The following is a 55681-nucleotide window of genomic DNA, read 5'->3' on the forward strand; positions in this document are numbered from 1 at the left end:
CAGCCGGCCGATCGGCAACAGCATCGAACCACCAATCCCCTGCAGCACGCGTGCGATCACCAGTTGCGGCAGCGTATGGGCCGTCGCGCAGAACACCGAGCCGAGAACAAAAATCAGGATCGCGGTGAAATACACGCGCCGCGTGCCGAACTTGTCCGCCAGCCATCCTGATGCCGGCGTCAGCATCGCCATGGTGAGTGTGTAGGCCACCACCACCGATTTCAGGTCGAGCGGCTTTTCGCCGAGGCTGCGCGCCATCGACGGCAACGCGGTATTGACGATCGTTGTGTCCAGCGCCTGCATGAAAAAGCCGGCGAAGACGATCCACAGCATGGCCTTCTGGGAAGTGCTCTCTGGGGTGGCGGAAGTTGAGGCGGTCTGCATGTGAATCCTGGAATGCCTGTCCGGAAAGGGCCGGACATCCACCCGCAATGCTACCGACGAGCGGTCAATCGGGAACCCCTCTAGAGACGTTGACTGTTATCGGAAACTCCGATAACAATGCCGGCATGCTCAATCCCGTCTGGATCCAAACCTTCGCCACCGTGGCCGCGGCCCATAGCTTTACCGAGGCCGGGCGCCAGCTGGACCTGTCGCAATCGTCGGTCAGCGATCACATCCGCCGTCTGGAACACAGCGTCAACCGGCGGCTGTTTGTGCGCGATACCCATTCGGTGTCGCTCACGCCGGACGGCGAGGCGCTACTCGTTCACGCGAAGCTGATCCTCGAATCCTTGGCGCGCGCCGAGCTGCAGTTCAGTGCGCCCCGCCTGCAGGGCCGTGTCCGGCTCGGTTCGTCGGAAGACCTCGCGCAGGGGCCGCTGCCCAATCTGCTGGCTGCGTTTCGGGCGACGCATCCCGATGTCGAACTCGAGATCACGATGGGGATGACCAGCAAGCTGTACGAGGGCATCGAAGACGGCTCGCTCGACCTGATTGTCGGCAAGCGCCGCGAAGGCGGGCGACGCGGTGTGCCGCTGTTCCGCGGGCAGCTGGAATGGCTGGCCCGGCCCGGCACCGTGGTCGACGTGAGTCAGCCGCTGCCACTGATCCTCGTCAACGAGCCGAGCGTGACGCGCTCGATCGTGCTGGACACGCTGGCCGCAGCGGGCTGGCTGTGGCGCATCGTCTGCACCAGCAGCAGTCATTCCGGATGTATTGCCGCGGCGCGCGGCGGGTTGGGGATTACCGTCCGTGCGCAGAACCTGGCGGGCGGCGGGCTCGTGCCGCCCGTCAATGGCGATGTCTTGCCGCCGCTGCCCGCTATCGAATTCATCACGTTGGCTGCGCGGCGCCTGAGCAAGCCCGCGGAGACGCTGTTGCAGCTCATCCGCAAGAGCGACCTGCGCGCCGGGCGGGCGGACTGAGCAACGTCCACCGTTACGAAAGCACAGCCGCGTCGACCTCTCCGGCCGTCTGCGCCACTTCAAGCCGATTGCCGCCCAGCGATTTGGCGCGGTACAGCGCCTTGTCTGCCGCCGCCAGGGCATCCGCGAGGGACGGCATGGCGGCGTCCAACTGCGCCATGCCGATGCTGACCGTCGCCAGGATTCCAGCGCTGTCGCTGCGGCGTTGAACCGCCTCGGCAAAGCACCTGGCCACGGCCTCGCCCCGGGCTCTGGCTTGGCCTGCGTCATCGCCCAACAGCAACGCCGCGAATTCCTCGCCGCCAATGCGCGCAAGCACCACGTCGGGGCCGAGCACGCCCTGCGCGATTTCGGCAAACACCTTGAGGACAGTGTCGCCGGCCTGGTGTCCGTAGCGATCGTTGATGGCCTTGAACCGGTCGAGGTCGAACACGAGCGTGGCGACTGGGAGGTTGCTGCCGATACCGTCAATCAGGCGTGCGCCCTGTTCGAAGAACCAGCGGCGATTGCCAAGGCGGGTCAGGTAGTCCGTCTGGGATTCGGTCAGAAGCTGGCCGTGAGCCTCGTCGCGAATGAGCTTCAGCAGCGTCATTGGCAGGACCATCGCGTACAGGACGCCTTCGATCATCGTCAACTTGCTGGCCGCCGACTGGATGGCCGGCCCATATGCCGCGACGAGCCACGGCAATGCAAACCCGCGGGCCAGGTAAAGCGCGGCATGCAACGTCGTCACCACCACCACGAGTTGCCGCGGGCGCAGCGGCATCATCGCGTCGCATCGCCACATTTCGCGGGTCGTCATCGCGCTGACCAACGCGATCGGAATCGCGCTGACGTAGTTCCAGAGCAGGTCTTGCCTCTGCGCGCCCCACATCGCCCAAATCAAGGCCATACCGATGAGCACGCCCGCTGCTGCGCCACGATACTGGCGCCCATTCAGCGCAGCAACGCCGGACAGCACCAGCAGATAGCCGCACAGCATGATGAGGTTGCAGAGCGCCGCGCCCATCGCGCCGGGCACAGCATGGCGGAACAGCACGGCCGTGCAGCCGAGCGCGAGCGTCGCAAACCCGGCCGCCAGCAGGCGCAACGCCTTGCTGCGCCGGGGATTGGTCCGATGCTCCCAGAACAGCATTCCGGCGCTGGCGAGCAGGATCCCGACGGCAAGGAGGTAAAGGGTAAGAAGATCGACGTGCATCCGGATATCAAAACAGGGCGCCGAGCATGGCGGCGCGCTTGCGGATTTTACGTGGGAAAGCCGCTGCCTATCGGGCTCTGCAGCCCCCTCCCTAGGGGGTGATCGCGCTACCATGGGCCTTCTTGGTGCGCTCCGCGGCAAGGCGTTCTTGATTGCCCTACCGTGGCGACGGCAACGTGGTATCGCCGCACCCCGGACTTCAAACAAACGCAGGTACCACCGTTTTTGGGGGTGGCGCCGGCCACACATCGGAGCGCATGCATGATCCCCACCATTACCGCCTTTGAACGCTCCCCCGATGGCGGCAAAGGACTGGCGCGCGACACGCGCGTTCGCTGGGCGCTGGAAGAAGCCGGCCAGCCCTACAACGTCCGGCTGGTCTCATTTCAGGCGATGAAAGAGCCTGCGCACCTGCGCCTGCATCCGTTCGGCCAGATTCCCACCTACGAGGAAGGCGACCTGGCATTGTTCGAGACCGGCGCGATCGTGTTCCATATCGCCCAGCGGCACCCGGTTCTATTACCAGACGACGGCCATGCCCGGGCACGGGCGATCACGTGGATGTTTGCGGCCCTCAGCACCATCGAGCCGCCGATTCTTGAGCTGGTCACGGCCAAGTTCCAGGAGGGCGACAAGCCCTGGACTCCCGAGCGCCTGCCGCTGGTCATGGACCGCATCCGCCGTCGGCTGGATCAGCTGTCTGCGCGGCTGGGCAATGCCGATTGGCTCGATGGCGCATTCAGCGCGGGGGACTTGTTGATGGTGTCGGTGCTGCTCCGGCTGAGGCCGTCGGGCCTTCTGGACGAATTCCCGAGCCTTGCCGCCTATGTCGCACGTGGTGAAGCCCGCCCTGCATACAAGCGCGCTTTCGAGGCGCAACTGGCGGTGTTCACCGGGCAACCGCCAGCCGGCTGACGAAGCTCAGGCCGCCTTGGCCTGTTGCACGGCGTCGAGCTGATCACCGCCCAGGCTTTCGACCAGGTCGGAGAGCATCCGCGCCAGCTCGCCCGTCATCAGCGCGACATCGGAGTCGAAACGTTCGTCGTCGTTCTGCGCGGTGGGGTCTTCGGCTTCCTTGATCACGTCGAGCGGCGTCACACGCTTGATGAGGAGCGACGGCGTCAGCACGAAGGAGACGCGGTCGTCCCACGTCATGGCGAGCCGCATGCACTGCTTGCCGGCTTCGATGTGACGGCGCATGTCTTCTGCTTCCAGCGCATGGCCGACGTATCGCACCGTGGCGCCGCCCTCGCCCGTCGAGCGCAACTCGGCGTCCTGGTCGACGGTAAAGCCGCCAGGCGCCTCGCCGGACAGCAGCCACTCCGTCATTGCGGCCACCGGCGAATGCGCCACGTGCACATTGGTGAGCGGCAGTTGATCGATCGACTTCACGAGCAGGCCGCGCACGTCGTCGGCAACCGCCTGCGAAGCCGCATCGATCACGAGCCAGCCGTTTGCCGTGTCGATCCACACCCGCGTATCGCGCCGAATGCTGAAGGCGCGCGGCAGCAGTTCGTCGGTCACCTGCTCCTTGAGTTCGCGCAGTTGCTTTCGGCCGGGCTTGAAACCCTGCTGTTCTTCCAGCTCCAACGCCCGGGCCTTGGTCACCTGGTTGATGACGGACGCCGGCAGCAGCTTCTTTTCAGCGCGAAAGGTCAGCAGCATCTGCCCATTGTTTGCATACACGAGCGCGCCATCCTCGCGCGGCGAAGCCCAGCCGGAGGTCTGTTTCTCTACGCTGTTGCCCGGTTGAAACGCGTGGGGTGCCAGCCACTTTTCAAGCTGGTCGGGGGTCACGGCCCAAGGCGCCGGCAGACGATGAAGCTGAAGGTTTTTGAACCACATGGGAGTACGGGCAAAGTCCGCGATTCTAAAGGATGGCGCGCCCCTCCCCCCGATGGTCGATAGCCGATGTCCGGCGCGGCGCGTGCAGGCGTTCGGATGGCGCTGCTACTAATATGCAAATCCCGACGCTGGCAAAGCCCGAGTCAACCCCGGGGCGAGCTGTTCAACGGACGACGACAGGACACGATATGCCTGAACACGACACAAAGCTGCACGGCAGTTGGCGGCTGGTCTCTTTCGAGACCGAGCTTCAAGACACAAAGGAGCGCTCGCAGCCCTGGGGTGCGGAGCCCAAGGGTTCATTGGTCTTCGGCGCTGACGGGCGCATGATGGTGCTCCTCACCGCAAAGGTGCGCGAGCCGGGAAATACAGACGAAAAACTGTTGGCGCTGTTCCGCACGATCGTGGCTTACACCGGGCGGTATCGCGTCGAGGGCGATCGCTTCATCACGAAGGTCGACGCTTGCTGGAATGAAGCCTGGAACGGCACGGAGCAGGAACGGTTCTATACGCTGGACGGAGACACGCTGGAAGTGAGGACGGCGTGGATGCCGAATCCGCTGGTGTCCGAAAATGCAATGGGCAGAGGTGTTCTTGGCTTCAGGCGCGAATGACGCTAGCGACAAACCAATGGCGGATCCAACACTTTCCTTCACCAACCAGGAAGCCTGGGAAGCCTGGCTGGAAACCCACGCAGAGGCAGCGGCCGGCGTCTGGCTCCGCATCGCAAAGCGGTCGGCCGAGCAATCCACCGTGTCTTATGCAGAGGCCGTTGAAAGCGCTCTTTGCTACGGATGGATTGACGGCCAAAAGCAGGCGGAGAACGAGCACTACTGGCTGCAGCGGTTCACGCCCCGGACCGCCAAGAGCATCTGGTCAAAGATCAACACCGCCAAGGCCGAAGCGTTGATTGCCGCCGGGAGAATGCGCCCCGCTGGCCTTCGCGCCATCGATCTGGCCAAGCAGGACGGCCGCTGGGAGGCGGCCTATTCGTCTCCCAGTACATCCACGGTGCCCGATGATCTGCAGCAGGCTCTCGACGCCAACCCGAAGGCCAAGCGATTCTTCGCCACGCTAAATGGCCAGAACCGGTACGCGATTCTGTTCAGGATCCAGAACGTGAAAAAGGCCGAAACGCGCGCAAAAAAGATCGCTCAATTCGTCGATATGCTTAACAAAGGGGAGACGCTTCATCCATAGCCTTCGCCGAGGCTAAGCCTGATCGATTGCCGAGACCGCCGCGCGCAGCGCCAAAAGGTAGCTCTGTACGCCAAACCCGCAGATCTGCCCGCTCACGATGTCGGCAAACACGGAGTGATGCCGGAACGGCTCGCGTGCGTGGATATTGGACATATGCAATTCCACGACCGGACAGGTCAGGATCGCCAGCGCATCGCGAATGCCGTAGCTGTAATGCGTCCACGCGCCGGCGTTGATCAGCACGGCGTCCTGGCCGTCTTCGAACGCCCGGTGAATGCGCTCGCACATCGCCCCTTCGCTGTTCGTCTGGAACGACTCCACCTGCACGCCAAGTTCGGCGCCCAACGCCTGCAACCTTGCGTCGATCTCGGCCAGCGTGATCGTTCCGTACTGCATGGGGTCGCGCTTGCCGAACATGTTGTGATTGATGCCGTGCAGCATCAGGACGCGCTTCATTCGGGCCTCCGTGGTCGAGTCACGTCAATCAAGCGGGACGGTCAGCCGATCGATCACCGGGCGCGTGTCCGGACGCACGCCGCGCCACCACGCAAACGCCTCGGCGGCCTGTTCGACCAGCATGCCGACACCGTCGGCGAGATTGCGCACACCCGCGTTGCGGGCAAGCCGCAGGAACGGCGTCAGGCGCTTGCCATACGCCAGTTCATAGGCCATCCCGTCGGGGCGAAAGATGCTCGGCGGAACGGGCGGCAGATCCCCCGTGAGACTGGCCGAGGTGGCATTGACCACCAGATCGAAGCGGCCCATTGCCTCCAGGTCGGCATATCCGCAGGCGACGACCGCGCCGCGCCCGGCGACCTGCGCGGCCAGCGCCTGCGCTTTTGCGACATCGCGGTTTGCGATCACCAACTCTGCCGGCTTGGCCTCCAGGAACGGCAGCAGAGCCCCGCGCGCCGCACCGCCCGCCCCGAGCATCAGCACGCGCTTGCCTGCCATCGGCAGCCCCAGGTTGATCTCGATGTCGCGAACGAGCCCAATGCCGTCGAAGTTGTCGGCGAGGATGCGGCCGCCTTCAAACTTCATTGCGTTGACAGCACCGGACAACGCTGCGCGCTCACTGCGCTCATCGGCCATCGCAAACGCCTTGAGCTTGAACGGCGCCGTCACGTTCATGCCTTTGCCACCGCCCGCGGCAAACTTGCGCACAACATCGGCAAACGCGGTATCCGGCTCAACCGGGCCCTCGATGGCCGTGTATTGCATGTCCTGCCGCGCCTCTTGCGCAAAAAGGCCGTGAATGAGCGGCGACTTGGTGTGTGAGATCGGGTTGCCGATCACCGCATAGTGGTCAGTCATCATTGACTCGCTTCGAATAGAGAACGCCTTCGGCCTGCATCGCACGGATCTCGTCTGGGCTGAAACCCAGGGCGCGCGCCACTTCGGCGTTGTGCTGGCCCAGGTCGGGGGCCACGTCGCGCACGGTGGTATCGCAGTCGGAGAACTTGAACGGCAGGTTGGGCAGGCGCAACGTGCCGTAGCGCGGATGCTGTTGCTCGACCACCATCCCGCGCGCCTGAATTTGCGGATCGGTCAGCACCTCGTCGATGCGCTGCACCTTGGCGCACGGCACATCGATGCCATCCAGCAGTTCCAGCACCGATGCCACCGAACGCGCTGCCACCCAGGGCTCCACCACAGAAAGGATTTTGGCGCGGTGCGCGTTGCGCCCGGTGCCCGCATGAAACCGCGTGTCGGCGCCGAAGCCCGCCGGGCCGCCATGCGCTTCGACCAGCGCGGCAAAGCGCTTCCACGCGTCGTCCACCTGCGCGGCGATCACGAGGTCACCGTCCGCCGCGCGGAACACGCCGTAGAGCGTCGAGGTCGGCATGTCATGGCCGGTCTGCTCGGGCAGCACGCCCTGCAGGGTGTAGCACTGCACCGCGTATTCATGCATCGACACCAGCGTGTCGTACAGCGCCATGTCGATGTGCTGTCCGCGCTGGCTCTTCACGCGCCCCAGCAAGGCCGCGTTGATGGCGGCAACGGCGTGGATGCCCGTGTACATATCACCGAGCGAGATGCGCAACAGCGGCGGCCGTTCACCCGGCGTGCCAACCATCTGCATGATGCCGCTCTTGGCTTCGGCAATCAGCCCGAAACCGGCGCGATGCGCGTCTGGCCCGGTATGTCCGTAGGCCGAGATCGAGCAATAGACGAGGCCCGGATTGCGCGTCGACAGCTCGGCATAGCCCAGCCCGAGCTTGTCCAGCGCGCCGGGCCGGTAGTTCTCGATGAACACGTCTGCCGAATCGCACAGCCGCTGCATGAATGCCTTGCCGCGCGGATCCTTCATGTTGACGCTCACGCCGCGCTTGCCCATGTTGAGCTGCAAGAAATAGCCGCTTTGCTCGTCGTCGAGCACGGTGGCGTGCTGGCGGCCGGCGTCGCCGGTGCCGGGGCGCTCGACCTTGATCACCTCGGCGCCGAGTGCAGCCAGGCATCGGCCAACGTAGGGGCCAGCAAGAAAGTGGCTGTAGTCGACAACGCGAATACCTTCCAAAGGACGGGCCTGCATCAGAACGCTCCCGGCCGGCGCGGCACCATCAGGCGATGCTCGCCGCGTTGGACCACCTGACCTTCCTGGTTGATCAGCTCCGATGGCAGCACGACGATGCCCCAGCCCGGACGGCTCTTGCTTGCCCGCATCTCCCCGACGCGGAATTTCACGTACAGCACGTCGTTCACCTTGATCGGCAGCAGGAAATCCCAGGTCCAGCCGAGCGACATGCCGGGCAGGAAGCGGTAGTCGCTCTGCGTTTTCAGGCCGTCGGCAATCGACAGCCCAAACAGGCCATGCGCGACGATGCAGCCGAAGTGGCTGGCATTGGCATAGGCTTCATCCACGTGCACGGGCGTGTGGTCACCGGTGAGGTCTGCGTAAGCGAGGATGCGTTCCTTCGTGACGGTGTAACTGGGGCTCACACACGTGTCGCCCTCGCGGGCGTCATCCCAATATTTTTCGACGATCGTCATGGTCATGTTCATGCCTGTGCGCGTGGGTTGATGGCCAGCGCCTGCGCCACGCAAGACGCCGGCTTGGCCTGGATGAGTTCGACCGCCAGACCGTCCGGCAAGCGCAACCAGTTGCGGCCCTGCGGCATTTCGGTCACGCCGAAACCCTGTGCCAGGGCCAGCGCCGCTTCCAGGTCTTCGCACATCACGCCGAGGTGAGCCAGCCGTCCTTCGGGGCCTTCAAACTCCGGGGCGTGGATGAACTGCAGACCGCCGAGGGTCCAGTACTGCCGGGGCGTTTCTCGCGTGCCGTCGATCTCGCGCAAGGTCATGCCCAGCACGTCTTCGAAGAATCGGATGTGCCAGTGGATGTCTTTCACCCAGATGGCAACATGTTCCAGATAGGCCTTGGGGGCGCTCATGCGGCGGTCTCCTCGCGTTGGCGGTCAGCCATCGCGCGCTCGATGCCCTTGATGCAAGCGACCAGCGTGGCATTGACCGGTGTCGGCACGCCGTACTGCTGCCCATAGCGCACGACCGAACCGTTGATGAAATCGATCTCGGTGATCGACCCTTTCTCCAGGCTTTGCAGCATCGATGTCTTGAACGCCGCGGGAAGGCCCTCGGCGGCAAGCGTCCAGGCCTGCTCCGGATCGGTCATCGATAACTTCACGCCTGCGGCCTGCGCCGCCGCAATCGCCTCGGCCACCGCCGCAAGCGAGGTGGCCTTGAGCAGCGCATCGTCGTAGAGCTGGCCGTAGGTCAGGCGTGTGATGCCGGTCAGCGCCCCTGTGGCGACGTTCACCAGGAGCTTGTCCCACATCGTGCCGACGATGTTGTCGCTGACGGTGGTCGCCAGCCCGGCTGCGTTGAATGCGTCTGCGATGGCCTGCACGCGCTGTGTCAGGCGGCCGTCGAGTTCGCCGATGTACGTTGCCTTGCCAACCACGCCGGACTGAATGTGCCCCGGGCCGCGCAACACGCCGCCAACGTAAGTCTTGCCTGCCAGCACCCGTTCGCGGCCCACGATGTCGGCGAGGATCGCTTCATGCCCCAGGCCGTTCTGCAACGACAGCACCAGCGTATCGGGCCCGACCAGAGCAGCTGCGCCGCGCATGGCCGCATCGGTCTGGAAGGACTTGACGAGCACGATGACCAATTCCGCTACGCCAACTTCCGCAGCCTGCGTCGCTGCCAACACCGGGATGCGGCGCGTGCCCTGCGCGTCGTCAACCCGCAGGCCCTCGCCGCGCATGGCGTTGACGTGCGGCGGTGAACGGCTGATCAGCCAGGTTTCATGTCCGCCTTCCGTGAGCGCGGCACCGATGGCGCAGCCCAGTGCGCCGGCGCCCAGAATCGCAATCTTCAATGGCATCTCCTTGTCGTGTGGCTGCACGATAGGAGGCGGCACTTATACTGACAATACAATGATCCCAATACCGTTATTGCAATGGACAATAGTGCCGCGTCGCTGGCCGATCTGCCCGACCTGAAGCTGCTGCAACTCTTCGACCTGCTCTACGACGTGCGCAACGTCAGCCGCGTGGCCGAACAGCTCGGGCAGAGCCAGCCGACCATTAGCATCTGGCTCGGGCGTCTGCGGGACTACGTGCGAGACCCGCTCTTCATCCGCACACCGGGCGGCATGGCGCCGACACCGCAGGCCGACGCCCTGATCGGGCCGTGCCGGGAAATCCTCGAATCGTTGAGGCGTTTTACTGCGTGGGAGATTGCATTCGACCCGGCGACAGCGCAGCGGCGCTTTCGCATCTGCATGACGGACGCGAGCCACATCACGCTGCTGCCGCGTCTTCTGGCGCATGTACGGGCGCAGGCGCCCGGTGTCCGGCTGGAAGCTGCTCGAATTGACGGCAATACGGAACGCACGCTCGAATCCGGCGAGGCCGACCTTGCAATCGGCTACGTGCCCTGGCTGAGCGGCGGCATCTACCAGCAGCAACTGTATGAGCAGGACTGGGTATGCCTGGCCAACCGCCATCACCCCAGAATCCGCACCCGGTTTGGCGTAAAGCAGTACTGCGCAGAGGGACACGTCGCCGTCACCGCGGGCACCGGGGCGCAGCTCCTTCAGCAGGCGCTGACGAGAGAGCGCATCGAGCGCCAAGTCGTGCTGGAACTACCGGGGTTCCTCGGGCTGGGTGCGATTGTGCAAACGACGGACTTGATTACCACGCTACCCCGCCACATTGGCGAGACCCTGGCACAGGCCAATGATCTGGCGGTTCGCGCGTGCCCATTCCCGGTGGAAGGTTTTGCCGTTCGGCAGCATTGGCATGCGCGGTATCACCACGAAGCCGGCAACCGTTGGCTGCGCGGGGTGGTCAGTCAGCTCTTTGGTGGATCGCGCTAACTCAATACACGCTCGCGATAATGCGGGAGAGCGACAACGATCCGCCACCCTGCCCAGGCGCATAGCGTCGTCACCTGTTAGATCGGCGCTGCCGCGTGCTGCCGCCGCCACGAAACGTCAAAGCATCCTGCGAAGTTGCTGCGCCATGGAGGCAGCAGAACCGTTCTTCCCCCGCTCAAGCGGCCACCAATCGCCCCCCCTCCAAAAAGACTAATCATCGCCGGGCCCTGTGCAACTACCTGCTCAGGCAACGTGCGCCCCCACGGTATTTCGCCCTCGTGCTGGACTGAGATCGCGCCAGTCCATGACGCTCGCGCTGGTTGCACCAATTCTCAAAATTCCTCACATGGAGAGGATTACCCCCACTTGGTCGCTTCAGTATCAAGTTTCCTTGCCGTTGCAATTTTCGAGCAGTGCCATCGGGGCCTGCCATCAACAAACGGCGCAGTCAGAAGGCCGAACGACCGGGGAAACCACAATGGGGATCAACAACTTGACGGTGCGCACCAAGCTCACCTTGGCATTTGGCTTTCTGGCGGCGCTGGTGCTGCTGGTCTCAGCGCTTGCGGTCCAGGCGCTGAGCGAATCGAACGCGCGTTTTTCAAAGTACGTGAACGGCGTCAACGCCCGGGCCTTGCTGTCCGAACGCGTGCGCACGGCAGTGGACCGCCGCGCCATTGCGGCGCGCAACCTCGTGCTCGTGACCAAGCCTTCGGACATCGATCTGGAAAAAGCCGCTGTTAAGCAGGCGCATGAAGACGTGCAGAGCCGCCTGAGCAAACTCAAGGAGCTGACCGCGCAAGCCGGCGACACCGATGACCGCGCACGGGCCTTGGTTGCTGACATCGACAGCGTTGAGGTGAAGTACGGCCCCGTGGCGCTCGCCATTGTCAACGCCGCGCTTACGGGCAAGCACGAAGAATCGATCACGATGATGAACGAGCAGTGCCGCCCGCTGCTGGCCGCGCTCATCAAGGCCACCAATGCCTACAGCGAACACGCCCGCGATCGCGCCCACGAGATGGAGCAGCAGTCTGCCGAGCGCTACGCCTTCCAGCGCACGCTGCTCATCGGCATCTGCCTTGCCACTGTGCTGGGTGCCTTGGGTGCCGGCATTCTCATCACCCGCGGCCTGACCCGTGCCCTGGGTGCCGAGCCCGACGCCCTGAGCGACATCACGCGCCGCGTGGCCTCCGGAGACCTGGGCCCCGTGCCCGGCGGCGCAACGGCACCGCGCGGCAGCATCCTCGCCTCCATGTCGGACATGCAGGCCAGCCTCGTGAAGCTGATCGACCAGGTTCGCCAGGCTGCGCACGGCATCGCCAGCGATGTGGGCCAGATCGCCACCGGCAATCAAGACCTCTCTTCTCGCACCGAGCAACAGGCCTCGTCTCTGCAAGAGACGGCCTCCAGCATGGAAGAGCTGACCTCCACCGTGAAGCAGAACGCCGACAATGCCCAGCAGGCCAGCGTGCTCGCATCGGATGCCTCGGAGATCGCCCAACGCGGCAGCGCCGTGGTCGGCAACGTGGTCGACACCATGAGCGACATCCGCAGCAGCTCGACCAAGGTGGTCGACATCATTGGCCTGATTGAAGGCATTGCGTTCCAGACGAACATCCTCGCGCTCAACGCCGCAGTGGAAGCCGCTCGCGCCGGCGAACAAGGCCGCGGCTTTGCCGTGGTGGCCAGTGAAGTCCGCAGCCTTGCGCAGCGCTCATCCAGCGCCGCCAAGGAGATCAAGGAACTCATCAGCACCTCGGTGCAAAAGATCGAGGACGGCTCCTCACTGGTGGAAACCGCCGGCAAGACCATGACCGAAGTCACCCAGGCCGTGGCCCGCGTGACCGACATCATGGGCGAGATTGCCGCCGCCTCTGTCGAGCAGAGCCGTGGCATCGAGCAGATCAACCTGGCGATTACGCAGATGGACGAAGTGACCCAGCAGAACGCCGCGCTGGTCGAACAGGCAGCGGCCGCATCCACGTCATTGGAAGGTCAGGGCCAGCAACTGAGCCACGCGGTTGCGTTCTTCCGGTTGCACGGAGCAGCTGCGGCGGCCTGATGCAGCCACGCAGTGGCAGAAGAAGCGCGGTGGCGCTACGATCCATGCCCACCGTCCGCTTCTTTTCTGCTTCGCCACTCCGCTGGTGAAGCGCTCCCCATGCCACGTCACCACCACGTTTATGTCGTCGAGCTGTCGCGGCAAGTGCTGAGCGAAGCGCGCTTCGTGAAGGCCAATCCCGATTACCTCGGCGGCAAACCTTGCGTCTATGTCGGCATGACAGGACAGTCGCCGGACGTGCGCTTTGACAAGCACAAGGCGGGGCTGAAATCGAATCGGTTCGTACGCGAGTACGGCTTGCGCCTGATGCCCGAGCTGTACGAATGCTTCAACCCGATGCCTTATGAGGCGGCGCGGGAGATGGAGGTCGAACTGGCGATCGGATTGCGCGAGGAAGGGTATGCCGTGTGGCAGGCGTAGATTGGCAACGCGCGCCTTGCCTGCAAATCGGTGACCGGAATCGACACGCGCATCCGGAACCCCGACGCTAGTTGATCAGATCCTTGGCGGCCTTGGCGCCCTCTTCCATCAGCTTGGCTTGCGCGTTGGCGCGGTTCAGCACGTTCTGCATCTCCGCGCTGCGGATCATGGTTTCGGCCTGCATCTGCATGATGCGCTCCATGCGCGAGTCGGCATCACCGTGTGTGCGCGGGAGTTCCGAGCGGGGCAGATCCGCCCGGCGTTGCTTGGCTTGCGGCTGTGCAGCATCACCGCTCGACTCGCGTGGGCGCTTCGTACCGCGCGCAGACAGCGCGCCCAGCTCCCCTTGCGACGTACGCGCGGTGCGCTGGGGGGCCTGAGGGAGCGACGGCTTTACCGGCGACGAGCCGGGCGCGTCGTTGGGGCTGATGTGTGTCTGGACGCTCGGTCCGCTGATCTTCGATGGAATCGGCATGGCGGCAGCAATGGTCAATAACGCCTGCATGCTAGGCGGCCGATTGCAGCGTCCGGCACGATCATGCGAAAGTGCGATCGCATGTGCGAAGCCCGCCCATGCGCCATCGCATGTCGAGCAATCGCTCGCAACCACTCACACAATCAACTACGCGCTCGGAGGCGTTGATGCAGGTGCTGGACCACGAACCGCAGAGCTGGTTTTTATTTGAAGCGGACGGCGAACTGTATCTGGATGCCAACTGCAACCATGGCGCTTTTGGCTACAGCTTCATGATTCGGCTCACCACGGCGGAAGCTCGAAAATATCGCGATGAAGGTCGGGGTTATTTGAGCTGGCTGGCTGAGGACATACACAATTCCGCGCCGATTTTGTCGGCCAGTTCGTCGCCGTATAGAACCCGGAAGGCGACCAAGGAGGAAGAAGCCGACGCGAGCACTGCGTTGGCGGCATGGCAGGCGGAACGGATTCGGAGCCTCAAGCTCGGCGCTTGAGGGTTAATCCTCCGACTGCCGCCACTCAACCCCCGCTTGCCGCCCTCCAAGACCCGACCGCGAGGCTTTTTGCCCCGCCGCTGCTGCTTTTTGCAGCAATGAATCGGACCTTTGACCTCGACACACGGGGTTCCGAACGCCGCGCATGGGGTTCTGAACCCGACGCGTGACCCTTTTTGCCTCTCGCTTGCTGCTTTTTTCAGCAACACATGCTGCTTTTTTGAGCACGGTCGAAGGTCTGAACTCCGCGATTGAGGTTCTGAACTCGACCGTTGAGGTTCTGAACTCGACCGTTGAGGTTCTGAACTCGGCCGTTGGTGTTCTGGACTCGATGGCTGAGGCTCGGAACCCGGCGTGTCAGGCTTTTTGCTCGGCATTTGAGGTTCGGAACTCGGCGATTCGAGTTCCGAACCCGGCGCACGGCGTTCTGGACTCCACGAATACGTTCTGATTTGGCCCCGAGACAAACCGCAACTTGCCGCCGCTGCTTGCCGCCCCTAAACTCTGTCCCGCTCGCGCAAACCAAGCGCAGCCGGGACTGCAATCCCGAATTCAAGTTCACCCGTGAGTGCCGTTATAGCCCTCGCGTGCCGTCGTTCGTCCCTATGGGCGGGCCCGGCAGGGAGGGCCTCGGCCCTGCCGGTTGTGGTGAACTTGATCGGTATTGCAGACCTTGTCGTGTGCCCGCCCACCCTCCCAGGTGGGTGGCTCCTCACTTAACCAGAGGGCAAGACAATGGATCAACCGACCCAAGCTGTACCCATCCCACGCGGGCATCGCCCCGCAAACTCGCACTTCACCTGCATCGCACAACGTCCTCCGTCCGGAGGTGCGCGATGAACGTCGATGACAACCTCCTGTATGCGCAGGGCGCCTTGGCCGCGAAGGAATATCTGCAAAAAACGCGGATGAACATGAAGGTGCACCGGCTGTTCGAGCCCCATACGTTGCGCTTTCATTACGAGTTCCACGTCAGAAACAAGGCCCTCGAATACCAGGCCGGGTTTATGGACGCGATTGGGGCGTTCATGCTGACCGCGTTGGATGGCGCGGCAGTAGACCTGTACCGGTGGGAAGTGCTGCAGGTGCTGGACCGAGTGAATCGCAAGAAATAACTAGAACAGCAGTCAAAGCGAACCCGCGACGGGCGGGGGCGCTAGCGGTCGACGCGTCAGCAAGCACACTCATCATTGCCCGCACGGACCTGATTGATAGAGCGCTGTTCTTTCTTCTCTATCCAATTCCGCTCTTTATCTTTTTTTCAGCTACGAGAAAGCGTAGATCACTTGCATTGGTTGCATGAATCTATCGTAAGCGGTCCGTGGTACACGTCGGGCAAAGAGCAGTCCATCGTCCATAATGAATCGCACATCGTCCTCTATGAGGCACCATGATGTTCGATAGCGCCCCAGGCATCACTGTCAATACAGGCGAAGCCGAGATCTTTCTCAAAAGACTCGGCGCTGGTCCACCGTTGCTTCTGCTTCACGGCTTTCCTGAAACACATTTGATGTGGAGGGAAATCGCGTCACGACTCTCCGATCAGCATGAAGTGTTCTGCCCAGACCTGCGTGGATATGGAAAGAGCAGTTACCCGGCCTCGACTCCAGACCACGCGCCCTATAGCAAACGGGCAATAGCAAGAGACATGGTTGAACTCATGCGCGGATTCGGCCACGAGCAATTTTCGGTCGTCGGTCATGACCGAGGCGCCCGCGTTGCACACCGGATGGCGTTGGATTTCCCGGCTTGCGTCCGCCACCTTGCCGTGCTCGATATCTTGCCGACCGAAGTCGTCTGGAACAAGGCTGACGCCAAATTGGCATTGGCCTTCTGGCCATGGTCCCTACTATCTCAGCCCGCGCCGCTTCCAGAGCGGCTGATTTCCGCCGCGCCGGATGCGGTCATTAATAATGCATTGAACGATTGGGGAAGCCGGTCTGACGCATTCTCGCTAGACGTGCGAAATGCATATATTGACGCTTTACGCGATCCCGCGCGCGTTCATGCAATTTGTGAGGAATATCGAGCAGCCGCAACGATCGACCGTGAGCATGATGTTGCCGATATGGCTGCAAATAAAAAGGTGACCTGCCCGCTACTCGCTGTATGGAGTAAAAATGGTGGAATAGAAAAGTGGTACCAAGACGATGGCGGGCCGTTAGAAATCTGGCGGAATTTCGCGTGTGACGTTGAAGGTCATGCGCTTGATGGCGGCCACTTTTTTCCTGAAGAAATGCCGGAACGGACTGCGGATGTTCTTCGCAAGTTCCTGCAGAAGCGGGCCTGACATCGGCTGGCGGACGGCGCGACTTACAAACCGTCCTCCTCAATTCCACCCCTCCACCCCCGGCACCCGCATCCCCTCCACCTCGGGCAAATCAATCCCAAAGTACTCAACCAACAGCCCTCGCAACGCGCGGCGGTCTTCCAGCTCGAACCTGTACGGCGTATTCCCGCGCCAGATCGTGGCGTCCCGATTCATGACCGTCACGCGCCCTTCGTCGGTCAACGACCGCATGAGGATGCGGTTCATGAAGGGCGAGTTCGGATACGTGCTCGTGTAGTGGTTCGCCATTTCGAAATCGATCGGGTAGTCCTGCTCCATCGTGGTGACCCAGGCGTCGACCGGCGTGTCGCTGCGCACCTGGGCGCGGAGTATCCAGCGGTCTGCATCACGCACCATCCAGTGCAGTTCTCCGTCGATATCGGCCTGCGTGCCGTCCAGCGGCACAGGCACACGCGGGGCCAGCGAGCCAAAGCCGGGGTCGACGACAAAGGTGCCTTCGGGCAACTGCACGGTCAGGAACATGTGGGTGCGCGGCGCCTCGGTGCGCGGGGCAAGCAGGACGACGCGCGACGAGTGGCGCGTCGGCTGAAAGCCGAGCTGCTCCAACACCGCTGCAAACAAGGTGGCGTGCTCGAAGCAGTAGCCGCCGCGGCGTGCGTGAACGAGCTTGTTCTGCAAGCTTTCCAGGTCGATGCGGATGCCGCGCCCGAGCAGCACGTCGAGGTTTTCAAACGGGATGTGCCGCATGTGTGCGTGCAGCAACTGCGCGAGCGTGTCGTAGCTTGGGGTGGTGCTGCCGCCCCACTGGATGCGGTTGAAATAGGCATCCAGATTGAGTTGCGATGTCACGTACGGTCTCCTTGTGCGCCAGGGGCGACGCAAGGTCAGCCCGGTTTGCGGCGGCGGAATTGTTGTTCGGTTACGGTGCTGCCCCACTGCGTGCCGGCTTCTTCTTGCGTGAGTTCAAAGCCGAACGATTCGTAGAGGTGGCGGGCGGCATCCAGGCCCTTGAAGGTGTTGAGATAGGTCTCGTCAAAGCGCTCGTCGACAAAGCGCATGGCTTGCGACATGAGCTTGCGACCAATGCCCGTGCCGCGCAGTGAATCATCCACGATGAACCAGCGCAGGTGTGCAGCACGATAGTGCGGATTTCCGTCGATGGCCAGCGATGCGAGGCAGCGGCCATTCTCCACACACAACCAGAGTGCCTTGTCGGGGTCGGGCAAGGATTGCGCAAAGTCGGCGAGTTCCTTGGCAACGCGGCGCTCGAAGAACACGCCAAAGCCCCAGTGCTGCGCGTAGAAGCGGCCGTGCAGGCTGGCGATGTCGCCAATGCAGCCGGGCACGTAGCCTTGCACGATCTGGGGGCCGGCATCGGCGGGGGCTTGCGCGGGCTTGTGGTCGTTGTCATCGGCCAGCGCGCTGACGTATTGCGACAGCGATGCAACCAGTCGTTGCTGATCTGCCGGGGTCAGGTGGCGCAGCGCGTTGGAAACCTGCTCGGAGGCAAATGCGTCGATCTTGCGGCGCACCTGCTGGCCGCTCTTGGTCAGGTGCAGTTCGGAAGATCGGGCATCGTCGGCGCGCGTGCGACGTTCGACCAGCCCGGCAGATTCGAGCCGCGTGACTTGGCGGCTGGTGCTCGATTTGTCCAGCCGCAGGCGTTCGGCCAGGTCGCGCGCCTGGATGCCGGGCGCACCGGCAATCTCCAGAATCGCGTGTACGGCGGAGGGCGGCAGGTCGCTCTCGGCCAGCGTGTTGCGCATGAAGCCGAGTTCGCGGACGAGCTTGCGGGACACCTCTCGCAGCTCGCGGATGGTCTGTTCGCGCGATTGCGCGGGCGCTTCAATGATGTCCATGCCGGCCTCAGATAGTTGTTTCGCGCAACCAATATAGTTGCACGAAACAACTTTTACAAGACCGGCAATTCCTTAATGGAAGCGCGCCTGACGCCTCATCCGCAGGGCCGCTTAAGCAAACGCGGGCCGTCCCGCCCCGTCCGCCAAGCGGAACACCGACACCGCGCGTCGCAAGGTCGTCGCCTGCTCTTCCAGCGATTGCGCGGCGGCGGCGGCCTGCTCGACCAGGGCGGCGTTCTGCTGCGTGACCTCGTCCATCTGCGTGACAGCTTGGTTGACCTGCTCGATGCCACGGCTCTGCTCGGCAGAGGCGGCGGCAATCTCGGCCACGATCTCCGACACGCGGCGGATGGCGTCCTTCACTTCGCTCATGGTCTCGCCCACCGCAGCGGCCTGCTGCGAGCCCGCCTGCACGACGGCAGCAGAGTCGCCAATCAATCCCTTGATTTCCTTGGCGGCGGAGGCCGAGCGTTGCGCAAGCGTGCGTACCTCGCTGGCAACGACAGCAAAACCCCTGCCCTGCTCACCGGCGCGCGCCGCTTCCACTGCGGCGTTCAGCGCGAGGATGTTGGTCTGGAAGGCGATGCCCTCGATCAACCCCGTGATCTCGGAAATCTTGCCGGAGCTGGTGCTGATCCGGTCGATGGTGCCGACCATGGCCTGCACGGCCTCGTTGCCGGCCTGCGCGATCGTGCTGGCGCTGGAGGCAAGGCTGTCCGCCTGGGCGGCGTTCTCGGCGTTCTGCTTCACGGTCTCCGTCAACTGCGTCATGCTCGACGCGGTTTCCTCCAGCGATGCGGCCTGCTGTTCCGTGCGCGAAGACAAATCAATGTTGCCGGCCGCAATTTCCTTGGACGCCACCGTCACGGATTCGGCCGATACCTTGATGCCGCGCACCGTCTCGGCCAATTGGTGGTCCATCGTGCGCAGGGCGGCCAGCAGTTCGCCGAACTCGCCCCGCGTGTCGATCACGATGTTGTTCTCCAACTGCCCGCCGGCAATGTGGTTGGCAACGTTGACCGCGCGGCTCAGCGGACGAGAGATGGCGCGCAGCAGATACCAGCACATGCCCACGCCCACCGCAAACCCCGCACACATCAGCACAACGGCCACGCTGAAGATGGAGTGGTAGGTGGCCTCGCTATCGTCGACGGAGGCCTTGGCCTCTTCCAGGTTGAGCGCAATGTCTTTTGTGAGCAGGTCGCTCACGGCCTGTCCGGAGGAGGCATGGCGGTTGATGATCTGTGCGGCCGCGTCGTGGTGGCCGCTTTGCAGCGCTTCGATCGCTTCATTCGTTGCGGTGTTGAATTGCGGCAGGGCGTCGTTGATCTTGCTGGCGACTTCGCGTTCCTTTTCGCTCGTCACGCTGGCAGGGTAGTACTGCTTCCACGCACTGTTGATCTTGTCCAGATCTGCGCGCATGGTGCGCACGGCTCCTGCAACCTGCGCTGCATCGTCCGTGAAGACCTGTGCGCGGCGCAGTTGCAGGCGTACGTCCAGTTGCGTGCTACGAAGCTCGGCAAGCTTGGCGATGGGCAGCGTGTTGCTGGCGTACGCGTCGACAATGTTGCCGTTCAGACGCATCAGGCCGCGCACCCCAAAAACGCCCGTGGCCAACAGAAGCACCAGACACAGACCAAACGCGCCGAGCAATTTGAAGCGCACCGAATGCACGATAGACGGCATGATTTCCCCCCGCTTTGTTTGTCCGGAAGCGCATGTGCTCCGGGTTCTTGAGTCTTCTAAGTCTGCATATCGGTTAGGCCGTGAAATACCTTAAGTGCGTGAGTTGAAGCGTCCACATGACGCCCTGCATCGGCGCATGCATTGGCGATCTGGGTGTATGCGGGGAGACATTCGAGCGTCGGCCCGTACGAGTGACGGGCCGACATCGAGCAGGAAGACTGCGTGCGCCTAGTTGAACGGTGGCACGGCGTGCGACTGCATGAGCATGGCCGAGGCAGGAGTGTCCTTGGCCGATTCATTGGACCGCTGCGCCGGCCTGTGCGGGCTCGCGGGCGGCAATGACGTCCCCCGTTGCACGCGTCCCAGGAAACGCTGCATGAGGCAGAAGAGGCACAGCAGCACGCCAATGGCAATGCGTGCCCACCACGAGCTGAGCGTGCCGTCAAAGGTGATCAACGACTGGATGACACCCAGCAACAACACGCCGACCACGCTGCCGCTGATGAGCCCCACGCCACCGGTGAGCAGCGTGCCGCCGACCACCGTGGCGGCAATGGCGTCCAGTTCCATACCTTGCGCGTGCAGCCCGTAGCCGGACAGCATGTAGAACGTGACCAGCACACCGCCCAGCGCAGAGCAGAAGCCACTGAGCACATAGACGAGGATGCGCGTGCGCGCCACGGGCAGGCCCATCAGCAAGGCAGACCGCTCATTGCCGCCCAGCGCGTACACCGTGCGGCCAAAGCGGCTGCAATGCGCAAGCCACGCAGCCGCGGCGAACACGACCAGCGCAATTACCACGCTGGGCGACACGTAGTTGCCGCCGCCCACCTGGACCTTGTACTGCGAGAGCGCGGTGTAGATGGGGTCCGTAATGCTGATCGAGTCGATGCTGATGAGGTAGCACAGCCCCCGTGCGAGGAACATGCCGCCCAGCGTGACGATGAACGGCTGGATGCGGAATACCTGGATCAGCACGCCCATCACCAGGCCGAACAGGCACCCGACGGCGAGCACCAGCGGCACCACCACACCGATCGACCAGCCGTGATGCTCGACCAGCGCGGCAGAGATCATGGTGGTGAGCGCCACCACCGCCCCCACCGACAGATCGATGCCGCCCGACAGAATGACGAACGTCATGCCGATGGCAACGACGATCAGGAACGCGTTGTCGATCAGCAGATTGAGAAACACCTGCACGCTGAAGAAGCCGGTGTAAGTGACCGACCCAAAGCCGAACAACAGCGCAAACAGAAACAGCGTGACGTAGAACGGCAAGCGCCGTGGATTGATTTTCATGACTGCGCCCCTGCACGGCTGTGGCGTTGAAAGAGCATGCTGCGAAACGCCGGCGATTGCGCCAGGCACACGGCAAACACCACCACGGCTTTCACCACGAGGTTGATTTCTGGCGGCACACCCATCGAATAGATCGCGTAGGTAAGCGTCTGGATGATGAGCGCGCCGATCACGCTGCCCCACAGGCTGAACTTGCCGCCCGCCAGCGAGGTACCGCCCAGCGTGACGGCCAGGATGGCGTCAAGCTCCAGCAACAGCCCGGCGTTGTTGCCGTCCGCGCTCTTGACGTTGGAGCAGATGATGAGCCCCGCAACACCAGCCATGGCACCGCAGAACGCATAGATGCCAAACAGCAGCGCCTTGGTGTTCAGCCCAGCAAGCCGCGCGGCCACGGGGTTGATGCCGACGGCCTCGATGAACAAGCCCAGCGCCGTGCGATGCATCAACAGCAACAGCAGGCCCAGCACAGCGGCGGCGATGTACAGCCCGAACGGCAGCCCGAACAGATAGCCGTTGCCCACGAAAAAGAACGGCTCGTAGTAGACGGTGATGATCTGCCCGCCGGTAATGAGCTGCGCCACGCCGCGGCCGGCCACCATCAGGATCAGCGTGGCGATGATGGGCTGCATGCCCGCGCCCGCCACCAGCAGGCCGTTCCACATACCACACACCAGCGCCGCACCCACGGCCGCCAGCAGTGCCAGCAGCAGCGGCACCTTGGTCACGTAGACGGGCAGGCCGTTCTGCACGACCAGCGTGCCGCCGACAAGCGATGCCGCGATGGCACCGGAAATGGCGACCACCGCGCCCACCGAAATATCGATGCCGCCCACCGCAATCACCAGCGTCATGCCGAGGGAGACGAGCATCAGCGGCGCCGCGCGGTTGAGGATGTCGATCAGGCTGCCGTACAGATGCCCATTACGAACGTCGAGGTGAAAGAAATGCGGGTTGAACCACGCGTTGAGCAGGCACAGCAGAAGCAGCGTCACGCACGGCCAGAACAGCCGGTGGCCCGTGAGTGCGCGCAGATTGGCGAGTTTCATGCAGCGCCTCCGGTGGTGGTGGATTCGCGGGCGGGCACGGGCACGTCGCCGCCGGCAATCACGTGGCACAGGTTGTCTTCCGTCACATCGGCGCCGGCCAGCTCGCCCACCTTCTTGCGATCGCGCAGGATCGCCAGCCGGTGGCTTACGCGCAGCACCTCCGGCAGCTCGCTGGAGATGAACAGGATGGCCATGCCCTTGCGGCACTGCGCGGTCACCAGGTCCATGATGTCGAGCTTGGCGGCGATGTCGATGCCGCGCGTGGGCTCATCCAGGATCAGCATGGCGGGGTCGGTCGCCAGCCAGCGCGCGAGCACGGCCTTCTGCTGGTTGCCGCCCGAGAGCTGGCCGATGGGCTTTTCAGCGTCGGGCGTCTTGATGCCGAGCTGGGCGATGTACTGGTCGGCAATCTCACGCTGGCGCTTCTTGGGCAGATAGCGGAACACCCCGCGCTTGGCCTGCAGCGCGAGGATGATGTTTTCTCGAATCGACAGTTCGGCAATGATGCCTTCGGTCTTGCGGTCTTCCGGGCAAAAGCCGATGCCCTGCCGGATGGCGTCGCGCGGCGAGCTGAACTGATGCGTCCGGCCCTGCACGTTGATCGAGCCCGCATCGTTGCGGTCGACACCAAACAGCAGGCGTGCGGTCTCGGTGCGGCCCGAGCCCAGCAAGCCGCCCAGGCCCAACACCTGCCCGGGGCGGACATCCAGATCGAGCGGCTGCACCACGCCACGACGGCCCATGCCGCGCGCGCTGAGGAATGCTGGCGCCGTATCGTCCACGGGCGGCACTTCGGTGCGCTCGAAGCGGCTCGCATCGATATCGCGCCCGACCATCTTGTTGATCAGTTGCAACTGCGGCAGATCGCGCGCGGCGTATTCGCCTTCCAGCCGGCCGTTGCGCAGCACGGTAATGCGGTCGGCAATCGCGTACGTCTGCTCAAGAAAATGCGTGACGAACAGCACGGCCATGCCGCGTGCCTTGAGCGTGCGGATGGCGGCAAAGAGGCGAGCCACTTCATCGTCGTCCAGGCTGGAAGTGGGTTCGTCCAGGATCAGGATGCGGGCTTCAGTGGAGAGTGCGCGCGCAATCGCCACCATCTGCTGGATGGCCACCGGATACAGCGACAGCGGCAGCGTGACGTCGATGTGGATGTTCAGATCGGCCAGCAGCGCCTGCGCCGCCCGGTTGGTGGCCCGCCAGTCGATGCTGCCCAGCCGCATGGGAAAACGGCCGATGTGGATGTTCTCCGCCACGGTCAGGTTTGGGCACAGGTTGACCTCCTGATACACCGTGCTGATACCGAGCTTTTGCGCCTCCAGCGGCGAGCCCGGCGCGATGGGCTGACCGCCGAGCAGAATCTCGCCGGCATCGGGCGCTTCAACGCCGGTCAGCACTTTGATGAGCGTCGACTTGCCGGCACCGTTCTGCCCCATCAGGGCGTGCACTTCTCCGGGAAACAAGCGGAAATCCACCCCGGCCAGCGCCTGCACGCCGGGAAAGTTCTTGCAGATGCCGCGCATGTGCAGCAGCGCGCCGCGTGCATCGTGTGCGGCGGGTTGATCAACGTGATCGGACATGGGTGTCACCTGTTAACGTGGCGCAGCCGGCAGGGCGAGTCACCGTAACCCGCGCTGCCGGCATGCTCCACTTCAGCTAAGGGCTTGCGAACGCAATTGAGTACGCAATACGCAGTACTCAGTACTTGCGGTTCGGGAACTCCTTGGCCGCCACTTCCATCGGGAAGATGCCTTCCTTGGTGACGATGCGCTTGGGCACGGTCTTGCCCGCCAGCACGGCGCGCGCGGTATCCATCAGTTGCGGCCCGAGCAGCGGGCTGCATTCCACCGTGACGTTCAGCTTGCCGGCCATCATGGCTTCAAACGCGCCCTTCACACCGTCGATCGAGATGATGACGATGTCCTTGCCCGGCTTGAGCCCCGCCTCTTCAATGGCCTGGATGGCGCCGATCGCCATGTCGTCGTTGTGCGCGTACAGCACGTTGATCTTCTTGCCCTCGGCCTTGAGGAAGGCTTCCATCACTTCCTTGCCCTTGGCGCGAGTGAAGTCGCCGGTTTGCGAGCGGATGATCTTGTAGTGCGGGTCGGCCTTGATGATCTCTTCAAAGCCGCGCTTGCGGTCGATGGCGGGTGCGGAGCCGACCGTGCCTTGCAGCTCGACGATGTTCACGTCGCCCTTGGGCTTGACGTTCTCCAGCAGCCAGCGGCCCGCCTTGCGGCCTTCCTCGACGAAGTCCGAGCCGATGAACGTGGTGTAGAGCGAGGTGTCTTTGCTGTCGATGCCGCGGTCGGTCAGGATGACCGGGATCTTGGCGGCCTTGGCTTCTTGCAGCACGGTGTCCCAGCCGGATTCCACCACCGGCGAGAACGCAATCACATCGACCTTCTGCGCGATGTACGAGCGGATCGCCTTGATCTGGTTTTCCTGCTTCTGCTGCGCGTCGGAGAACTTCAGGTTCACGCCCTGCGCCTTGGCCGTCGATTTGATGGACTCCGAATTGGCGGTGCGCCATTCGCTTTCGGCACCCACCTGGGCGAAACCCATGGTGAACGACTTGTCGGCCGCGTGAGCCGCTGTCGTCAAGCCCGTGGCCAGCAACACGCCGGCCGTAGCCAGGAAGGTCAATACGGTCCGTCTGGCGCACGCAGCGCTCGTTTTTTGCATCGTTTGTCTCCGTTATGGTGGAACGCAGCCGGTAACTACCCCCGGGGCTGCGCACGTCGTCTTTGCAACGCGATACACGAGTCGAATCCGGCATGCGGCGCGCATCTTGCCCTGCCGGTGATTCGTGCTGAGCCATGGTATGGACAGCGAGACATGACCGTCTAATGCTTTTTTGGGGCCTTACCGATATCGGTTTTGATATCAGGACAGGCGTTTGCGCATCGTGCGGCGCACCAAAATCGCGCGCAGAGCGCAGGTGAAGGGCCGACGCAGGGGCGGCCGGTCAGCCCGATTCGGCCAGCGATGCCGCCACGTGCGAGAACGCCACGCGCTGGCGCCGGAAGTCATTGGGCGACAGCCCTTGCCGGCGCCGGAACACCACCGCAAAGTGGCTCGCACTTTCAAAGCCCACCGCGGTTGCGATCTCCAGGATGGACATGCGTGTCTCGGTCAGCAGACGGCTGGCAAGCTGCAGGCGGCGCTCAGTCACGTACTGATGCGGCGTGCGGCCGCTGGCCTCCTTGAAGCTGCGCGCGAAGTGATGCACGCTCAGGTCGGCAATTTCGGCCATGTCGCGCACGCTGATGGGCTGCGTCACGTTCGCTTCCACAAAGTCGATCACGCGGCGCAGGACATGCGCGGGCAGCGACGCGCGCGTGGCGATCTCCTTGTTGCGCTGGGCGCTGTCGCGCGCTTCTTCCAGATGCGTGCAGGCGCGCACGATGATGCGCATGGCGCCGCCCATCACCGTGTCGTTCATCCACGCGCGGTCTGGCCGGGAAGACGACAGGCTGCAGAAGACGATCCAGGTCGAGCGCGGCGTCATCTGATGGCGCAATGGGGCACCCCACACGATGCCGCTGTGCAGATTGAAGCGGGCCAGATCGGCAAGGAAGGTTTCGACGCGGGGGTCGCCCGGGCTGTTGCCCACGCGCTCACGCAGGTAGGGCATGTCCCACGCCAGAGGCAGGCCGCAGTCGCCCTGCAGCGCGATGCGCGGGTCGATCTCGAAATGGCGCTGCTCCAGATAGCGCTCTTCCCAGCCGGCGGGGGAATTGGTGTTGTAGAGCACGCGTTGCTCGCCCCGCTGCTTGCCCGCCTCGCCGATGTATTCCATCAGGCCAAACGAGAGCCACTCGAAGCCGACGTCGTGCATGGCTTGCCGCAACGTGTCAGCAAAGCCGGCAGAAAAATCTTGCAGGCGCGTGCCCTGGTCCATCACCCGTATCCGTTGTTTTCGTGCGCCGTCTGAAGTGCGGCGCTCCGTGCGTCCGGTGCCGGCCCGCGTGTGCGGTGCGCGGCGGCTCAAAACACTCTCGTCACTATAGCTGCGGCGCCTGTCAGAAACCGAGCATGCATATCGAAAAAGCTTCGTTCCGCTGCATACGTCTGCTTTTTACACTGGGCGCACTTGTTATGACGAGTTGCGCCCATCGATGACCACCTCTAATTTGCACCGCCAACCTGCCCCGCCGCTCTATGAGCGCATCAAGGGCACGCTGCGCGAGGGCATTCTCAGCGGCCACTACGCGCCGGCCTCGCTGCTGCCTTCGGAGGCGGCGCTGGGCGAGCAGTTCAACGCGAGCCGCATCACCGTGCGCCAGGCACTTGCCGATCTGCAGAACGAAGGGCTGATCTTCCGCCGCCACGGAAAAGGCACGTTTGTGAGCCAGCCGAAGGCGTTCCAGAACGTGACCGCGCTGCAGGGCTTTGCCGAGGCGATGTCGGCACAAGGTCACGCGATTCGCAATCGCGTGCTGACGCTGCGGACCGTCCCGGCACCGACCGACGTCGCGCAGGCGCTGCAGCTGGCGCCCGGCACGGCCGTCGTGGAGTTGCATCGCGTGCGCCTGCTGGACCAGTTGCCCGTGTCGCTCGAAGTGACGTGGCTGCCGGAGGCCCTGGGCAGCATCGTCGCCCGGGCCGACCTCGTCACGCGCGATGTGTTTCTCGTGTTGGAGCAGGACGCGGGTGTGGCGCTGGGCCACGCCACGCTGGCCATCGATGCGGCATTGGCCGATCACGCGACGGCCACCGCGCTCGACAACACGGGCGCAGGCGCGGCACTGCTGCGCGTAGAACGCCTGACGCACGACGCCCAGGGCGCGCCCATCGACTTCGAGCGCCTTTATTTTCGCGGCGACGCCTTCCAGTACCGGCTTCGGCTGGATCGGCAGGTGGCGTCGCATGCGCAATCCATCCTTCCTTTGCAAAGCACCGTATGAACACGTTGGAACTGGAGTACGACCTCGTCGTCGTGGGCGGCGGCACGGCCGGCCCGATGGCGGCCATCAAGGCAAAAGAACGCAACCCCGCGCTGCGTGTGCTGCTGATCGACAAGGCGCACGTCAAGCGCAGCGGCGCCATCTCGATGGGCATGGACGGGCTGAACAACGCGGTCATCCCCGGGCATGCCACGCCTGAGCAATACACGCGCGAGATCACGCTGGCCAACGATGGCATCGTCGATCAATCGGGCGTGTATGCGTATGCGCAGCACAGCTTCGCCACCATCGAACAACTCGACCGCTGGGGCGTGAAGTTCGAGAAGGACGAAACCGGCGACTATGCCGTCAAGAAGGTCCATCACATGGGCAGCTACGTGCTGCCGATGCCAGAGGGGCACGACATCAAGAAGGTGCTGTATCGGCAGCTCAAGCGTGCGCGGGTGGAGATCACGAACCGCATCGTCGTCACGCGCGTGCTGACGGATGCCGATGGGGCCGCCTGCGGCGTGCTCGGCTTCGATTGCCGCACGGCGGATTTTCTCGTGGTGCGCGCCAAGGCCGTGGTGCTGAGCTGCGGCGCCGCCGGGCGGCTTGGCCTGCCGGCTTCCGGCTACCTGATGGGCACGTACGAAAACCCCACCAACGCGGGCGATGGCTACGCGATGGCGTATCACGCAGGCGCGGAGCTTTCCAACCTGGAATGCTTCCAGATCAACCCGCTCATCAAGGACTACAACGGCCCCGCCTGTGCGTATGTGACCGGCCCGCTGGGCGGCTACACCGCCAACGCGCGCGGCGAGCGCTTCATCCAGTGCGACTACTGGAGCGGCCAGATGATGTGGGAGTTCTACCAGGAGCTGCAAGGCGGCAAGGGGCCGGTGTTTCTCAAGCTCGACCACCTGGCCGAAGAAACCATCCAGACCATCGAGACGATCCTGCACACCAACGAGCGCCCGAGCCGCGGCCGCTTCCACGCGGGGCGCGGCACCGATTACCGCACGCAGATGGTGGAGATGCACATCTCGGAAATCGGCTTCTGCAGCGGGCACAGCGCATCTGGCGTGTATGTGAATGCGCGCGCGGAAACCACCGTGCCGGGCCTTTACGCGGCGGGCGACATGGCCGCCGTGCCGCACAACTACATGCTCGGCGCGTTCACGTACGGCTGGTTTGCGGGGCAGAACGCGGCGGACTACATCGCCGGCCGGCAAGGCGACGCCCGCGTCGACGACGCGCAAATCGAACGCGAGCGCACGCGCATCTTTGCGCCGCTGCAACGCGATCATGGCCTCGCGCCTGCGCAAGTGGAATACAAGCTGCGCCGCATGGTGAACGATTACCTCCAGCCGCCCAAGGTCACGCGCAAGATGGAAATCGGCCTGCGGCGCTTCGACGAGATTGCCGAAGACATCACGCACCTGCACGCACGCAATCCGCATGAGCTGATGCGCGCGATGGAAGTCAGCTTCATCCGCGATTGCGCCGAGATGGCCGCGCGCGCCTCGCTCTTCCGCACCGAAAGCCGCTGGGGCCTGTATCACCATCGCGTGGACTACCCCGAACGCGACGACGCCAATTGGTTCTGCCACACACGCTTGTACAAGGACGCACACGGCGCCATGGCCAGCCGCAAGCAGGCCGTCGAGCCGTATGTCATCCCTGTCGATGTGCTCGGCACCGATTCCTACGCGCACATGCGCATTCCGAAGGCTGCATGACCATGCAACAGACGACCGTTCATTTCGCCCACACGCCGCACGACATCACCTCGCGCAGCAGCGCGCCCGTCACCATCGACGAAGCCAAGTGCATTGCCGACAAGGGCTGCACCGTGTGCGTCGATGTCTGCCCGCTCGACCTGCTCGCCATCGACCTGACCAAAGGCAAGGCTTTCATGCAGTTCGACGAATGCTGGTACTGCATGCCGTGCGAGCAGGATTGCCCGACCGGCGCGGTGAAGGTCGACATCCCGTATCTGCTGCGCTGAGGCCGCGATGACGACAACCCTCCTGGCGCGCCTGCACGACGCGGACGCCGCCACCCGCCGCGTCGCCCTCCTCCAGCTTGCCGATGCGGAAGACGCCGACGCGCTGCCCGATGTGATTGCGCTGCTGGCGCAGGACCCGGCGCCGGAAATCCGGCTCGAAGCCGCGCGCATCCTGGCGACCTGGGAACAGCCGGACACCGTGGCCGCCCTTGCCCGTGCACTGGAAGACGTGGATGGCACCGTGCGTGACGCGGCGGCAATCGGCCTGGCGGATTTGAAATCGCCCGACTCGGCGCCCGCGCTGTTGCCTTACGTCGACCATGCCAGCGCCTTTGTGCGCGCCGCCGCGTTGCGCGGGTTGCGTGAGCTTCGCGTGCCCGAGAGCGAAGCGCCCGCGCTGCACGCGCTGCAAGACGCTAACGCCGCCGTACGCCGCGAGGCCGTTGCGGTGCTCGGCTGGCGCAAGCATGTGGGTGCATTGCCCGCGCTGGCGGAACGCGCACGTCATGACGCAGATGTCGACGTGCGCCGTGCCGCAGTCGGCGCCCTCGGCCTCGCCACCGATGCCGCTGTGCTGCCCGCGCTGCTCGCTGCGCTGCATGACACCGCCTGGCGCGTGCGCGAGGAAAGCGCCAGCACGCTCGGCAAGCTGCGGGCGCTTGCTCCCGATGCGCATGTCACGCAAGCGTTGGTCGAGGCGCTGGCCGATGCGTATTGGCAAGTCCGCCTGCAGGCCGCCCGGGCGCTCGGCCGTTGGCGTGCTGCGCATGCCGTCGATGCGCTCGCCGCGTTGCTCACGCACCCGATCAGCAATCTGCGCAAGGAAGCCGCGCTCGCCTTGGGCGAAATCGGCGAAGCCTCTGCCCTGCCCGCCCTGCGCAGCGCAGAAACCGACGGCGACCCGGAAGTCGTCAAGGCGGTGCGGATTGCCTTGGCACAAATCGAGAGCGCCCGTGCAACCCCCTGAGCGCATCGACAACGACGTCGCACAGGGCCGGCTGCGGCTGCACTGGGCAGACGCCGTGGTCGCACTCGACCACGCCGCATTGCGCGAGGCGTGCCGCTGCGCGGAGTGCCAGTTCAAGCGCCATCACGGCACGCCGATCAACGTGCCGGCCGCCGTGCGCGTCACCACCATCGCGCCCGCGGGTTACGGCGTGCAACTGGTGTTCAGTGATGGCCATGCGCGCGGCATCTATCCGTGGGCGTATCTGGCGGAGCTTGCCGCTACTGCAGCACCGGGCTGACGTTGGCGGCGTCTATGCACATGCAATCTTGTTCGTTCCTTCGCGCGTGCGCGGTCCGTAGCATCGACCGCACAACACCTGACTCGCTGGAGGAATCATGCAAACCCAATCGCCCCATACCGCCGCATCGTTTGGCCGACGACGCTGGCTTGCCGCGCTGCTGGGCGCCGGCCTCGCCCTGAGCGCAGGGCTCACCCAAGCCGCAGACCCTGCCGGCACGGTGCGCGTCGGCTTTCAGAAAGCCGGATTGCTGGCCGTGCTGAAAGCGCAAGGCTCACTCGACAAACCGCTGGCCGAGCTTGGCTACAAGGTGGAATGGAAGGAATTCCCCGCCGGGCCCCAACTGCTGGAAGCGCTCAACACGGGCAGCATTGACTTTGGCTACACCGGCGCGCCGCCGGCCGTGTTTGCGCAGGCTGCAGGCGCGCGCCTTGTCTACGTGGGGGCCGAGCCCGGCGGCAAGACCAACGAGGCGCTGTTCGTGCTGGACAGCTCACCCGCGCACAGCGTGGCGGACCTGAAAGGCAAGCGCATCGCGTTGCAGAAGGGCTCCAGCTCCAACTACCTGCTGGTGCAGCTGCTTCGGCGCGCCAACCTCACGGTGCAGGACATTCAGCCGATCTACCTGCCGCCGGCCGAGGCGCGGGCCGCCTTCGAGAGCGGCGCGGTCGATGCGTGGGTCGTGTGGGATCCGTATTACGCGCTGGCACAGAAGGCGTTGAAGACGCGCACGCTGGGGGATTTCAGCGAGCTGCCGGTGTTCAACTTCTACGAAGCCACGCCGGAATTCGTGAAGACGCATCCGCGCGCGGTCAACGCGATCCTCGCCCAGTTGCGCACGGCCGGGCTATGGGTGAATCAGCATCCGCAGGAAACCGCCGCCCTGCTGGCGCCCAAGCTCGGCATCGAACAGCCCGTTGTCGAGACCTGGCTGCGCCGCGTGCCCTACGGCGTCACGCCGGTCACGCCGCAGATCGTGGCTTCGCAGCAGCAGATTGCAGACCTGTTTCTGCAGCAGAAGCTGATTCCGAAACCGGTGAACGTGCAAAGCGCTGTCTGGCAGGCGAGCTTCCCCGTCGCGGGGTTGTGATCGCATCTGCGTGGGTTGTCGTTGTCATGCAGTGCTAAGGTGCGGCACCGACACGTAATCGGAGCCGCATCGTGATTTCGAGAATCCCGTTTCTGGCAGCGCTCTTGGCGCTGTGCACCGCCGGCACCGTCGGCACCGTCGGAACGGCAAGCGCTGCAGACATCAGCGTCCTCACGGCCGGCGCATTCCGGCCCGTGCTGGACGCGCTGGCACCGTCGATCGAACGCACGGCCGGTGTCCACCTGATCATCGCCAACGGCACGGCGGGCGAACTGGCCAAACGCATTCAGAACGGCGAAGCCTTTGACGTGGCGATCCTGCCCGAGCCCGTGGCAAAGGCCCTCAGCGCGTCGGGCCATCTGGCCCCCACGCTCAGCAGCGTGGCCCGCGTCGGCATTGGTGTGGCGGTGCCCGAGGGCGCCTCCAGGCCCGATATCTCGACGGTCGAGCAGTTCAGACAGACCTTGCTGGCGGCGCCGTCGGTCGCGTATCTGGACCCGGCAGCCGGCGGATCGTCTGGCATGTATCTATCGAAGCTCTTCGAGACGCTCGGCATTGCGCAGGCGATTGCGCCGAAGGCTGTGCTTGTTCACGGCGGGCTGGTGGGCACGCGGCTCGTCGATGGCAGCGCCGCGCTGGCCGTGCATCAGATCAGCGAACTGCTTGCGGTGCCACGCATCCAGTACGTCGGGCCCTTGCCCGCAGCCGTCCAGAACTACACCGTGTATGCAGCAGGCGTGAGTCCCCATGCGAAGAACCCTGCGGACGCACAGACGCTGATACAGGCGGTGCATGGCAAGGACGCGGCGGCCCTCCTCGAGCGCAAGGGCATGGAACCGGCCGCGCCACGGTAAGCGCGGCGGCCAGCGTCTTCTCCTCAGAAGTTGCCGAAGCGGCCGATCCAGGCGGCGGCGCCTTTGCTATGCCCCTTGATGGCTGCGTCGAGTTCAGCCCGCGTAAGCCCATTGGGCAGCGCGTCCGGCGCCAGATCCGTGGCGATCAGCACAAAGACGTAGTGGTGCATGCCCGTGCCCTTGGGCGGACACGGCCCGAGATACGCCGGCTTGCCGATAGCGTTCTGGCCCATGCGCAGGGCATTGCCCGTGCCGGCGCCTTCCGGCAGGCTCGTCTGCGTGGCCGGGATTCCGTAAACCATCCAGTGGTTCACGCCCAGGCCGCCCGCGCCCTGCGGGTCGGTGGCAATCAGCACGAGGCTGTTGGTGCCGGCCGGAACGTTGGACCAATGCAGCGGCGGCGAGACGTTGTCGCCCGTGCAATTGGCGTTGGCGGCGTTCTTCCCGGCGTACTTGCGGTCCATGACGCCGTTGTCGGCAAAGGCAGGCGATTCGACGGTGAACGTGGTGTCGGCCTGCGCATGCACCTGCGGCACGGCAGACAGGCACGCCAGCGACAACAACGCGCGAAACAAGGTGGGTTTCAAGGCGGGTCTCCTCACACGGAAAACAGCGAACGGGCACCACAATACGCGAATGCGCCGCGCCTGCGCACAGGCATCGCCACACAGATGGCCGTCAGATTGCCGTGCGACAATACCGCGCCCCAGCACGCGCGTTTGCCGCGCGCTTTTGCCTGACCTGACCATAGGAGAACCGGACGCATGTTCGGCGATATCACGCGTTTTCTGCTCGACACGATCTTCTCGCTCTTTGGCGCGGCGCTGCTGCTGCGCGCCTGGACGCAAGCGGTGCGGCTGTCACCGCGCAATCCGCTGTCGCAGGCCATCTTCCAGCTGACCGGCTGGCTGGTGCACCCGCTGCGCCGGGTGATTCCGGCCACGGGCTATATCGACTGGTCGTCTCTGGTGGCGGCTTATGCCACGGCGCTCGTCTATCTGTTCCTGCTGCTCGCCTCGGTGGGCTTGAGCCCGGTGGCGCTTGTGCCGATGGGCTTTGTGGCCGCGTTGTTCACCGTGCTGAAGTGGGCGTTCAACGTGCTGGTGTGGGTGACCATTGCGTCGGCCGTCCTGTCGTGGATGGGGCCGGCGTCGCCCATGGGCGCGGTGCTCAATACGCTGGTCGACCCGCTCTTGCGCCCGATCCGCCGCGTGGTGCCGCCGCTGGGCGGGCGGCTCGATCTCTCTCCGTTGATCCTGCTGGTGATCGCGCAGGTGATCGTGATCGCGCTGTCGCATCTCTCGCTGTCACCGCTGTTCATGTGAGCGCGGCACGCGCTTTGCTCGACTGAGGGATATGCCGGCCGCTGCATTTGGCCGGCGACTCAGGAGGACATCATGAATGCATGGAAGACAGCGCTGATATGCGCACTTGCCGCGCTGGCGCCCACGCTCACGGCGTGTACGGCCGGTGGTGCGGTGGCAGGCGGTGTGGCCGGCCACGAAATGACGCACAGCACGGCCGGGACGATCGGGGGTGCCGCAGCCGGCGCCGTCATCGGCCACGAGCTGAGCAAGTAAGCAACACACCACAGCGGCTGACCAGCCGCTTTTTTTCTTTTCAGGCTTGCGCAAACAAGGCGCGGTAAGCGCTGGGCGACGTGTGATACGTCCGGCTGAAATGCTGCCGCAGCGACACCGCGCTGCCGAACCCCGCCAGTTGCGCAATCGCCTCGACAGGCTGGCGCGTGGTCTCCAGCATCCGCTGCGCATAGGCCAGACGCTGCCCCAGCAACCATTGGCCGACGGTGGTGCCAGTCAGCTCACGGAAGCGCCGCGTGAAATTGCGCCGGCTCATGGCCGCACGCTCGGCGAGCGAGTCCAGCGAGTGTGGCTGCGCGAGGTTGGCCACCGTCCAGTTCAGCAGATCCGACAGGCGATCGCCGCCGGGGGCATCGTGCAGCGGTTGCTCGATGTATTGGGCCTGGCCGCCCTGCCGGTGCGGCGCAACCACCAGCCGCCGTGCAATGCGGTTGGCCACCTCCGCACCATGCCAACGGCGCACGAGGTGCAGGCAGCAATCCAGCCCGGCGGCCGTGCCCGCGGAGGTCACCAGACGGCCGTCGGCAGCGTCCAGATAGAGCACATCCGGCACAAGCTTCACACGCGGGTAGCGCTGCGAGAACGCATCGGCTGCGCTCCAATGCGTGGTCGCCTCATGGCCGTCGAGCACGCCTGCTTCGGCCAGCACAAACGCGCCCAGGCACAGGCCGACCACGGTGGCACCGCGCGCATAGGCATCGCCCACCGCATTCACCATCGCCGCGGGCGGCCGCTCGTCCGTGTCACGCCATGACGGCACGATCAGCACGTCGGCGCGGGCGGCATCTTCGAGCGTGAACTCCGTCTGCACGGCAAACCCCGCCGTGGTGCGCAGGCCGCCCTTCCTCGCAGGCTCGCCGGCGCAGATCCGCAGGTGGTAGGACGGCAGTCCTGCCCAGACGCGGTCTTCAAACACAAGACATGGCACGGACAGGTGAAACGGGCTGATGTCGTTGAAGGCCAGAACGGCGATTTCCTGGGGATGCTGAGATGGCTGTGATGGCTGGGCTTGCATACAGGCTCCGCGCTTTGGCCCGATTCTTTCGATAAACGTCTTTCGGGCCACTGTCGGGAAGGATAGTCATCCGCGAAGATGCTGTCCACGGGCTCACGCAAATGCCCGATCCAACCGACCTTGAGGAGTCAGCCATGACTACGAACAACACCCCGAAGCGCGCCCTGATCGTCATCGATGTGCAGAACGAATATTTCACCGGCGGCCTGCCGATCGAGTATCCGGACCCGCAGCAGACCGTCGCCAACATCGGTGTCGCCATGGATGCGGCGCGCGAGGCCGGCATTCCGGTGATCGTCGTGCAGCAGACCTCGCCGGCCAGCTCGCCGCTGTTTGCCATCGATACCGACGGCTGGCAATTGCACCCCGTGGTGGCGTCGCGCCCGCATGACCACTACCTGCGCAAGCTGCTGCCCAGCGCCTATCCGGAGACGGACCTGGCGCAATGGCTGGAGGCGCGTGGCATCGATACGCTCACCGTGGTCGGCTACATGACGCACAACTGCGATGCATCCACGATCAATCACGCCCTGCACAACGGCACGGCCGTGGAATTCCTGCATGACGCGTCGGGCGCGGTGCCGTATCAGAACCAGGCCGGCTTTGCGAGCGCGGAAGAGATCCACCGCGTGTTCAGCGTGGTGCTCCAATCGCGCTTCGCAGCGGTCATGTCGACCCAGGAATGGGTGCACAGCGTGAAGACCGGTGCGGTGCCGGTGCGCGACAACATCTACAAGTCGAATCAGCGGGCGCGGGGGCTGCTCAAGGACGGGGTGGCGCAGCAGGCAGCGTGATGCCGCACGCGCAGGCCCAGCGCGGGCTGGTTCGAAGTTTTAATCACGGCCCGTCGCGCGAGCTTCAACGGCTTGAAAGGTGAAATCTTCACCGCGCCTGGTCACGCGGCCGATACCGGGAAAGTCGAGATGCGCGCCCGCGACGTAGTAGTCGGGGCGCGCTGTTCTTTCCAAGATCGCCTTGCGCGTAGCACGCGCCTGGGGCTGGCTGTCATCAAGCTCCCAAGTCAGTTCCGGACGTCCGAACTGAATGGACGGTACGTGAATGATGTCGCCCCACACCAGGAGGTGTCCGGCACTGCTTCTGACTTCGTAGACCGTATGCCCTTGCGAATGCCCCGCGGCCCGCACGGCGGTGATCCGGTCGCTGACGATCAGCCCGTCGTCAACCGGTGCCACACGATCGCGCACTGGAGCGAGCCGCCCGGTGATTTCCGATACCTCTTCCTTCGGGATCAGGATGCGTTCCGCCTTGGGAAATGCCTCCGAACCATCCGGAGCAATAAGCCCGTGCACATGGTCTTCATGCGTGTGCGTGACCGCTACCTGAGTGATGGTGTTTCTGTCGATGCCGCATTCCTGCAATCCGCTCAGGAGGCCGCCCATCGAATCGTCCAGTGCGTTCGATGCGCCGGTATCGATCAGCACAGACGTGCCCTTGTGGACCACCAGGAACGCGTTGACTGACAACCGCAGTTGGCCGTTCACGACGGGAACGCCGGCAGGCAGCGTGTCGAGGGGCTCACCGGATGCCTGGCACAGCCGTGTCGTCGGCACGTCGATGTAGCCATCGCGCAGCGCGACGACCCGGACATCGCCGAATTCAAAGTCAGCGTAGCGCTGGCCTTGCGAAATCAGTTTCATGCTGCACATGCTTCGCCTCCATTTCGTTATTCCGGAGAAACTTATCTTCTATAGAAGATTTTCGCAAGAAAAAACGGCATTTCGGCTTGGACGTTCTTCCATCGTGGACATAATGTCAGCCTGGCGAGTTTGCGTCGGTAAGGCAAAGGAGGCGTGTTGGCAAAGCAGGATGAAGACGTGAGGCAGCAAGAAGACGACGAGGCGTCGTCGCATGCCTTTGGTGCGCGTGTGCGCAAGCTGCGGGAGGCCGCCGGGCTGACGCTGGAACAGTTTTCCCAACGCTCGGGCGTCAGCCGGGCGATGCTGTCCAAAGTGGAGCGCGGAGAAAAAAGCCCGACCATCGGGATTGCAGCCAAAATCGCCCACAGCCTGCAGACGTCGTTGACAGAGCTGGCCGGGGGCGGTGCATCAGAGGGCTCGGTGGTGCGCATGCGCCGAGCTGAGCGGCCCGTCTTCCGCGATCCGGAAACCGGCTTTGAGCGGCATATCGTTTCACCAGCAACGGGCGGCGGACGCGTCGAACTCCTCTATCACTACCTTCCGCCCGGCGTCTCAACCGGGATACTGCCCGGCTACCCTACCGGGGCCGAAAAGCAGATCGTGGTAACCATCGGCAACCTCGTCGTCGAGTTCAAAAACGCCAAGGAATACCTGGGGCCCGGCGACTCGCTGTTCTTTGAGGCGAACGTGGAGCACGGCTTCGCCAATCAGACGGCGGAGCCTTGCGCGTATTTCATGGTCGTGTCGCGCCACGCGTGAGCAAAGCACTCAGCCGGCCACACCCTCTTCAGCCGGCAAAAACCCGCGGAACGACACTTCCACCTGTTCCACCATCGACGCCGATGTGGCTTCGCGCAGGGCCGCCAGCAGCGCATCGAACGCGCTTTCCACGGAAGCGCGGTCGGTGGCCTCCACCAGGCGCTGGCGGATCGGATGCTCGGCAGAGCTGAATGTGCGCGCCGCAATGTCCATGAGGTACATGCGCGCCGCCGCCAGCGAACGCTTGCGCGCCGGCGCAGCCGGCTTGGGCGTCTCGGGCTGCGGCGCGTCCACCTGAACGAAGACGGGCTCGCCGGCAACATCGGTGGCGCTTTGAATGAAGCCTGCCTGCACCAGCTCGAACACTGCCTGCGCTTCCAGGCCGAGCTGGCCGGCACGTACAGCGAGGTCCTCGCCCGTGACTTGGCCATCGACCATGATGAGCAGCGCGCGGCTTGAGCGGCTGAGCACGCCGCCACGCGTGGCGATTTCACGTCGACCCGCGTCCGTCTTTTCGAATCGTGCAGATAACGTCTGCATGGCAGCCCCCATCCTTCCCCCGAAGATCGGCCCAACATAGGGCGCGTTGTTTGCAGAATCGTGAAACCGCACGCCCTCCCCCACCAGCCGGGGGAGCAGCAAACGCTTGCGCTCAGGCAGGTGTCAGCAAATCCAAACACCCTCTCCGAAAGCAGGGCTGATAACACGCGCTATTGCCTGCGCCTTCTTCCGGCTCTACCATGCGTTGTTACCGGTACCAAAATTGCCTCCCAGGCTTCCGGAAAGCGCCACACCGATTCCCCGCAGAGGGAACCCTGTTCCACATAACAACCGAGACACCATGCCCGCCCAACCTCCACGCCGACTGCGCAGCCAGCTCTGGTTCGACGACCCAAGCCACGCAGACATGACCGCCCTCTACGTCGAACGCTTCATGAACTATGGCCTGACGCGCGAAGAGTTGCAGTCCGGCCGGCCGATCATCGGCATCGCGCAGACGGGCAGCGACCTGGCGCCGTGCAACCGGCACCACATCGAGCTGGCGCAGCGTGTGAAGGCCGGCATACGCGACGCGGGCGGCATTCCGATGGAGTTTCCGGTTCACCCGCTGGCCGAGCAGAGCCGCCGGCCGACCGCCGCGCTCGATCGCAATCTGGCCTATCTCGGTCTGGTCGAGATCCTCCACGGCTTCCCGCTCGACGGCGTTGTGCTGACCACCGGCTGCGACAAGACCACGCCCGCCTGCCTGATGGCCGCCGCCACGGTGAACCTGCCTGCCATCGTCCTGTCTGGCGGGCCGATGCTGGACGGCTGGCACGAAGGCAAACGGGTCGGCTCCGGCACCGTCATCTGGCATGCGCGCAACCGGCTGGCTGCCGGCGACATCGACTACGAAGGCTTCATGGAGCTGACCACCGCGTCGTCGCCGTCGATCGGCCACTGCAACACGATGGGCACGGCGCTGTCGATGAACAGCCTGGCCGAAGCGCTGGGCATGTCGCTGCCCGGGTGCGCCAGCATTCCGGCGGCATATCGCGAGCGCGGGCAGATGGCCTATGCCACGGGCAAGCGCATCGTCGACCTCGTGCGTGAAGACATCCGCCCCTCGACGATCATGACGCGCGCGGCATTCGAGAACGCCATCATGGTGGCTTCGGCGCTTGGTGCGTCGACCAACTGCCCGCCGCACCTCATCGCAATCGCGCGCCACATGGGCGTGGAACTGAGCCTTGAAGACTGGCAACGCCACGGAGAATCGGTGCCGCTGCTGGTGAACTGCATGCCGGCCGGCGAATATCTGGGGGAGAGCTTTCACCGCTCCGGCGGCGTGCCCGCCGTGTTGCGCCAATTGGACGCGGGCGGGTTGCTGCGGCGCGATTGCCGCACCGTGTCTGGCCGCACGATCGGCGCGATTGCCGATGCCGCGCCCGACGCCGACCGCGATGTCATCTTCCCTGTGGACGCGCCGCTCAAGCATCGCGCGGGCTTCATCGTCCTGTCGGGCAATTTCTTTGACAGCGCGATCATGAAGATGTCGGTAGTGGGCGAGGCATTCCGGCAGACCTACCTGAGCGAGCCCGGCGCGGAAAACGTCTTCGAGACGCGCGCGATCGTCTTCGATGGCCCAGAGGACTATCACGCCCGCATCAACGATCCGGCGCTCGAGATTGACGAACGCTGCATCCTCGTCATCCGCGGCTGCGGAACGGTCGGTTATCCGGGCAGCGCGGAGGTCGTCAACATGGCGCCGCCGGCGGCACTGGTCAAGCAGGGGATCGAATCGCTGCCGTGCATGGGCGATGGCCGGCAGAGCGGCACATCGGCGAGCCCGTCCATTTTGAACATGTCGCCCGAGGCGGCGGCGGGTGGCGGCCTGGCGCTACTGCGCACGGGCGATCGGATTCGTGTGGACCTCAACGCGCGCAAGGTCGACGTATTGGTCGACGCGGAAGAGCTTGAGCGCCGGCGTGAAACCGCAACGTTCAGCGTGCCGCAGTCGCAAACGCCTTGGCAGGAGATCTATCGGCAGTTTGTCGGGCAGCTTTCGACGGGCGGATGCCTGGAGCCGGCAACGCTGTATCTGAACGTGATCGAGACACGCGGCAATCCGCGGCACTCGCATTGACGCTGCGTATAAAGCCGCCGGCTATGCGCTCTCGCGCTCGACCACGCTGAAGTCGATGCGCGAGAGCTTGGGCGCGCCCGTGGCCTCGCCAACGCCGAGCGCATCGAGCAAGACCTCGCCCGTGCGCAGGCCGATGCCGTAAGCATCGACGGAAATCGTCGTGATGGTCGGGTGGCAGCACCACGCGACTTCAAAGTTGCCGAAGCCCGCAACGGCAATGTCGCCGGGCACGGACATGCCCCGCCGGTGGCATTCCATGATGGCGCCGAATGCGGACATATCGCTCACGCACATCACGGCATCGGTATCCGGCCAGGCTTCGAGCAGCGCGGCCATCGCGGGGCCGCCGTGGCTCATGGTGATGGGTGATTCGCCCAGGCGGATCACGCGCGGCTCGCCCAGGCCAAGCGCCTTGATTCCGCTGACGTATCCACGCATGCGGTCGGTGCCGCGCCGGTCCAGCTCGCTTGCGCCGCACAGGAAGCCGATGCGCCGGTAGCCCCGTTTGTGCAGGTGATGCACCATCGCGAGCGATGCCTTGGCGTTCGAGAACCCGACCGCCCTGTCGATCGGGCGCTCAGGCAGATCCCACATCTCCACGATCGGGATCCCGGCGCGCTCCAGCAGCGCGCGCGTGCCTGCACTGTGGTAGCGTCCGGTCAAGGCAATGCCACGCGGCTGATGGCGCAGCAGCGACTTCACCAGCGCCTCCTCCTGATCGAGGTGGTAGTCGGTATCACCCAGCAGCAGTTGCAGACCATGCGGCGCAAGCGCATCGCTGAGCCCGCGCACGGTATCGGCAAAGTTGGAACTGGCCAGCGAAGGCACCAGGGCGGCGACGAACTCCGATCGGCCGCTGGACAACATCCCGGCCGCAGCCGTGGCAACGTAGCCGAGCGCATCGATGGCCTCTTGCACGCGCGCGCGGGTTTCGGGCGACACGCTGCCGCCTGCCAACACACGTGACACGGTCATCTTCGACACGCCGGCAACGCGCGCAACATCGGCCATGCGAGGAGGAGTGGTGCCGGTGGTCATGAGAAACGCCTACGCGCCAAAGGAAAAGAGGACAGAAAAAAGAGGAGTGGCGATCATAGCGGAACCGGCCCTGCAGCGGCCCGCCCCTATGCCTGCGCGAGCGCGCGGCCGATGCGGTCCGCCATGCCTGCAACACCAACGACGAGGCGCTTCTCCCGGCGGGCGTCCAGTCGGCTGACCGGCACGCTGGAACTCACCGCAACGCGCTTACCGAGCGGCGTCACACCTACAAACGCCGCAAAGCAGGCGAGCCCTGCCACCACCTCCTCACGCTCCGTCGCCAGGCCCCGCACGCGAATGCGCTCAAGGTCATCGAGCAAATCGGCGCGGCGCGTGGTGGTGCGCTCGGTCATGGCGGCAAGACGCGCCGGCAGCAGCGCACACACCGCTTCGTCATCGAGGCTCGCCAGCAGTGCCTTGCCCAGCGCGCAGCAATGGGCCGGCAGGCGCAGGCCGACGTCCGATACCAGGCGCACCGGCCGCGGCGCATCCTCCCGGGCGATATAGACGACCTCCGTGCCGTCAAGCACGGCAAGCTGCACGACTTCGTTGTGCGTGGCCACGAACGCGGCGGATTCGCGCCGGAACGCGGCGAGCAGGCTGTCGTGGCGGAAATAGGCGTTGCCCAGCTCAAACAACGTCAAGCCGATCAGGTAGCCGTCGGCCCGCTTCTCGATCCACCGGCGCTTTTCGAGCGACTCCAGCAGCAGGTACAACGTGCTTCTGGACATGCCCGTCGCCTGCGCCAACGCCGCTGGCCGCACAGGAGACGTCGCCGCGCAGAGTATCTCCAGTACGTCGTGAATGCGCTTGAGCGCTGGCACCTCATAGTCTGTCTTCACTGAAAACCCGCCCTGTTCATGAGTGGCTAGATTGTCCAACAGGTTGGAAATTGCGTCACGCTGTTGGACACCCTGCATCGCCCTCTCTACGATCACGCGGGTTCCCTGGCAACAGGGGTGTCCAATTGACGGAGTGCACATGACCGACATCGCCAACTACTTGCCGCACGATCTTGAGCATGCAACGCTCGTGGGTCGGGTGTGGCGCAGAACGGCCAACGGCGAGGGGCCATCCGTCGTGGTGGTACGCAACGGTGTCGTTTTCGACATCACGGAAGCCGTGCCGACCGTGTCGGATCTGTTCGAGCATCCCGACGCAATGGCCGTCGCCCGGCAGGCACCCGGGGAAAACCTGGGCCGCGTCGAAGCGCTCGTCGAACGTTCCATGGCCGCCGACCGTGCAAGCAACGCTCCCGCCCTGCTCGCCCCGAATGATCTGCAGGCCATCAAGGCCTGCGGCGTGACGTTCGCCGTCAGCCTGATCGAACGTGTGATCGAAGAACAGGCCGGCGGCGATCCGACCAAGGCCCGCGACGTGCGCGAATCCATCGTCGGCGTGGTGGGCTCGGATCTTTCAAAAATCAAGCCCGGCTCCGATGCCGCCATGCGGCTCAAGGAAGAACTGCAGCGCCGGGGCGCGTGGTCGCAATACATGGAAGTCGGCATCGGCCCCGATGCGGAAGTGTTCTCCAAGTCGCAGCCGATGTCGGCAGTCGGGTTCGGTGCCGATGTGGGCCTGCATCCGGCCTCGCGCTGGAACAACCCGGAGCCGGAGATCGTGCTGGCGGTCAGCAGCGCCGGACATGTCGTGGGGGCGGCGCTGGGCAACGACGTGAACCTGCGCGACATCGAAGGGCGCTCGGCGCTGCTGCTGGGCAAATGCAAGGACAACAACGGCTCCTGCGCCATCGGCCCGTTCGTGCGCCTGTTTGACGAGCACTTCACGATCGACACGATTCGCACGACGCAGGTGTCGCTGCGCGTTGAGGGCGCCGACGACGGCTTCGTGCTCGACGGCGTGAGCCACATGAGCGAGATCAGCCGCGACCCGCTCGACCTCGTCGCCCAGACCTGTGGGCCGCACCATCAGTATCCGGACGGCTTCATGCTGTTCCTCGGCACGATGTTCTCGCCGATCAAGGACCGTGACGCGCCGGGCGCCGGCTTTACGCATCACCTCGGCGACCGCGTGACGATCAGCGCCCCACCCCTCGGCGCGCTGGTCAACACGGTCCGCCTGTCGACGGAGATCGCACCGTGGACGTTCGGTGTGCGCGCCCTGTATCGCAACCTGGCTGCACGCGGGCTCGTCCGTCAGGACTAATCGGGCTTCGCTGCGGAAACGTCCACGGCACATTCCGTGGATGGGAGTCCCTTGACCGGCGCGCGAAACGCAAACAAGCCGCCGGCAAGCGGCTCCTTCTGCAACGCCTCGTCCGTCAGGCCCTTTCGTGCGGTGGTTGCATAGACGGTCTGCAAGTCGTCGCCGCCGAACGCGAGCTTGGTGATGTTGGAACACGGAAAGGCGACGCGCCCGACGCATCGGCCGTCCGGTGAGAACCGCTCGATCCGGCCTCCGCCAAACAACGCGATCCACACGCACCCTTCTTCATCGACAGCCATGCCGTCGGGGTAGCCGGTGCCGTCGATGTTGGTGAAGACGCGCTTGCGTTGCAGGCTGCCGTCGTCACCGAGGTCGAAGGCGTAGACCACGCGCTGCAAGGTATCGGTGTGATACAGCGTGCGGCCGTCTGGGCTCGCGGTCGGGCCGTTCGTGATGACGTAGCCCGAATCGCGCACGCTCAGTCGGCCATCCCGACCGACGCGGTAGAGCTGCCCGCTCGCCTCGCGCTCCCCATCGTCCATCGAGCCGAACCACAGCGCCCCGGTGCGATCGACATAGCCGTCGTTCAAGCGGTTTCCCGGCCGATCGGTTTCGACGGGCAGCATGCGGCTGAAGATGCCGCTTGCGAAATCGAACCGATAGAGACCGCCCTGCACGCCGCAGACCCAGCTGCCGTCAACGCAGGGCAGCGCAAAGCCGATCTGGCCGGGCGCGACCCAACTGCGGCGCACATCGGTATCCGGGTCATAGCGATAGAGCCGCCGGCCCTTGATATCGACAAAGACCACGCAGCGCGACGCGGCGTGCCACACCGCGCCTTCCCCCAGCGTGGCACCGATGCGCCAGACGCATTCCGGATTGATAGGCGCCATCATCCGCCGTACCACCCGGCATCGACAAAGTATTCGCGCGCCGTGCAGCGGGCAGCGTCGTCCGATGCAAGAAACAGCGCCATGCGCGCCACGTGTTCCGGCTCGACGCGTTCATGCAAGCATTGCTCGCCCAGCAGCTTGGCCTCGCTTTCGGGCGATTGCCAGAGCGCCATCTGACGCGGCGTGCGCACCGCGCCGGGCACGATGCAATTGACGCGAATGCCGAACCCGCCAAGATCGCGCGCCAGGCCGCGCGTCAGACCTTCAATGCCGGCCTTGGCCGTCATGTAGATGGCGAGGTCTGGCTGGGCAAGGTGCCACGAGATGGACCCGAGGTTCAGGATCACGCCGCGTCCCTGTTTTTTCATGCCGGGCAGCACGGCTTGCGCGCAGAAGAACTGATGGCGCAGGTTCACCTCGATGCGGTTGTCCCAATACGCCGGCGTCACGGTTCCGATCTGATGGCGGTCATCGTTCGCGGCGTTGTTGATCAGGACGTCGATGGGGCCGGTGTCGGCCTCGATGTCCGCGAACGTGGCGTTGAGCGCGTCGATATCGCGCAAGTCGCAGTGGCGGAAGACCGGCGGATGCACGCATTCGCCCAGCGATGTCGCCAGCGCTTCGGAGTCAGCCCGCGCGATATCCAGAAACGTCACGCGCGCCCCCTGTTTCGCGAAGCCTTCAACGATGGCCGCGCCAATGCCGCTGCCGCCGCCGGTAATCACAACGTTCTTGTTAACGAGGCTCGGATAGATTGCATAAGACATAGGAGATTCCAGTTACAGCAAAAGAGGTAAAACCGATAGCGCAACCTCAGCGGCGGCCGGAGCGCGAGATGACATCGACCCAGACGGCCAGCACGAGAATCCCGCCCTTGACGATCATCTGCCAGTAGGCGTCGACGTCGAGCATCGACATGCCGTTGTCGAGGCTGGCCATGACCAGCGCGCCGACCAGCGCGCCGTACACGGTGCCTGCGCCGCCGCGCATGGAAGTGCCGCCGATGAAGCAGGCCGCAATGGCATCCAGCTCGCCCATGGTCCCGGCGGACGGTGAACCCGCCGCAAGACGCGCCGTATTGACGATGCCGGCAAACGCACACATCAGGCCCATGAGCCCGAAGATGGCAAGCTTCACGCGATCGGTGTTGATGCCCGACAGGCGCGTGGCCTCGAGGTTTGAACCCACGGAATAGATACGGCGGCCGAACACCGTCTGGCTGGCGATCCAAGAAAAAATACCGAGCAACGCCAGCACGAGCAGAACGGGCACCGGAATGCCGCCATAGCTATTGAGCGTGGCGACAAACGCGACGATGACCGCACCCGCCACGACAAGCTTGGCGACGTCCTGCCAGAGCGGTGCAACGTCGAGTTCATAACGGCGATGCTCACGCCGCTGCCGGATCACCACGAAGATCAACAGGCAGAAGATCAGCACCGCCATCAGGTCGCCCACGCGGCGCGGCAGGTAGCCCTGCCCGATCAGCACGAAGCTGTCCGAGACCGGCGCAACGGTTGAGCCATGTGTGAGGCCCAGCAGGATGCCGCGATACGCGAGCATGCCGCCCAGGCCGACGATGAATGACGGCACGCCGCGGTAGGTCGACCACCATCCGTTGAACAGGCCCATGCCCACGCCGAGCAGCAGCACCACGGGCACCGTCGCCGTGATCGGCCAGCCCAATCCTTGATCCAGAATGGCCGCCACGCCGCCGAGCAAGCCGAGCAGCGATCCGACGGAAAGATCGATCTCGCCCGCGATGATGACGAACACCATCCCGCAGGCCAGCATCCCCGTGATCGACATCTGGCGCAGCAGGTTGGACAGATTGCGCGGCGAGGTGAATGCGCCGTTGGTCAGCATCGAAAAGAACAGCCAGATCGCGGCCACGGCGATCAGCAACGCCAGGATCTTGTAGCGTGCGAACAGTTGCCTCAGGCGCTGGCTTGCCTTGAACGTATTGCGCGAATCGCCGACCCCGCCGGCGGCTTGTGGGCTGGTTTGAGAAGTCATGCGTGACCTGCCTGATGGAAAGTGGGTGCGTGCCTGGGTGTGTGCCGGACTGGCTGAATGGCGGCGGTCAGAATGTGTTCCTGCGTCAGTCCGTCGTTCACGAAATCGCCGCGCAGTTCACCCTCGCCGATCACGAGCACGCGGTCTGAAATGCCAAGCACTTCGGGCAGCTCCGACGAAATCACGATGATGGCCATGCCACGCTTAGCCAAGTCACCGATCAGCTTGTAGATCTCGTACTTGGCGCCGACGTCCACGCCGCGGGTTGGCTCATCCAGAATCAGGACGCGCGGCTCCGTGAGCAACATTCGGGTGAGGACCGCCTTCTGCTGATTGCCGCCCGACAGGCTGGCAATGGGAAGCATCGGATGCGCGGCACGCACGGCAAGCCGCCGCATCTCCTTGCGGATCGTGTCGAGTTCGGCCGCGCCGTCAATGCGTCCGAGACGCGAGAAACGCTGAAGGACGGCCAGCGTGATGTTGTGCCCAACGCTCATCAGCGAAACGATGCCGTGACGTTTGCGGTCTTCAGGCACCATCGCGATGCCCGCACGAATGGCGTCAAGCGGCGCGCGGACTTTCAGCGGTTTGCCGTCAAGTACAAGCTCCACTTCACTGGCACCTTCATACGCGCCAAACACTGCCTGCATCAGCTCGGTGCGCCCCGCCCCGACCAGCCCCGCCACGCCAAGAATTTCGCCACGCCGCACGGCGAACGACACATCGTCGACACGCTTGCGCCCCGGGTTGTTCACGTCGTAGCACGTCACATTGCGCGCCTCGAAAACCACCTCCCCGATGGGATGCGGTTCACGCGGAAACAGCTGTGTAATCTCGCGCCCGACCATCTGCGCGATGATGCGGTCGGTGCTCAGGTCGCGCATCGGCGCGGTGGACACATGGCGGCCGTCACGGATGACGGTGACCGTGTCGCACACCGCCTCCACCTCGTCGAGCTTGTGCGAGATATAGACGCACGCAATGCCGCGCGCCTTCAGGTCACGCACGATATCGAGCAGGATGCGCGTCTCCGCCGCCGTGAGCGATGACGATGGCTCATCCAGAATCAGCAGCTTGGCGCGCTTGTTGAGCGCCTTGGCGATTTCAATCAGCTGCTGGTGTCCGCCGCCGTAGTGCATCACGGGCAGCGCCACGTTGATGCCCTGGATGTTCAGGTCGCGCAGCAGCTTGTCGGCGCCCTGGTACATGGCCGCGTAGTTCATGCGCCCGCCGGGCAGCGTGATTTCGTTGCCGAGATAGATGTTCTCGGCCACCGACAGCTCCGGCACCAGCATCAGTTCCTGATGGATGATGACGATGCCGGCACGCTCGGTGTCGCGAATGCCGCTTGCGTGGAGCGGCTTGCCCTCCCAGAGGATTTCGCCATCCCAGGTGCCGCTCGGGTAGACGCCTGAGAGCACTTTCATGAGCGTCGACTTTCCGGCGCCGTTCTCGCCGCACAGCCCCACACACTCGCCCGGCCTCACGACCAGGTTGATACCGTCCAGCGCCTTCACACCGTCGAACGTCTTGACGATGCCGCGCATCTGCAACAGAGGTTCAGACATGCCCCGTCCTTGAGGTACGAACGCGGCCGGCGATGCAGCGTTGGCTCATCGCCGGCACAAAGCGGCCCTGACTACGCGACCTTACTGGCCGCCGATCTGCGCCTGCGTGTAGAAGCCGTCTTTCACCACCAGGTTGACGTTGTCCTTCGTGAGCTGGGTGGGCTGCAGCAGCACGGTGTCGACCTTCTTCTTGCCGTTGTCGTACTGCGCGTTGTACTTCGGCTTGTCACCCTTCGCGAGCGCGACCGAAAGCTGCGCAGCCTCGGTGGCAATCAGCTTGAGCGGCTTGTAGACCGTCATCGTCTGCGTGCCGGCAATCACACGCTTGACGGCAGCAAGGTCGGCATCCTGCCCCGACACCGGCACCTTGCCGGCCAGCTTCTGCGCAGCCAGCGCCTGGATCGCGCCCCCGGCCGTGCCGTCGTTGGAGGCGACCACGGCGTCGATCTTGTTGTTGTTCGCGGTCAACGCGTTTTCAACGATACCCAGCGCTGCAGAGGCGCTCCACTCCGGCACCCACTGCGAGCCCACCACCTTGATGTCGCCGCGGTCGATGGCCGGCTGCAGCACCTTCAACTGGCCCTGCCGCAGCATCTTCGCGTTGTTGTCCGTCGGCGCGCCGCCCAGCAGGAAGTAGTTGCCCTTCGGGCGCACGTTGTAGACGCCCTGCGCTTGCAGCTCGCCCACTTTTTCGTTGTCGAACGAGATATAGGCGTCGACGTCTGCATCGAGAATTAGGCGGTCATACGACACCACTTTGATGCCGGCCTTCTTGGCTTCGGCCACCACGTTGGTCAGCGCCTTCGAGTTGAACGGCACGATGACGATTACGTCGACGCCGCGCGAGATCAGGTTCTCGATCTGGGAGATCTGGCGCTGCTCGCTGGCGTCCGCCGATTGCACCGACACCTTGGCACCCAGTTTTTCTGCGGCGGCGACAAAGTAATCGCGGTCGCGCGACCAGCGCTCCACGCGCAGGTCGTCGATACAGAAACCAATTTCGGGATGCGCCTTGCTCGCGTGCGCCAGCGGCGCGGCCATCGACAGGCTGGCGAGCATTGCACCGCAAAACGCGGCCCTCAGAACACTACGGCGTTGGTTCGATTTCATGTCTCACTCCATCTTCTTTTGTTGGTGGGTACCGACGTGGCGTCTGCTGCGCCGCAATAGATTTCGGCCGGCTCGACGGCAGTCGCATGGTGCATGCGCCGCCTTCGCACCGGCAATTACGAAATTTCCCAACCGCCCTAACATTTCTTGCCACCCGGCGAGCATCCTCTGACAGCGCCGCACGCAGCCCATAGAATGTGCGGGCGAGCGGCACGCCCCGGGGCCGCCGCCGTATGGCAACCCCTGCCACCGCGAGCGCCCACAGCCCATGCATCGTCAACTGCCAGATCCATCGCAGCACGCGCGGATTCATCGCATTGCGCTGCTGTTCAACGCCAACAAGGTGTACGACCGCGAGATCATCGCGGGCATTGGGGACTACATGCGCTCCACCCGCGCGACGTGGGACCTGTTTCTGGAAGAGGATTTCCGCTGCCGGCTGCCTGGCATCGAGCGCTTTGACGGCGACGGCATCATTGCGGATTTCGACGACCCCGCCGTCGCCGAAGCATTACGCGGTTGCCCGCTGCCCGTGGTAGCCGTCGGGTCCTCGTATGAAGACCCGGAGCACTACCCGGCAAAGGAGCCTTACGTTGCAACGGACAACGGCAAGCTTGTCTCGCTCGCCTACCGACACCTGATCGAAGCGGGCTTGCAGCACTTTGCGCTGTACAGCCTGCCCCAAGCGCCCGAGAACCGCTGGGCACAGCAGCGCGAACTGGCCTTTACGCGCTTGCGCCGGCAGGACAATCCCGCCGCGCCCATTGAGCAGGAGATTTACCGCGGCCTGTCGACCAGCGCACCGACCTGGCATCAGGCGATCAGCCAGTTGATCGAATGGCTGCGCGGCTTGCCCAAGCCCATCGGCATCATCGCCGTGACGGATGCGCGGGCGCGGCATCTTCTGCAGGCGTGCATGACGGCAGGGTTCGCGGTGCCGGAAGAGATCGCCATCATCGGCATCGACAACGATCCGCTCACGCGCACGCTGAGCCGCATCCCGTTGTCGTCGGTCATTCAGGGCACCGTGGAGATGGGGCGCACCGCCGCCCATCTGCTGCACCAGATGCTGGGCGGCGCGCGCCTGGCAGGCCGGCAGATCCTCGTGCCGCCCGTGGGCATCAATGTGCTGGCGTCGTCCCGGCACCAGCCGCTTGCCAGCCCCTATGTCATGCGGGCGCGGCACTTCATTCGGCAGTACGCCTGCCAGGGAATCAAGACCGAGCAGGTCGCGGACTACGTCGGTATCTCGCGGTCATCGCTCGAAGAACACTTTCGTCGTGAGTTGAATTGCACCGTGCACCAGGAAATCCTTCGCCATAAGCTCGACGCGGCCAAGCACATGCTGGCCAGCCGTGATGTCGCCACCGCCGAGGTGGCGGTGCGCTGCGGCTTTACCTCCCCGCAATACATGCATGCCGTATTCCGCCGTGAGCTGGATTGCACGCCGCGCGAATACCAGGAACGCGCCACCACGGAGAGCCAATCATGAGCATCGCGCCCGCGCTCTCCGCACACGCGCCGCTCGACGGCGCCATCTCGTCAGCAACGTGGGGGCACTTGCCGGACGGCGAGCCCGTTCGGCTGTTCACGCTGCGCAATGCCTTGGGCATGCGCGTTTCGATCAGCGATCTCGGCGCGACCCTCGTCTCATGGCAAGCGCCGGACCGCAGCGGGCGCCTGGGCGAGATTCTGCTCAACCATGCGACGCCTGCTGCCTACCTTGAATCGGGCGGCTTTCTGGGGGGCTTGATCGGACGCTGGGCCAACCGGATCGCAGGCGCGCGCTTTACGCTCGACGGCATCGACTACGTGCTCGACCGCAATGAGGGCGGCAATCTGCTGCACGGCGGGGCGAGCGGTTTTCATCGGGCGCTATGGGACGCCGAGGATCAGGACGGAGCACTCGTCATGCGGCTCACATCTCCGGAAGGCGATGCGGGATTCCCCGGCAATGTCGCCGTGCAGGTCCGCTATGCGCTTGACGACGACGGCACGCTGTCGATCGACTACGAAGCCCGCGCCGATGCGTCCACGCCAATCAACCTGACCAGCCACGGATATTTCAACCTGAGCGGCAAGCCCGGCACCGACATCAGGGGCCACATCCTCTCGATCGATGCCGACGCCTATCTGGAAGTCGATGCCAAGCTGATTCCGACGCGAGCAATGAGTGTCGCGGGCACGCCATTCGATTTTCGGCAAGGGGCGCCCATTGGCGTGCGGCTGGACTGGCCCAACGCGCAGTTGGCGCAGGCCGGCGGGTTCGACCACTGCTTCGTGCTGCGCAATACGGCGCCGGACGATCGCCCGCATGTGCGCCCGGTCGCGCGGCTGTATGAACCCGGCAGCGGCCGCGAATTGACCGTGCTGACCGATCAGCGCGGGCTTCAGTTCTATTCGGGCCACATGCTGTCGGGCACGCACGCGCAACGCAGCGGCTTATGTCTGGAAGCGAGCGCGTTTCCGAACCAGGTCAACATGCCCGATGCAGAAGCGGTCATGCTGCGCCCGGGCCAGGTCTACCGGCAGCACACCGCATACCGCGTCTCGGTTGCCGGAGAAACCTGAACCGCGTTGAAGCGCGGCGTTGGATGTTCAATGCGCGGCAGCGGCCGCACCGTGCATGACTTCATGCGAGCCGCGGATGCCGTTAAACCAGGCGTTCAGCACCACGGCCACCAGCGTGCCCATCACGATGCCGCTGTGGGTGATCGGGCGCGTCCAGTCCGGGAAGTGATGGAAGAAGGCCGGCGCCAGCGTCGGCATCATGCCAAAGCCGACCGACACCGCGATGATCAGGAGGTTATGGCGCTGCTGCTGGAAATCGACCATGCCCAGCATGCGGATGCCGGCTGCGGCCACCATGCCGAACATCACGATGCCCGCCCCGCCCAGCACGTATTGCGGCACCGATGCCACCACGTACGACAGCTTCGGAAACAGCCCCAGCACGATCAGCAGCACCCCGCCGGCCGCCGCCACATAGCGCGACCGCACGCCCGTGATCGACACCAGGCCGATGTTCTGCGAAAACGACGTATGCGGGAACGTGTTGAACACCCCCGCCACCACCGTCGCCAGACCATCGGCCCGCAGGCCGTTGGTCAGTTCATTGCGTGAGATCGGCTTGCCGACCACGTGCGCCAGTGCGAGAAACATGCCGGTCGACTCCACCAGCGTGATCACGATCACGATGCACATCGAGATGATGGCCGACAGCTCGAACTTCGGCATGCCGAAGTAGAACGGCGTCACCAGCGTCATCAGGGGTGCGGCGCTCGCGTCGGCCAGCGACACCTTGCCGAACGCCGCCGCGACCAGCGTGCCCGTCACGATGCCCAGCAGCACGGCGATGTTGCACAGCAGTGCGTTGCCGAACTTGGTCAGCAGCAGGATCGTCACCAGCACAAGCGCGGCGATGGCCAGGCCGAACGGATCGCCAAACGCCGGGTTCGGCACCATGTGTTTCACGCCGTCCACCACCTGCGGAACCATCTGCTGGCCGCCCGCGGCCCAGTTGATCCCGACGCTCAGCAGCGAAAAACCGATCAGCATGATGACCGTGCCCGTCACCACGCGCGGGAACAGGCCGAGCAGCCGCCCCATCAGCGGCGCAACGGCAATGCCGAACACGCCTGAAACGATCGACGCCCCGAAGATGCCGGGCAGCCCCATGCCGGGCTCCACGCCGATGGCGATCATGGGCGCCACCGCCGCAAACGTGACGCCCATCATGACCGGCAGACGGATGCCGAAGATCAGGAAACCGAGCGATTGGATGAGCGTGCCGATCCCCGCCGCAAACAGGTCGCAATTAACGAGATACGAGAGATCGCTCTTCGACAGGCCAAGCGCATTGCCGACAATCAGCGGCACGGCGATCGCCCCGGCGTACATGACCAGCAGGTGCTGCAGGCCAAGCGCGAACAGGCGCGGCAGGGGCAGAAATTCGTTGACGGGATCTGCAACGGCGCCGGTGATTGTCGACGAAGTGGGCGAGGGTTGGCCGGGGGATTGGCGCATTGTCTGTCTCCTGGGGCCGCCCCCGTGTCAATGCCGGGAGCGTGCTTTAGGCGGATGGGGCGGGTTCCATTCGCCAGCATTCATGCGGCGTGATGCCGCGTATTTGCCGGAATCTTGGAGGGCTGCCCTTTTTCTGTCAACAATTCCATACGTTTTTTGTGTACATATTTTGCGTTCTGAAACGCGTGTGCGCTTCGGACACCATCCAACGCTGCTCGGCCCTAAAACAAAAAAGCAAACCGGTCAGCCGCGCGACGCATCCAGCTGCGCGGGCTCGGAATGTTCGTAGGCCTGCTGCCGCCGGAGCGTGACTAGACTGGGTCGGTCATTTTTCTACACGAGCCCATCATGACGATGATCGACGGAGCCAGCATCGGCTACTGGAAAGCGCACGCGCCGGCGCCGGAAACCACGGCCGCGCTGAACACGCTGAGGACCTTCAACGCCTCGCATCCGCTGAACGGCGGGCCCTCGCAAGTGCTCACGACCGCAAACCTGCTCGCCACGAAGACGTCCGAGCCTGGCGCCAGCGCGGCCATGGAGGCCGTCAACCGTGAGCGCCAAGAGGTCAGCGCCGCTGAGGATGCGTGCCGCACGCTGGTCGCCCAGGCGCGTGCCGGCAAGCTCGACACCGACATGCTGCGCGAGGTCCGCTCGCAGACGCAGCAGTTCCAGGACGTGGTCAACGCAGAGGCCAACAGCGGCAGTGAAGCCATCAAGACGAGTGTCCGGAACTACATGGCGGACGGCAAGCCGGCAGATTTCCTGGCCGACTTCCAAGTCGAGACCCAGCGCGCGGACGAGGTCAGGAACATCGTCGGTGCACAGAACAGCAGCCCCTACACGGTGATGGACACCGACAGCTATGCGCACAACACGGTTGCGCCGCTGTTGGACCAGACCCGACACGACATGCAGGCAGTCGCGCAACATCTGCCCGGCAGTCCGGAGAACAACGCCGCGCTGATCAACCTGACGCATGACCTGGACGTGCTGAAGACCACCCGGCAAACGCTCCAGCAGGATGGCGCTGCCGCCGGCAACATGCAGAACCTCGGCGGTGCCCTGCAAACGCAGGCCACGCAGCACATGACGTGGGGATTCAACCAGTTGAACCAACTGGAGCCGCTCATGCGGGACGCTACTCAAGTGCAGCGCCAGGGCGTGATCGATGTGGCGATCACGCATACGCCGAATCTGGCGGGCCTGCGTGACAACGCTCTGGCGGCCCTGAATGACGTCGAGGCGGCACACAAGAGCGTGATGGACCCATCCAACGCTGTGACCACGATCCAACAGGTGTTGGGAGGCGTGACTAACCCAACTGGCGAGGCAATGCTGCAAGCGGATATTTATTCGAGCAGTGGACTGGAAGCGCTTATCAGCGATCCTTCGTTGCGGTGGTCGCGCTGATAAGTCCGACGATAAGAGATGCAGGGATCGGCGCGAAAACCGGAAGCCAGCACAACGTCTCCGCTTTTGGTGGGTTCCTCTTGGCTCCTGCATCGAAATCCTCCCTTACCACTGCACCACCCGGCACACGCCTTACGAATCCGTGTGGTGCGCGTGGGATGCAGCGGCGCATGGCTATCGCTACTACACGCCGGACAAGGTCTATGTGGGCCGTCACGGCCGCGTGGTCCGCTACGAGCCCGGGCAGGACCTGAGCACCGTGGCGCCGGGGCAGATCTATCGCATCACGCTCACCAGCACGCTCACGAAGCGCAAGCCGATGGGCGATGCGCGCGCCATCCTGGCCGCCCACCCGGAATTGGCCGGCGGCCAGGCACGCATCGATTACTGACGCCCTGACGACGCTGCGGTGCCGCCATCGGCCTTTCGGCGCGGCCACATGCGGTACACCCAGTTCGACATGAAGTAGCAAAGCAGGCCGCCGATGAACACGCCCATGGGCGTCGTGCGGCCAACCCAGAACAAACCGATGGTGATCACCGCGAGCATGAGCGTGCTGATGGCTGTGACGACCGCCGGCAGCACGGAGGTGATTTCGACATCAGTCTCGCCGACGGCCTCGACGCCCTCGCCTTCCACGATCAGTCGGTCCCGCGCCAACGCGGGGTCGTACCCGCTGATCACGACGTGCCCGCGCCGCGCGCCCAGCCGTGCCGCACGCACCCGCGCTCCGAGCATCGTCAGCACCATCGACAGCGTCATGGTGAGCACCGCCCAGCCCATGCCCACCACCGCCATCAGCGGCGTCGATGCGCGTACTTGAGTGCGCAGGATATGGAGCGCAATGGCCCAGCAGATGACGACGCCCACCAGGAAAGCGCCGCCAACCACAATGAAGGCGATATACGCCTTCCGGCGCGGTTTGCTCGAAGCGTCGCGTTGCATGACGGGCTCCTGACCAGCAAGAAAAGCGATCCGTCGATTCTGGCAGCGGCCCGCACGCACGGTGCCTCCGAGAAATCGTGCGGCTGGTCCGGCTGTTGTCAAACGATGCGTCACGCACCGTAGGCCCGGGAGGGCTGGCGTAGCGTGCCAGGGAGCCTGCCGGGGAAG

General features: G+C 64.4%; 58 protein-coding genes (1 of these 58 only partly in view). 27 read left to right on the plus strand and 31 right to left on the minus strand.

What is annotated here, in order from left to right:
- Positions 1-384, minus strand: the start of a protein-coding gene (gene mdtD, locus R2669_RS02525; RefSeq protein WP_316898363.1) for a multidrug transporter subunit MdtD. Its footprint begins 1035 nt before the window's first position; 384 of the gene's 1419 nt are visible here — the first part of the coding sequence; the start codon lies at positions 382-384; the stop codon falls past the left edge of the window.
- Positions 385-509: 125 nt separating this feature from the next.
- Here mdtD and R2669_RS02530 point away from each other — a divergent pair, with 125 nt between their 5' ends.
- A complete protein-coding gene (locus R2669_RS02530) occupies positions 510-1367 on the plus strand; it encodes a LysR family transcriptional regulator (protein ID WP_147217912.1) in 858 nt (285 codons plus the stop codon).
- A 13-nt stretch (positions 1368-1380) separates the two neighbouring features.
- Here the strand turns inward: R2669_RS02530 and R2669_RS02535 are convergent, their stop codons facing one another.
- Positions 1381-2679, minus strand: a complete 1299-nt coding sequence (locus R2669_RS02535) for a GGDEF domain-containing protein (protein ID WP_430708752.1) — start codon at positions 2677-2679, stop codon at positions 1381-1383.
- 147 nt (positions 2680-2826) lie between these two features.
- Here R2669_RS02535 and R2669_RS02540 point away from each other — a divergent pair, with 147 nt between their 5' ends.
- The gene (locus R2669_RS02540) at positions 2827-3480 is read left to right on the plus strand and encodes a glutathione S-transferase family protein (protein ID WP_316891360.1); all 654 of its coding nucleotides are present in this window, start codon (positions 2827-2829) and stop codon (positions 3478-3480) included.
- A gap of 6 nt (positions 3481-3486) precedes the next feature.
- Here the strand turns inward: R2669_RS02540 and R2669_RS02545 are convergent, their stop codons facing one another.
- The gene (locus R2669_RS02545) at positions 3487-4410 is read right to left on the minus strand and encodes a recombination-associated protein RdgC (RefSeq protein WP_316898365.1); all 924 of its coding nucleotides are present in this window, start codon (positions 4408-4410) and stop codon (positions 3487-3489) included.
- 188 nt (positions 4411-4598) lie between these two features.
- Here R2669_RS02545 and R2669_RS02550 point away from each other — a divergent pair, with 188 nt between their 5' ends.
- On the plus strand, positions 4599-5024 hold the full coding sequence (locus R2669_RS02550) for a lipocalin-like domain-containing protein (protein ID WP_316898367.1): 426 nt from the start codon (positions 4599-4601) through the stop codon (positions 5022-5024).
- A gap of 16 nt (positions 5025-5040) precedes the next feature.
- Positions 5041-5610 carry a YdeI/OmpD-associated family protein gene (locus R2669_RS02555; protein WP_316899049.1) on the plus strand — a complete coding sequence of 190 codons (570 nt, stop codon included), beginning with the start codon at positions 5041-5043 and terminating at the stop codon, positions 5608-5610.
- Positions 5611-5622: 12 nt separating this feature from the next.
- Here the strand turns inward: R2669_RS02555 and aroQ are convergent, their stop codons facing one another.
- Genes aroQ through R2669_RS02585 form a run of 6 tightly spaced genes read right to left on the minus strand, consistent with a single transcriptional unit; the run spans position 5623 to position 9949 of the window.
- On the minus strand, positions 5623-6066 hold the full coding sequence (gene aroQ, locus R2669_RS02560) for a type II 3-dehydroquinate dehydratase (protein WP_316898369.1): 444 nt from the start codon (positions 6064-6066) through the stop codon (positions 5623-5625).
- Positions 6067-6090: 24 nt separating this feature from the next.
- The gene (gene aroE, locus R2669_RS02565; protein WP_316899051.1) at positions 6091-6924 is read right to left on the minus strand and encodes a shikimate dehydrogenase; all 834 of its coding nucleotides are present in this window, start codon (positions 6922-6924) and stop codon (positions 6091-6093) included.
- Positions 6917-8143 (minus strand): CaiB/BaiF CoA transferase family protein, encoded by a 1227-nt coding sequence (locus tag R2669_RS02570; protein WP_316898370.1) that lies wholly within the window; start codon positions 8141-8143, stop codon positions 6917-6919. The genes aroE and R2669_RS02570 overlap by 8 nt, the downstream gene beginning before the upstream one ends.
- Positions 8143-8601 (minus strand): MaoC family dehydratase, encoded by a 459-nt coding sequence (locus R2669_RS02575; protein ID WP_316898371.1) that lies wholly within the window; start codon positions 8599-8601, stop codon positions 8143-8145. Before R2669_RS02575 ends, R2669_RS02570 begins: the two co-directional genes overlap by 1 nt.
- 8 nt (positions 8602-8609) lie before the next feature.
- Entirely contained in the window at positions 8610-9002 is a 393-nt protein-coding gene (locus R2669_RS02580) for a VOC family protein (RefSeq protein WP_316898372.1), read from the minus strand.
- Positions 8999-9949, minus strand: coding sequence for a ketopantoate reductase family protein (locus R2669_RS02585; protein ID WP_316898373.1), 951 nt, complete (start codon positions 9947-9949; stop codon positions 8999-9001). Before R2669_RS02585 ends, R2669_RS02580 begins: the two co-directional genes overlap by 4 nt.
- Positions 9950-10030: 81 nt before the next feature.
- On the opposite strand from R2669_RS02585, the gene R2669_RS02590 reads away from it, so the two are divergent.
- The 3 genes from R2669_RS02590 (at position 10031) to R2669_RS02600 (ending at position 13436) form a co-directional block, all read left to right on the plus strand.
- A complete protein-coding gene (locus R2669_RS02590) occupies positions 10031-10951 on the plus strand; it encodes a LysR family transcriptional regulator (protein WP_316898375.1) in 921 nt (306 codons plus the stop codon).
- A gap of 478 nt (positions 10952-11429) precedes the next feature.
- The gene (locus tag R2669_RS02595; protein ID WP_488281389.1) at positions 11430-13016 is read left to right on the plus strand and encodes a methyl-accepting chemotaxis protein; all 1587 of its coding nucleotides are present in this window, start codon (positions 11430-11432) and stop codon (positions 13014-13016) included.
- A 99-nt stretch (positions 13017-13115) separates the two neighbouring features.
- Positions 13116-13436, plus strand: coding sequence for a hypothetical protein (locus R2669_RS02600; RefSeq protein WP_316898377.1), 321 nt, complete (start codon positions 13116-13118; stop codon positions 13434-13436).
- Positions 13437-13503: 67 nt separating this feature from the next.
- Here the strand turns inward: R2669_RS02600 and R2669_RS02605 are convergent, their stop codons facing one another.
- A complete protein-coding gene (locus tag R2669_RS02605; RefSeq protein WP_316898379.1) occupies positions 13504-13911 on the minus strand; it encodes a hypothetical protein in 408 nt (135 codons plus the stop codon).
- A 167-nt stretch (positions 13912-14078) separates the two neighbouring features.
- Between R2669_RS02605 and R2669_RS02610 the strand changes: the two genes are divergently transcribed.
- From R2669_RS02610 to R2669_RS02620, 3 genes are all read left to right on the plus strand, one after another.
- Positions 14079-14405 carry a hypothetical protein gene (locus R2669_RS02610; protein WP_316898381.1) on the plus strand — a complete coding sequence of 109 codons (327 nt, stop codon included), beginning with the start codon at positions 14079-14081 and terminating at the stop codon, positions 14403-14405.
- A gap of 836 nt (positions 14406-15241) precedes the next feature.
- A complete protein-coding gene (locus R2669_RS02615; protein ID WP_316898382.1) occupies positions 15242-15520 on the plus strand; it encodes a hypothetical protein in 279 nt (92 codons plus the stop codon).
- 275 nt (positions 15521-15795) lie between these two features.
- Complete coding sequence (locus tag R2669_RS02620) at positions 15796-16695, plus strand: alpha/beta fold hydrolase (RefSeq protein WP_316898384.1); 900 nt, start codon at positions 15796-15798, stop codon at positions 16693-16695.
- 39 nt (positions 16696-16734) lie between these two features.
- On the opposite strand, the gene R2669_RS02625 is transcribed toward R2669_RS02620, so the two are convergent.
- The 8 genes from R2669_RS02625 to R2669_RS02660 form a co-directional block, all read right to left on the minus strand.
- Complete coding sequence (locus R2669_RS02625; protein ID WP_316898386.1) at positions 16735-17544, minus strand: arylamine N-acetyltransferase family protein; 810 nt, start codon at positions 17542-17544, stop codon at positions 16735-16737.
- A gap of 35 nt (positions 17545-17579) precedes the next feature.
- Positions 17580-18554 carry a helix-turn-helix domain-containing GNAT family N-acetyltransferase gene (locus R2669_RS02630; protein WP_316898388.1) on the minus strand — a complete coding sequence of 325 codons (975 nt, stop codon included), beginning with the start codon at positions 18552-18554 and terminating at the stop codon, positions 17580-17582.
- 111 nt (positions 18555-18665) lie between these two features.
- Entirely contained in the window at positions 18666-20240 is a 1575-nt protein-coding gene (locus tag R2669_RS02635) for a methyl-accepting chemotaxis protein (RefSeq protein WP_316898390.1), read from the minus strand.
- Positions 20241-20468: 228 nt separating this feature from the next.
- A complete protein-coding gene (gene yjfF, locus R2669_RS02640; RefSeq protein WP_316898392.1) occupies positions 20469-21542 on the minus strand; it encodes a galactofuranose ABC transporter, permease protein YjfF in 1074 nt (357 codons plus the stop codon).
- Complete coding sequence (locus tag R2669_RS02645) at positions 21539-22588, minus strand: ABC transporter permease (RefSeq protein ID WP_316898394.1); 1050 nt, start codon at positions 22586-22588, stop codon at positions 21539-21541. Before R2669_RS02645 ends, yjfF begins: the two co-directional genes overlap by 4 nt.
- Positions 22585-24168 carry a sugar ABC transporter ATP-binding protein gene (locus R2669_RS02650; RefSeq protein ID WP_316898396.1) on the minus strand — a complete coding sequence of 528 codons (1584 nt, stop codon included), beginning with the start codon at positions 24166-24168 and terminating at the stop codon, positions 22585-22587. The genes R2669_RS02645 and R2669_RS02650 overlap by 4 nt, the downstream gene beginning before the upstream one ends.
- A gap of 118 nt (positions 24169-24286) precedes the next feature.
- Positions 24287-25273: an ABC transporter substrate-binding protein gene (locus R2669_RS02655; RefSeq protein ID WP_065854357.1), complete on the minus strand. Its 987-nt coding sequence runs from the start codon at positions 25271-25273 to the stop codon at positions 24287-24289.
- 283 nt (positions 25274-25556) lie between these two features.
- Positions 25557-26492, minus strand: a complete 936-nt coding sequence (locus tag R2669_RS02660) for a helix-turn-helix domain-containing protein (protein WP_102066026.1) — start codon at positions 26490-26492, stop codon at positions 25557-25559.
- Positions 26493-26709: 217 nt separating this feature from the next.
- On the opposite strand from R2669_RS02660, the gene R2669_RS02665 reads away from it, so the two are divergent.
- The 7 genes from R2669_RS02665 to R2669_RS02695 all read left to right on the plus strand — a co-directional run bounded on the left by R2669_RS02665 (position 26710) and on the right by R2669_RS02695 (position 32679).
- Entirely contained in the window at positions 26710-27498 is a 789-nt protein-coding gene (locus R2669_RS02665; protein WP_316898400.1) for a GntR family transcriptional regulator, read from the plus strand.
- Positions 27495-29219, plus strand: a complete 1725-nt coding sequence (locus tag R2669_RS02670; RefSeq protein ID WP_316898402.1) for a fumarate reductase/succinate dehydrogenase flavoprotein subunit — start codon at positions 27495-27497, stop codon at positions 29217-29219. The genes R2669_RS02665 and R2669_RS02670 overlap by 4 nt, the downstream gene beginning before the upstream one ends.
- A 2-nt stretch (positions 29220-29221) precedes the next feature.
- Complete coding sequence (locus tag R2669_RS02675; protein WP_147216272.1) at positions 29222-29488, plus strand: 4Fe-4S dicluster domain-containing protein; 267 nt, start codon at positions 29222-29224, stop codon at positions 29486-29488.
- Between the two features lie 7 nt (positions 29489-29495).
- The gene (locus R2669_RS02680) at positions 29496-30455 is read left to right on the plus strand and encodes a HEAT repeat domain-containing protein (RefSeq protein ID WP_316898403.1); all 960 of its coding nucleotides are present in this window, start codon (positions 29496-29498) and stop codon (positions 30453-30455) included.
- Positions 30442-30735 (plus strand): DUF971 domain-containing protein, encoded by a 294-nt coding sequence (locus tag R2669_RS02685; protein ID WP_147216276.1) that lies wholly within the window; start codon positions 30442-30444, stop codon positions 30733-30735. The genes R2669_RS02680 and R2669_RS02685 overlap by 14 nt, the downstream gene beginning before the upstream one ends.
- 97 nt (positions 30736-30832) lie before the next feature.
- Positions 30833-31825, plus strand: coding sequence for a sulfonate ABC transporter substrate-binding protein (locus R2669_RS02690; protein WP_316898405.1), 993 nt, complete (start codon positions 30833-30835; stop codon positions 31823-31825).
- 71 nt (positions 31826-31896) lie between these two features.
- A complete protein-coding gene (locus R2669_RS02695) occupies positions 31897-32679 on the plus strand; it encodes a molybdate ABC transporter substrate-binding protein (RefSeq protein ID WP_316898407.1) in 783 nt (260 codons plus the stop codon).
- 23 nt (positions 32680-32702) lie between these two features.
- On the opposite strand, the gene R2669_RS02700 is transcribed toward R2669_RS02695, so the two are convergent.
- Positions 32703-33266, minus strand: coding sequence for a YbhB/YbcL family Raf kinase inhibitor-like protein (locus R2669_RS02700; RefSeq protein WP_316876622.1), 564 nt, complete (start codon positions 33264-33266; stop codon positions 32703-32705).
- A 177-nt stretch (positions 33267-33443) separates the two neighbouring features.
- On the opposite strand from R2669_RS02700, the gene R2669_RS02705 reads away from it, so the two are divergent.
- Positions 33444-34004 (plus strand): YggT family protein, encoded by a 561-nt coding sequence (locus R2669_RS02705; RefSeq protein WP_092972144.1) that lies wholly within the window; start codon positions 33444-33446, stop codon positions 34002-34004.
- A gap of 72 nt (positions 34005-34076) precedes the next feature.
- On the plus strand, positions 34077-34259 hold the full coding sequence (locus tag R2669_RS02710) for a glycine zipper 2TM domain-containing protein (RefSeq protein ID WP_027679263.1): 183 nt from the start codon (positions 34077-34079) through the stop codon (positions 34257-34259).
- 40 nt (positions 34260-34299) lie between these two features.
- Here the strand turns inward: R2669_RS02710 and R2669_RS02715 are convergent, their stop codons facing one another.
- Positions 34300-35295 carry a GlxA family transcriptional regulator gene (locus R2669_RS02715; protein WP_102066017.1) on the minus strand — a complete coding sequence of 332 codons (996 nt, stop codon included), beginning with the start codon at positions 35293-35295 and terminating at the stop codon, positions 34300-34302.
- A 134-nt stretch (positions 35296-35429) separates the two neighbouring features.
- Here R2669_RS02715 and R2669_RS02720 point away from each other — a divergent pair, with 134 nt between their 5' ends.
- Entirely contained in the window at positions 35430-36089 is a 660-nt protein-coding gene (locus tag R2669_RS02720) for a cysteine hydrolase family protein (protein WP_027679265.1), read from the plus strand.
- A gap of 39 nt (positions 36090-36128) precedes the next feature.
- Here the strand turns inward: R2669_RS02720 and R2669_RS02725 are convergent, their stop codons facing one another.
- Positions 36129-36953 (minus strand): MBL fold metallo-hydrolase, encoded by an 825-nt coding sequence (locus tag R2669_RS02725; protein WP_102066159.1) that lies wholly within the window; start codon positions 36951-36953, stop codon positions 36129-36131.
- Positions 36954-37109: 156 nt separating this feature from the next.
- Here R2669_RS02725 and R2669_RS02730 point away from each other — a divergent pair, with 156 nt between their 5' ends.
- The gene (locus R2669_RS02730) at positions 37110-37712 is read left to right on the plus strand and encodes a helix-turn-helix domain-containing protein (RefSeq protein WP_316898410.1); all 603 of its coding nucleotides are present in this window, start codon (positions 37110-37112) and stop codon (positions 37710-37712) included.
- A 9-nt stretch (positions 37713-37721) separates the two neighbouring features.
- Here the strand turns inward: R2669_RS02730 and R2669_RS02735 are convergent, their stop codons facing one another.
- Positions 37722-38252, minus strand: a complete 531-nt coding sequence (locus R2669_RS02735) for a hypothetical protein (RefSeq protein WP_316898411.1) — start codon at positions 38250-38252, stop codon at positions 37722-37724.
- Between the two features lie 301 nt (positions 38253-38553).
- Between R2669_RS02735 and R2669_RS02740 the strand changes: the two genes are divergently transcribed.
- Positions 38554-40338 (plus strand): IlvD/Edd family dehydratase, encoded by a 1785-nt coding sequence (locus R2669_RS02740; protein ID WP_316898412.1) that lies wholly within the window; start codon positions 38554-38556, stop codon positions 40336-40338.
- Positions 40339-40359: 21 nt separating this feature from the next.
- Here the strand turns inward: R2669_RS02740 and R2669_RS02745 are convergent, their stop codons facing one another.
- On the minus strand, positions 40360-41376 hold the full coding sequence (locus R2669_RS02745; RefSeq protein ID WP_316898414.1) for a LacI family DNA-binding transcriptional regulator: 1017 nt from the start codon (positions 41374-41376) through the stop codon (positions 40360-40362).
- Between the two features lie 86 nt (positions 41377-41462).
- Positions 41463-42218: an IclR family transcriptional regulator gene (locus tag R2669_RS02750; protein ID WP_316898416.1), complete on the minus strand. Its 756-nt coding sequence runs from the start codon at positions 42216-42218 to the stop codon at positions 41463-41465.
- Between the two features lie 139 nt (positions 42219-42357).
- Between R2669_RS02750 and R2669_RS02755 the strand changes: the two genes are divergently transcribed.
- Positions 42358-43542, plus strand: coding sequence for a fumarylacetoacetate hydrolase family protein (locus R2669_RS02755; RefSeq protein WP_316898418.1), 1185 nt, complete (start codon positions 42358-42360; stop codon positions 43540-43542).
- Here R2669_RS02755 and R2669_RS02760 read toward each other — a convergent pair.
- From R2669_RS02760 to xylF, 5 genes are all read right to left on the minus strand, one after another.
- Complete coding sequence (locus R2669_RS02760; RefSeq protein ID WP_316898420.1) at positions 43539-44438, minus strand: SMP-30/gluconolactonase/LRE family protein; 900 nt, start codon at positions 44436-44438, stop codon at positions 43539-43541. The genes R2669_RS02755 and R2669_RS02760 overlap by 4 nt on opposite strands.
- Positions 44435-45202, minus strand: coding sequence for a D-xylose 1-dehydrogenase (gene xylB, locus R2669_RS02765; protein ID WP_316898422.1), 768 nt, complete (start codon positions 45200-45202; stop codon positions 44435-44437). Before xylB ends, R2669_RS02760 begins: the two co-directional genes overlap by 4 nt.
- A gap of 46 nt (positions 45203-45248) precedes the next feature.
- Positions 45249-46451: a sugar ABC transporter permease gene (locus tag R2669_RS02770; protein WP_147216293.1), complete on the minus strand. Its 1203-nt coding sequence runs from the start codon at positions 46449-46451 to the stop codon at positions 45249-45251.
- On the minus strand, positions 46448-48019 hold the full coding sequence (gene xylG, locus R2669_RS02775) for a D-xylose ABC transporter ATP-binding protein (RefSeq protein ID WP_316898424.1): 1572 nt from the start codon (positions 48017-48019) through the stop codon (positions 46448-46450). Before xylG ends, R2669_RS02770 begins: the two co-directional genes overlap by 4 nt.
- Before the next feature lie 81 nt (positions 48020-48100).
- A complete protein-coding gene (gene xylF / locus R2669_RS02780; RefSeq protein WP_316898426.1) occupies positions 48101-49129 on the minus strand; it encodes a D-xylose ABC transporter substrate-binding protein in 1029 nt (342 codons plus the stop codon).
- A 268-nt stretch (positions 49130-49397) separates the two neighbouring features.
- Between xylF and R2669_RS02785 the strand changes: the two genes are divergently transcribed.
- Positions 49398-50621 (plus strand): XylR family transcriptional regulator, encoded by a 1224-nt coding sequence (locus R2669_RS02785; protein ID WP_316898428.1) that lies wholly within the window; start codon positions 49398-49400, stop codon positions 50619-50621.
- The gene (locus R2669_RS02790) at positions 50618-51700 is read left to right on the plus strand and encodes an aldose epimerase family protein (RefSeq protein ID WP_316898430.1); all 1083 of its coding nucleotides are present in this window, start codon (positions 50618-50620) and stop codon (positions 51698-51700) included. Before R2669_RS02785 ends, R2669_RS02790 begins: the two co-directional genes overlap by 4 nt.
- 27 nt (positions 51701-51727) lie before the next feature.
- Here the strand turns inward: R2669_RS02790 and R2669_RS02795 are convergent, their stop codons facing one another.
- Entirely contained in the window at positions 51728-53155 is a 1428-nt protein-coding gene (locus tag R2669_RS02795) for a nucleobase:cation symporter-2 family protein (RefSeq protein ID WP_316898431.1), read from the minus strand.
- A gap of 348 nt (positions 53156-53503) precedes the next feature.
- On the opposite strand from R2669_RS02795, the gene R2669_RS02800 reads away from it, so the two are divergent.
- Entirely contained in the window at positions 53504-54568 is a 1065-nt protein-coding gene (locus tag R2669_RS02800) for a hypothetical protein (RefSeq protein ID WP_316898433.1), read from the plus strand.
- 142 nt (positions 54569-54710) lie between these two features.
- Entirely contained in the window at positions 54711-54959 is a 249-nt protein-coding gene (locus R2669_RS02805; RefSeq protein WP_147216302.1) for a hypothetical protein, read from the plus strand.
- Here the strand turns inward: R2669_RS02805 and R2669_RS02810 are convergent.
- Entirely contained in the window at positions 54953-55513 is a 561-nt protein-coding gene (locus R2669_RS02810) for a hypothetical protein (protein WP_316891400.1), read from the minus strand. The two genes, R2669_RS02805 and R2669_RS02810, sit on opposite strands and share 7 nt — an antisense overlap.
- Between the last annotated feature and the right edge of the window lie 168 nt (positions 55514-55681).

Origin of the sequence: Ralstonia edaphi (assembly GCF_958350185.1) — a bacterium.
In the GTDB taxonomy this organism is placed as follows: domain Bacteria; phylum Pseudomonadota; class Gammaproteobacteria; order Burkholderiales; family Burkholderiaceae; genus Ralstonia; species Ralstonia edaphi.

Bases quoted from the DNA above. Each gene is read 5' to 3' on its own strand.
- R2669_RS02530 (WP_147217912.1), top strand. From the start codon at position 510: ATGCTCAATCCCGTCTGGATCCAAACCTTCGCCACCGTGGCCGCGGCC.
- R2669_RS02810 (WP_316891400.1), bottom strand. From the start codon at position 55,513: ATGCAACGCGACGCTTCGAGCAAACCGCGCCGGAAGGCGTATATCGCC.
- R2669_RS02555 (WP_316899049.1), top strand. From the start codon at position 5,041: ATGGCGGATCCAACACTTTCCTTCACCAACCAGGAAGCCTGGGAAGCC.
- R2669_RS02710 (WP_027679263.1), top strand. From the start codon at position 34,077: ATGAATGCATGGAAGACAGCGCTGATATGCGCACTTGCCGCGCTGGCG.
- R2669_RS02740 (WP_316898412.1), top strand. From the start codon at position 38,554: ATGCCCGCCCAACCTCCACGCCGACTGCGCAGCCAGCTCTGGTTCGAC.
- R2669_RS02795 (WP_316898431.1), bottom strand. From the start codon at position 53,155: ATGCGCCAATCCCCCGGCCAACCCTCGCCCACTTCGTCGACAATCACC.
- R2669_RS02590 (WP_316898375.1), top strand. From the start codon at position 10,031: ATGGACAATAGTGCCGCGTCGCTGGCCGATCTGCCCGACCTGAAGCTG.
- R2669_RS02605 (WP_316898379.1), bottom strand. From the start codon at position 13,911: ATGCCGATTCCATCGAAGATCAGCGGACCGAGCGTCCAGACACACATC.
- R2669_RS02610 (WP_316898381.1), top strand. From the start codon at position 14,079: ATGCAGGTGCTGGACCACGAACCGCAGAGCTGGTTTTTATTTGAAGCG.
- R2669_RS02570 (WP_316898370.1), bottom strand. From the start codon at position 8,143: ATGCAGGCCCGTCCTTTGGAAGGTATTCGCGTTGTCGACTACAGCCAC.
- R2669_RS02540 (WP_316891360.1), top strand. From the start codon at position 2,827: ATGATCCCCACCATTACCGCCTTTGAACGCTCCCCCGATGGCGGCAAA.
- R2669_RS02575 (WP_316898371.1), bottom strand. From the start codon at position 8,601: ATGACGATCGTCGAAAAATATTGGGATGACGCCCGCGAGGGCGACACG.
- R2669_RS02660 (WP_102066026.1), bottom strand. From the start codon at position 26,492: ATGGACCAGGGCACGCGCCTGCAAGATTTTTCTGCCGGCTTTGCTGAC.
- xylB (WP_316898422.1), bottom strand. From the start codon at position 45,202: ATGTCTTATGCAATCTATCCGAGCCTCGTTAACAAGAACGTTGTGATT.
- R2669_RS02600 (WP_316898377.1), top strand. From the start codon at position 13,116: ATGCCACGTCACCACCACGTTTATGTCGTCGAGCTGTCGCGGCAAGTG.
- aroE (WP_316899051.1), bottom strand. From the start codon at position 6,924: ATGACTGACCACTATGCGGTGATCGGCAACCCGATCTCACACACCAAG.
- R2669_RS02745 (WP_316898414.1), bottom strand. From the start codon at position 41,376: ATGACCACCGGCACCACTCCTCCTCGCATGGCCGATGTTGCGCGCGTT.
- R2669_RS02535 (WP_430708752.1), bottom strand. From the start codon at position 2,679: ATGGTAGCGCGATCACCCCCTAGGGAGGGGGCTGCAGAGCCCGATAGG.
- R2669_RS02755 (WP_316898418.1), top strand. From the start codon at position 42,358: ATGACCGACATCGCCAACTACTTGCCGCACGATCTTGAGCATGCAACG.
- R2669_RS02595 (WP_488281389.1), top strand. From the start codon at position 11,430: ATGGGGATCAACAACTTGACGGTGCGCACCAAGCTCACCTTGGCATTT.
- R2669_RS02615 (WP_316898382.1), top strand. From the start codon at position 15,242: ATGAACGTCGATGACAACCTCCTGTATGCGCAGGGCGCCTTGGCCGCG.
- R2669_RS02675 (WP_147216272.1), top strand. From the start codon at position 29,222: ATGCAACAGACGACCGTTCATTTCGCCCACACGCCGCACGACATCACC.
- R2669_RS02720 (WP_027679265.1), top strand. From the start codon at position 35,430: ATGACTACGAACAACACCCCGAAGCGCGCCCTGATCGTCATCGATGTG.
- R2669_RS02580 (WP_316898372.1), bottom strand. From the start codon at position 9,002: ATGAGCGCCCCCAAGGCCTATCTGGAACATGTTGCCATCTGGGTGAAA.
- R2669_RS02680 (WP_316898403.1), top strand. From the start codon at position 29,496: ATGACGACAACCCTCCTGGCGCGCCTGCACGACGCGGACGCCGCCACC.
- R2669_RS02545 (WP_316898365.1), bottom strand. From the start codon at position 4,410: ATGTGGTTCAAAAACCTTCAGCTTCATCGTCTGCCGGCGCCTTGGGCC.
- R2669_RS02635 (WP_316898390.1), bottom strand. From the start codon at position 20,240: ATGCCGTCTATCGTGCATTCGGTGCGCTTCAAATTGCTCGGCGCGTTT.
- R2669_RS02655 (WP_065854357.1), bottom strand. From the start codon at position 25,273: ATGCAAAAAACGAGCGCTGCGTGCGCCAGACGGACCGTATTGACCTTC.
- R2669_RS02705 (WP_092972144.1), top strand. From the start codon at position 33,444: ATGTTCGGCGATATCACGCGTTTTCTGCTCGACACGATCTTCTCGCTC.
- R2669_RS02645 (WP_316898394.1), bottom strand. From the start codon at position 22,588: ATGAAACTCGCCAATCTGCGCGCACTCACGGGCCACCGGCTGTTCTGG.
- R2669_RS02620 (WP_316898384.1), top strand. From the start codon at position 15,796: ATGATGTTCGATAGCGCCCCAGGCATCACTGTCAATACAGGCGAAGCC.
- R2669_RS02670 (WP_316898402.1), top strand. From the start codon at position 27,495: ATGAACACGTTGGAACTGGAGTACGACCTCGTCGTCGTGGGCGGCGGC.
- R2669_RS02735 (WP_316898411.1), bottom strand. From the start codon at position 38,252: ATGCAGACGTTATCTGCACGATTCGAAAAGACGGACGCGGGTCGACGT.
- R2669_RS02715 (WP_102066017.1), bottom strand. From the start codon at position 35,295: ATGCAAGCCCAGCCATCACAGCCATCTCAGCATCCCCAGGAAATCGCC.
- R2669_RS02760 (WP_316898420.1), bottom strand. From the start codon at position 44,438: ATGATGGCGCCTATCAATCCGGAATGCGTCTGGCGCATCGGTGCCACG.
- R2669_RS02770 (WP_147216293.1), bottom strand. From the start codon at position 46,451: ATGACTTCTCAAACCAGCCCACAAGCCGCCGGCGGGGTCGGCGATTCG.
- xylF (WP_316898426.1), bottom strand. From the start codon at position 49,129: ATGAAATCGAACCAACGCCGTAGTGTTCTGAGGGCCGCGTTTTGCGGT.
- yjfF (WP_316898392.1), bottom strand. From the start codon at position 21,542: ATGAAAATCAATCCACGGCGCTTGCCGTTCTACGTCACGCTGTTTCTG.
- R2669_RS02665 (WP_316898400.1), top strand. From the start codon at position 26,710: ATGACCACCTCTAATTTGCACCGCCAACCTGCCCCGCCGCTCTATGAG.
- R2669_RS02550 (WP_316898367.1), top strand. From the start codon at position 4,599: ATGCCTGAACACGACACAAAGCTGCACGGCAGTTGGCGGCTGGTCTCT.
- R2669_RS02790 (WP_316898430.1), top strand. From the start codon at position 50,618: ATGAGCATCGCGCCCGCGCTCTCCGCACACGCGCCGCTCGACGGCGCC.
- R2669_RS02690 (WP_316898405.1), top strand. From the start codon at position 30,833: ATGCAAACCCAATCGCCCCATACCGCCGCATCGTTTGGCCGACGACGC.
- R2669_RS02650 (WP_316898396.1), bottom strand. From the start codon at position 24,168: ATGTCCGATCACGTTGATCAACCCGCCGCACACGATGCACGCGGCGCG.
- aroQ (WP_316898369.1), bottom strand. From the start codon at position 6,066: ATGAAGCGCGTCCTGATGCTGCACGGCATCAATCACAACATGTTCGGC.
- R2669_RS02725 (WP_102066159.1), bottom strand. From the start codon at position 36,953: ATGAAACTGATTTCGCAAGGCCAGCGCTACGCTGACTTTGAATTCGGC.
- R2669_RS02785 (WP_316898428.1), top strand. From the start codon at position 49,398: ATGCATCGTCAACTGCCAGATCCATCGCAGCACGCGCGGATTCATCGC.
- R2669_RS02630 (WP_316898388.1), bottom strand. From the start codon at position 18,554: ATGGACATCATTGAAGCGCCCGCGCAATCGCGCGAACAGACCATCCGC.
- xylG (WP_316898424.1), bottom strand. From the start codon at position 48,019: ATGTCTGAACCTCTGTTGCAGATGCGCGGCATCGTCAAGACGTTCGAC.
- R2669_RS02800 (WP_316898433.1), top strand. From the start codon at position 53,504: ATGACGATGATCGACGGAGCCAGCATCGGCTACTGGAAAGCGCACGCG.